Source organism: Arthrobacter sp. LjRoot14, from assembly GCF_964253905.1.
In the GTDB taxonomy this organism is placed as follows: domain Bacteria; phylum Actinomycetota; class Actinomycetes; order Actinomycetales; family Micrococcaceae; genus Arthrobacter.
This window is the reverse complement of sequence record NZ_CAXURL020000001.1, coordinates 958,495-1,012,939: the sequence shown is the minus strand read 5'-3', so window position 1 is coordinate 1,012,939 and position 54,445 is coordinate 958,495. Positions and strand designations below refer to the sequence as shown.

The window sequence follows — 54,445 nt, the reverse complement described above, 5'->3', positions numbered from 1 at the left end:
CGGACCTTCGGCTCATGCGCGTTGAGCCACGAGACCGCTGCGTGCACCCCGACTACAACGGCGAGGGACACGGCGTAGATCCACCAACCGGTGGACAGCAGGAACAGGGGGAGGTTGGCGATGGCCACTACCGCGATGAACAGGCGGAGGGCAACGATGCGCCGGAGTTTCAGGGCAACAGAACCGATGGCGGCGCGGAAGCCGTGCTGCTCCTTGCGGGCCGCTTCCGGGTCGATGGTGAATTCATCAAGCACCAGGATGCCTTTGGCTTCCGGGCTCAGCATTTGTCCGAACTTCGGCGTGAACGGAACTGCTTGGGTAAGTGTCATTTCGTGTCTTCCGGAGGGTGGCTGAGGCGGGATTTGATTGGGGTCATCTTAGTGAAATTGTGACCGTGTTGTCGCCCCCGTCTCAGCATACGGTCCAGTAGACTACGCCGCACTGCTCTCAGGCCGCTCACAGCCTACCAGCGTTTTGCCGCTGCAACGCCGCCGCCTCAGCGGGTGCGCGGCGGCCGCCGCCATTTGGTCTTGGACCCCGGCACCTCCACACTTGAAGGATGCAGACTTTCCTTCCCTATCCAGATTTCCAGCAGAGTGCCGCGGTCCTTGACCGCGTGCGGCTCGGCAAGCAGCGTGTCGAGGCGCTGCAGACACTGCGTGCGCTGGTGATCCCGGAGTACGGCTGGCAGTCGCACCCGGCCATCCGCATGTGGATGGGCTACGTTCCCGCGCTGACCATGTATGGCCTGGCCATCGCTGATGAATGGATCGCCCGCGGCGGCGAGGACACCACCCGGGCCAAGATCGCCGAATTTGCCCCGCAGGCTGACCACGCGGCCTACGCGGCCAAGATCCCCATGCCGCCGTGGCTTGGCGAGCCCGACCTCCACCTGAGCCACCGCTCCCGGCTGCTGCAGAAGGAACCGCGCTTCTACAGCGAACTGTTCCCCGGGACACCCGCGGACCTCGAGTATGTCTGGCCCGAACCCCGGCATGAGTTCCTTCCGGAGGATCCGGTCGGTGACCGGCTCTGGATCCTGCGTGCCCAGGTGGGCGACACCGCCCCGGACAAGCTCGACACCATCAGCCTGCCGGAGGTCGGCCGCGCCGCGAAGGCCGCCGCCCAGTCCGAAGAGTACGAGTTCGTCTACGCCGACACCGACTCGCGCCGCCCCGCCAAGAACCCCAAGAAGCGGCCGCCCAAGCAATTGGTGAAGAAGCCCACCCGGAAGCGCCAGCAGCAGGAGGAGGCCTTCCGCACCCTCCCCGGCAATTCGGCCATCGCTGTCCCGTTCGACGGCGGCGCCACGTTCGCGATCGGCCAGGTCCAGGGGCGCCCCATCACGGTGGACGGCCGTTTCGCCCGGAACTTCCAGGTGACGGACGTTGTGGAACGCTCCTCGTTCGACTACCCCGCCCTGCTCCAGGACCCCCGGCTGTTCTTCCCGATTCCGGCGCCCTAGCCGTAATCCCCGAGCCTGGCCAAGGCTTCGCCGCCGCTCTGGCAGACTGGCCCGTATGACTGTTCTTATGGCCGGCTGCGGCGATCTGGGTACCGAGGCCGGGCTGCGTTTCGCGGCCGCCGGCCACCGCGTGGTGGGCTGGAGGCGGTCGCCGGACAAGCTACCGGCCGCCATCGAGGGTGTCGCGGCTGACTTGACCGCTCCGCCGCTGCCGCAGATCCCGGCGGGCACCACCGCCGTCGTCATCGCGGTTGCGGCCGACTCCCCCACCGAAGAGGCCTACCGGGCCGCCTACGTGGACGGACTGTCGAACGTTCTGGATGCGCTGGAACGCGCACGCGAGCACGACGGCGCGGCGGCGCCCTCACCGCTGCGGCGCGTGCTGTTCGTCTCCTCCACCGCCGTGTACGGCGACGCGGACGGGGGCTGGGTGGATGAAGGCACGACGCCGGCACCGGGCGGATTCTCCGGCCGCATCATCCGCGAGGCCGAGGACCTGCTGCACCGGCGACTGCCCGGCACCGGGATCACCCCCGTGGTGCTTCGCCTGGGCGGCATTTACGGGCCGGGGCGGACCCGGCTGATCGACCAGGTCCGCTCAGGAACTGCGGTGGCTCCGGCGGAACCGCGGTACACCAACCGCATCCACCGCGACGACGCCGCCGCGGCGATCGTGCACCTCTGCACTATGGCCGCCGAACCCGGACCCGTGTACCTCGGCGTGGACAACGATCCCGCGGAGCTCGGCGAAGTCCAGCGTTTCCTGGCCGACGAGCTGGGACTCCCGCGGCCGTCGTCGGACGTTCCGGTTGGTGACAGTGGCGGCGCGGCCGGCGGCGAACCGTCCCGCGGCGGCAACAAACGGTGCAGCAATGCCCTGCTCCGCAGCACCGGGTTCGAGTTTGCCTACCCCACCTTCCGCGAGGGGTACCGCGCGATCCTCGCCGGCGAAGGCGTCAGGCACCCGTGATGCCGCTGCGCATTTCCGTATCCTAAGCCTTGTAGGGGGAACAGTGGATTTCCAGCACATCATCGAATCGGTCGGCCGGTTCATGGACTTTGCCGGCGTCGCCGTTATGGTGATCGGCGCCGTCGTCTCCATTCCCATGGCCCTGCGCGGATTCCAGCCGAGACGCCTGCCGCCTGGCTCCGCACCGCTTTCCGTGTACCGCTCCTACCGGCAGCTGCTGGGCCGTTCAATCCTGTTGGGCCTTGAACTCCTGGTGGCGGCGGACATCATCCGTACGGTCGCCGTGACGCCGACCTTCGAGAGCGTGGGTGTGCTGGCGATCATCGTGCTTATCCGGACCTTCCTGAGCTTCTCGCTGGAGCTCGAGATCACCGGCCGCTGGCCCTGGCAGAAACAGCCCGCCGGCGCGGCAGCCCCAGCCGGAGCGTCGGGCTCATCACCTGAGGGCTGAAAGCCTTCTCGGCTGTCAGCGCCCTCGGTTAGGCTCGCTGCATGACTCACAACAACGCAGCTAAAGCCTCTGAACTGCTTCGCCTCCACCAGGCGCCGGAAATCCTTCAGGTCATCAACGTCTGGGACGCCATCACTGCCAAGGTTGCCGCGGATGTCCCGGGCACCGCCGCCCTGGCCACGGCCAGCCACTCCATTGCGGCTTCGCTTGGCTATGAGGACGGCGAGAACATCCCCGTGGACCTCATGATCGAAGCGGCGGGGCGCATTGCCGCGTCCACCAGCCTCCCGGTCAGCGCGGACCTCGAATCCGGCTACGGCAGCCCGGGCGAGACAATCCGGAAGGCGATCGGGGTGGGAATCGTCGGCGCCAACATCGAAGACCAGATGCGCCCGCTGGCCGACGCCGTTGCCCAGATGGCCTCCGCCGTCCAGGCAGGCCAGGCCGAAGGCATCGATTTCGTCCTCAACGCACGCACCGATGCTTTCCTCAAGGGCAAGGACCGCGTCCCCGCTGACGTCCTGGCCGACGCCATCGAACGGGGCCGCGCGTTCCTCGACGTGGGAGCAACCACCGTTTTCGTTCCCGGCCTGCTGGACGAGCCCACCGTGGCCGCCCTCGTTGAAGGCATCGGCCGGAACAAGGTGTCCGTCATCAACGTTCCGGGTTCGCTTGCCCCGGCGAAGCTCCAGGAACTGGGCGTGGCACGCATTTCCTACGGCCCCTGGACCCAGCGGGTTGCCCTGACGGCCTTTGCCGACGCCACCGCCGGGCTCCTGGCCGGGGGCGCGCTGCCCCAGGGAACACGGGCACTCAACTAGTGGCCGGGCCGGAGCTGCAGGGCCTGGGATTGCCGGACCCGTGGCCGGAGCCGCCGGAGCTGCCCGCCCCGGTGATCATGGACCAGCGGTGGACCGATGCAGTGTTCCTGCACTGGCGCATCCCCGAAGCGGCGGCGGCAGCGTTCATGCCGCCCGGGGTGGTGCCGGACGTTTTCGACGGCTCGGCATGGGTGGGACTGATCGGCTTCCGCATGCAGAAAGCAGGCATCGGACGAGGCCCCGCAGTGCCGTTCTTCGGGGACTTCAACGAGATCAACGTCCGGCTGTACTCGCGGGAACCGGACGGCACCCGGGGCGTGGTCTTCCTGAGCCTGGACGCGGACCGGCTGGCCGTGGTGCTGGCCGCACGCGCGGCCGGCATTCCGTATGTGTGGTCACACGCCCGCTTCCGTGCCGCCCACCCCGGCAGCCCGTCCACCGGCTATTCGGTGCGGCGGTTCCGGCGCGGGGCCCGAAGCGACTTCGCGGTGGTTCCGGCGCTCGACGACGCCGCGGAAGATCCGCTGTCCATCCACCTCACGGCCAGGTTCGGCCTGCACTCCCGCTTCCGCGACCGGACGCTTTTTATCCCGAACACACATTCCCCATGGCCGCTGCACCGGGCTGAGCTGACGGTCCTTGAGGACGGGTTGATCAGCGCCGCCGGACTCGAGGTGGCAGGTCCGCCCGAGTCCGTGCTGTTCTCCCCCGGCGTCCGGACCCAGTTTGGCCGGCCGCGGGTGCTTGGGTAGGGGAACCGGGGCGGCGGGGCCGAGGCGGTTCTTAGGGGCGGGCCGCGGGCGTAGATTAGGTCCGTGGCAAAGAACATCGCGTTCGGACAGTACCTACAGGCCCGCCGAAAGCTTGTCCGGCCGGAGGACGTCGATCTGCGTAACTATGGACGCCGCCGGGTTTCGGGCCTTCGGCGCGAAGAGGTTGCTGGTCTGGCAGGCATTAGCGTGGATTACTACGTGCGCCTGGAGCAGGGGAAAGACCATCACCCTTCACCTCAAATTTTGGACGCTCTTGCTCGCGCGCTGCGCCTGGACCCGCCTTCAACTGTCCATCTGCACCGCCTCGCGCAGCCGGCACTCCGTCCCCTGACCAGTCCACGTCCGGCCGGGGTGGCGGAGGGTCTGTCGCATTTGCTGGTCACGTTGGCCCACGTTCCCGCCTTTGTTCAGGACCGGTTCATGAATGTCCTCGCTGCCAATCCGATGGCTGTTGCGTTGTCCCCAAGGAATGAGCCGGGCACGAACGTGCTGCGGGCAGCTTTTTTGGATCCCGCCGAGCGGGAGTTGTATGAGGACTGGGAACGCGTCATGGAGGAAGCGACCGCGGGACTTCGCGCCTCGGTGGGAGAACGCGTGAACGACCCGCAGCTGGAGGAACTGGTCATCGAGCTGTCAGAGCGCAGCGCCTACTTCCTCAAGCTCTGGGGGCGGCACGATGTACGCCCAAAGGTGGCAGGCAAGCGGACGCTGCACCACCCGGTTGTGGGCGAACTCGAGCTCTTCCACGAGAAACTGGCCGTAACCGGAACGGACGGTCATTTGCTGGTCATTCATCACGCCGAGCCCGGCAGCTCATCCGAACGGGCGCTGGAGCGCCTTGCCCGGACACTCCCGGGCAGGACCTGAATCCGCCATCAGCAGCGACACTGAATCACGCCAAGGGTAGCCCCCGCATTCATATGAATCACGGGGTTCTGGCTGCCCTTTTTCGGCCGGAGCACACTGGATTTTAGAGCGATCCCTCATCCTGCTCCCCTGCTCCCTTTTGAGCCGAACGGGCCGTTCTTAAGAAAACATAGAACCTGCCGAAAGAAGACCATTCCCCATGGCAAGAATCACCACCCCCTTCGGATTCAGTTCCACCACGACCGATGTCACCGAGGGCATCGACTTCACCGGAAAGCGCGTTGTCATCACTGGTGGAGCCTCGGGCATCGGATTCGAAACAGCCCGCGCCTTCGCCAACATCGGCGCCGAGGTCACCCTGGCGGTGCGCAACGTCAAGGCTGCGGCGCCGGTGGCCGAGAAACTTCGCGAGTCGACGGGCAACACGAACATCTTCGTGGGCCGGGTCGACCTCGCGGACTTGGCGTCGATCACCGAATTCGCTGACCGCTGGACCGGCCCCCTGCACGTGCTGGTCAACAACGCCGGCATCATGGCCCTGCCTGAACTCGAGCGGACTCCGGAGGGCTGGGAAATGCAGTTCGCTACGAACCACCTGGGCCATTTCGCCCTCGCGCAAGCCTCGCATGGAACCCTGGCCGAGGCCGGGAACGCCCGCATCGTGTCCCTGAGTTCCAGCGGGCACCTGTTCTCCCCGGTCATGTTCGATGACCCGCACTTCAACTTCGTCCCCTACGACGCCTTTGTCGCCTACGGGCAGTCCAAGACCGCCTCGACGCTGTTCGCCGTCGGTGTGACCGCCCGCTGGGGAAAGGATGGCATCACCTCCAACGCCGTCATGCCCGGCGCCATCGCCACCAACCTCCAGCGCCACACCGGGGGACTGCGCACCCCCATCGAACGTCAGAAGACTCCACAGCAAGGTGCGGCGACAACCCTCTATGTGGCGACATCCCCGGAACTCGAAGGTATAGGCGGCCGCTACTTCGAGGACGTCAACGAGGCCCGCATCGTCGATCACCGCGGCCCTGACTACACCGGAGTGGCGTCCTACGCACTCGATCCGGCCAATGCCGAGCGCCTGTGGGACCTCTCCACCGAACTCCTGGCCCACGCCACTTGACGACCATCGTCGGCGGCCCCAGCAGGACGCTGGACTTGACGTCTGAGGACCGTCAGATGTCTAGTGTGGGGACGGAGCTGGAGGGGCGGCGCATGCCGGTGCGGCCGATGACGGTCCGGCGTGGACCACCAGCAACAGTCCCGAACGTACAAGGACGTACAGAGAAGAGAGCACCATGAGCAACCAACAGGCGGCACCTGAGACAAAAGGTGTCACGGTGGAGCTACTTTCAACGGTTGACCTAGCCTCCGAGATCGAGGGCATGGAAGGGCGCCAGCTTCGAACGCGAATGGTGACTATCGAGCCCGGCGGTGTGTTCGGCCCGGTCCACGACCACGTGGGCCGCCCTGGCACCGTCTACATCCTGCAGGGAACGATCACCGACCATCGAAACGGCGTCGCCACAGACTACGGGCCCGGAGTGGGATGGCCCGAGGACCGGAATACCAACCACTGGCTCGAGAACAGGGGGACGGTTCCGGCAGTGGAAATCTCGGTCGATATCGTCATGAAAGAGTGAACCCAAGCATGGGTGGTCCTACGTTAGGGCGGAAACCCTACCGCCCCGCTGCGTACCCCTGCGCACCGCGGGGGTTCGCTGCACCCTGCAGGACTCCCGTCCGGGGATCACGGACGACGGCGGACAACCGTCCCAGCGTCCAGTCGCCGGCCCACGTGATCCGGTGGCCACGGCGTTCCAGGCCGGCAATGACGTCCTCACCCAGCCTGCCCTCCACCACTGCGCCGCCGGGCTCCCAGGTACGGGGCCAGAACGATCCCGGCATCGATGTCGTATGGAATGTTGGCGCATCGATGGCCTGTTGCGGAGTGTAGCCGCCCACGATGGTCCGCAGCAGGTACGGGAGCTGCCACTGGTCCTGCTGGTCGCCGCCGGGCGAGCCCAGCGCCGTAACAGCCGCGCCGTTGCGGAGCACAAGAGTGGGCGTCAGAGTGGTGCGGGGACGCTTCCCTGGGGTCAGCGTGGACGGTGTTCCCGGTTCGAGCCAGGTCATCTGCAGCCGGGTTCCCAGACAGAAACCCAGCTCGGGGATCGCCGGGGAGGACTGCAGCCAGCCGCCCGACGGAGTCGCCGAGATCATGTTGCCCCAGCGGTCCACGACATCGATGTGGCACGTGTCGCCACGCGTTTCGCCGCTAGCCAGCACCGTCGGCTCACCCACGCCGGCGCCGGCAGTCCCGCGAAGGCCCGGCCCGTCGTCGTCGTTCGCGAGCGCCGGCGGCACGTACTCCGTCCGCAGCGGCGGGATAAACGGTTCATGTCCCGGAACCCGGCCGGGCCGGAAGTCCTGCGATGCCCGCTCCGTGATCAACTGCCTGCGCTCCGCGGCGTACCCGGCGGACAGCAGGTGGTCAAGCGGAACGTCAGTGTCGCCGTAGTAGGCCTCCCGGTCGGCGAGCGCCAGCTTCTGGGCTTCCAGGATGGTGTGCACGCCCAGCTCGGTGGACGGATCAAGGTACTCGTCCGCAAAGCCGTCAAGGACCGCCAGGGTCTGCAGGAGCGCCGGCCCCTGTCCCCACGGACCCGTTTTGGCGATGGTGTGTCCCCTGAACTCAACCGTGGCCGCGGCTTCATAGCCGGCTTCGAATCCCCCGAAATCATCCATGGCCAGCACTCCACGGTGGTCAGTCCCGGACGAATGCCGGTGCGGCTTCTGCACGGACCGCACCATGGCCTTCGCAACGAAACCCTCGCGCCATTCCCGGCGTGCTGCCTCGATGCGCGCTTCCCGCGTGGACCCCGGGGCTCCCGCCTCCACCAGCCGTTCAAGGGTCTGCGCATAGGCCGGATTCCGTACCAGCTCCCCCTCAGAGGGAATTCTTCCCCCGGGCATCCACAGTTCGGCCGACGTAGGCCAGTGCTCCGTAAACAGCTCGGACACTGCCGCTATGGTCGCGCCAACCCTTCCCAGCATCGGGTGGCCGTCCCGCGCGTACCCGATCGCGTACTCGAGCACCGCCTGCAGCTCCCACGTTCCGTGGTCGCGCAGCAGGACGAGCCAGGCGTCGACGGCGGCAGGCACCGCCGCCGCCAGGGCGCCCGAACCCGGCACGAGCTCCAGGCCTTCCGAACGATAGTGCTCCGGCGTCGCTGCGGCGGGGGCCGGACCCTGCCCCATCAGAACCACCGGTTTGCCAGGTTCCTCCGCCGTGACAAACACTCCGGTCATGTCCCCGCCCGGTCCGTTCAGGTGCGGCTCCACCACGTGGAGCACAAACGCCCCGGCGGTGGCGGCGTCGAACGCGTTCCCGCCACGTTCCAGCACCGCCTGGGCGGCCGCGGTGGCCAGCCAGTGCGTGGAGGCGCTCATCCCGAAGGTTCCCTGCAGGGTGGGGCGCGTGGTGAACGGATCGGGCCGGGTGAAAGTCATGGGGACCACTGTAGCCACAGCCTGCAGCGGGATGACGGATTAACAGCGGCGCCGGATTGCAGCTACTTGCCCAGGCCGGCCTTCCGAAGTGCCTCGGCCATTGCGGTGTTGACCGGTGCGGGCTTGGGCGGCGGCGTCCGCTTGGCATCCGAACGTCCGTTCCGCGGCTGGTTGCCGTCACCCCGCCCCTGGCGGGCCTCATTTGCCTGCCGGGGTGCGCCGGACGGTGCCGGTTCGTCGTCGAGCCTCAGCGTCAGCGAGATGCGCTTCCGCTCCGGGTCGGCCTCAAGAACCTTCACCCGCACCACTTGGCCGGACTTCACCACTTCGCGCGGATCGGACACGAAGCGGTTGGCAAGCGCGGAAACATGGACCAGTCCGTCCTGGTGCACGCCCACGTCCACGAACGCCCCGAACGCGGCCACGTTGGTGACCGTTCCCTCCAGGATCATCCCTGGACGGAGGTCGGAGATCTTCTCGATCCCTTCCGAGAACTTGGCGGCTGCAAACGCCGGCCGCGGGTCACGGCCGGGCTTTTCCAGCTCGGAAATGATGTCCTGCACCGTGGGCAGTCCGAAGGCGCCTTCCACGAAATCCTGCGGGTTGAGCGAAGCGAGGCTGCCGGCACCGGACCCGCTAAGGGCTGCCTTCCCGGCAGCTGAGCTGCCGCCTGCTGACTTAGCGCCTGCTGCGGCGAGGATCTTCCGTGCCACCGGGTAGGCCTCCGGGTGCACGCTGGACGCGTCCAGCGGCTCCGCTCCGCCGGTGATCCGCAGGAAGCCCGCGCACTGTTCGAACGCCTTGGCCCCCAGCCGCGGCACTTTCTTGAGCTCGCTGCGCTTGGCGAATGGCCCGTGCTCGTTCCGGTACGCCACGATGTTCTCGCTCAGCAGCGGTCCGACGCCGGCCACCCGGCTCAGCAGCGCGGGTGACGCAGTGTTCACGTCCACGCCCACGGCGTTCACGCAGTCCTCCACCACCGCGTCCAGGCTGCGGTCCAGCTTCGCGGCCGTGACGTCGTGCTGGTACTGCCCGACACCGATCGACTTCGGTTCGATCTTGACCAGCTCCGCGAGCGGATCCTGCAGGCGCCGCGCGATGGACACCGCGCCGCGCAGGGAGACGTCCATGCCGGGCAGCTCGGCCGCGGCAAGCGCCGACGCCGAATACACCGAGGCGCCGGCTTCGGATACCACGAGCTTTTCCGGCGCCCGGGTTCCGGCGCCGCCCTGCCCTGCCGCCGACTCCGCAGACAGCTTCTTGATCAGCTCGAGGGCCAGCTTGTCGGTCTCGCGTGAGGCCGTCCCGTTGCCGATCGCCACCAGTTCGACGGCGTGCTGGCGCGCCAGCCGCACCAGTGTTGCGAGGGCCTCGTCCCACTTCCGCGCCGGGGCGTGCGGGTACACAGTGTCCGTGGCCACTACCTTGCCGGTCCCGTCCACCACTGCCACCTTCACACCGGTGCGCAGGCCCGGGTCGAGCCCGAGGGTGGCACGGTTGCCCGCCGGCGCAGCAAGAAGTACGTCGCGGAGGTTGGCGGCGAAAACCCGCACCGCCTCGTCCTCGGCTGCGGCGAACATCCGCCCGCGCAGATCGGCGGTCAGCCGGGCCAGCACACGCGAGCGCCACGCCACCTGCGCGGTCTGCAGCAGCCACTCATCGGCTGGCCGGCCGCGGTCCGCAACCCCGAGGAACCTGGCCACGGCGGATTCGTACCGGCCGCGGGCAGCGGCCAGGGCGTCGTCGTCGGACGGCTCAGCCTCGGCGAGGTCCAGCTCCAGCACCCCGTCCTTTTCCCCGCGGAGCAGCGCAAGTACGCGGTGCGACGGCATCCCGGACGGCGCCTGCGAAAACTCGAAGTAGTCCTTGAACTTCTGGCCTTCGGCCTCCTGGCCCTTCTTCACGCGGGACACCATACGGCCCTGCGTCCAGAGCCGTTCGCGCAGCGTCGCGGCCAGGTCCGGGTCCTGCGCCACGCGCTCCACCAGGATGGACCGGGCGCCCGCCAGCGCCGCCGCGGCGTCCTCGATGGAATGTTCAGCGTTCAGGTATTTGACGGCCTCGCGCTCCGGGTCCAGTTCCGGCCGTTTGAGCAGCGTGTCAGCGAGCGGCTCGAGCCCCGCCTCACGCGCGATCTGCGCTTTGGTGCGGCGCTTGGTTTTGAAAGGAAGGTAGATGTCTTCCAGCCGGGATTTGGTATCAGCGCCGACGACGGCGGCCTGCAGTTCCGGCGTCAGCTTGCCTTGCGATGCTATCGCCTCAAGGACCGTCCGACGGCGGTCCTCCAGTTCGCGGAGGTAGCGGAGCCGCTCCTCGAGTTCGCGGAGCTGGGTGTCGTCCAGCGTCCCGGTGGCTTCCTTGCGGTACCGGGCGATGAAGGGGACCGTCGAGCCGCCGTCGAGCAGTTCCACCGCAGCTTTCACCTGCCACGCCTTGACGCCCAGTTCGTCGGCGATCTGGGCCGCGATGTGGTCTGCCGTGGAGTCAGCAGTCTTGGCGGGGGACGGGGAAGGGCGCTGCGGGATGTGGTTCACCCAGAACATTTTGCCCTACCGGACGGACACTGTGTCGCTGGGTCCTCCCTCAACCACCCCCGAACCGGCGAAAACTGGGGCTATCCACAAGGGGAAAGAAGTGATGTAGTGGCAGTTGGGGGAGCCCGGCGATCTACGGAGGCGGTCCACGATGCAGGAGTTGCTCATCATCCTTCAGGGAGGCTTTAAGGAGGACAATGTCACGGTTTTCGTCAACGGCAAACAGGCGAGGCGCGACACCGAGCTCTCCACCAATCCGCTGCTTGGCATAGCCGAGGAGGTCGCGATCGAGCTACCGGCGCGCGGGGCCATCATCGGCGTTGACGTCACCAGCCGGGGCCTGTCCGGGGGCCTGAAACTCAGTGGCAAACCCAAGAGCCTCCTCGTGTCCATCGAAGACGGCAAACTGCTGGTGCGGGAGGGGACGGGCCGCGAGGCGTTCCTCTAGCTTGCAGGCTTGATCAGCGGGCGGGCCGCCCGGTCAGCAAGACCGCCTGTCCGCGAGCCCGCGCGGCGACGATGTTCCGGCGGTGCAGCGCGGCCGCCAGGAGGATCAGCGGCACGTGGATGGCCGGGAGGTTCCGTGCGAACCACTTGGGCAGATAGATATCCGTTACCGAACCGGTCTCGTCACCAAGCTTCTTGGCCACGGCGGTCAGCGGGCAATGGAACCCGTAGGCGGCAAAAATCAGCGTCTCGCCGGCCACCACGGACGCAGCCACCCCTGCCCGTCTGTCCGAGCGACCACGGAGGCCCGCGTACAAGACGTAGATCATGCAGGCTTCGATCAGGAACCAGGCAAGCGTGTGAAACGACTTCACTGCCCTCAAGGCCATGCGGTCCCGGTCCATGTCTCCGCCTCGTGTCCGTAGTCTGTCTCGCCCTATTTCCCCGGGACGCGGCGGTCAGCGTCCGTGGGTTCGTCCTCGGCGATGTCCTCAGCGATGTCCTCAGCCCACAACTCCGGGTAGTCGCGCTGGAAACCGAGCATCATGTCCACGCAGCGCCGGTCGTCCAGCACCAGCACTTCGACACCCCGCGAGCGCAGGAGCTCGAATTCGCCAGGAAACGTCCTGGCCTCCCCCACCACCACCCGCGGAATCTTGAACTGGATGATCGTCCCGGTGCACATCGCGCACGGCGCCAGGGTGGTGTAGAGCGTCGTGTCGCGGTAACTCTTCTGGCGTCCGGCAGCACGGAGCGCCGCCATCTCGCCGTGGGCGATGGGATCTCCATGCTGTACCCGCTCGTTATGGCCGCTGGCGATCACCTCGCTCCCCCTCGCGAGGGCGGCCCCGATGGGAATGCCGCCTTCACTGAGGCTCTGCTCCGCGGCCCGGACAGCTGCTTCGAAGGCTGCCTCATCGTAGGTGGCAGCGGCTGAGGCGGCTGCCTCGGTGGCGGTACGGTCGCCTGGTTTATTGCTCATGCGGCCCTCCTCTGTGGCCGGCAAGTCCCGCCGACTCCTCGATATCCTGGACCACCTCGTTCTTCCTGAGGAACCAGGGTTTGAAAGGCGGGTCAAAGCGTGCGAACCGCGGCGCTCCGACCGGCCTGAGGCCGGCTTGAGCCAGGGCTTCCTGCAGGACACTGTTCCGCTTCCCGAACGCAGCTTCGGTCCCCCTGCCGGAGAATCCCAGGACGGCGGCCACAGATCCGGGCACGGCCCGGATTTCCACTTGCGGATTATTCGGCACGGGTGCCGTTGCCGCCGTCATGCTGGCGGGAAGAACGAACGCAACAACGAATTCGCTGTCGCCGGGGGCACCGCTCTGGACCACCGGCGCCGTCATTGCCAGCTTCCGGGATGACGCGGGACTTTGCAGGACCGGGGCGGTCATGGACACGGACTCGCGTGCGGTGTTGTTACCGCTGATGTAACCGAAAAGAAGCCGAAAAGCGGCGTTGCCCGCACTGTCGAAGGTCGCGTTCACCTTCACTTCGGCGACGGCGTGCGCCGGGTAACGGCGCACTTCAAAATCCGGAAACCGTTGGACGACTTCAAAAGGCTGCTGTTCAGTCATGTTCCTCAGACCTTACGCCGACCGTGCCTGCCCGGGCCAGAGGCCGGCGGGCAGCGGCAGCGGCGGAGCGGGAGATCCCAAGGCAGATTGTCGGGGCCCTTTGATAGCTTGGCAATAAGACATCAATGGCAGCTCACAACAACCGGCACCGCAACATCTACGGCAACGAGGCGCAGTGTTTCTTCTTGAACCGGAAGTACCGGACCAGGTGCAGGACCTGGTCTTCTCCGCGAGCGATCTGGTCATCGCTGCAACGTGCGAGTATCAGTTGCTGCGCAAGCTGGACGAAAAACTGGGCCGCTCCCCTAAAGCCGAGTTCGAGCCTGACGAAATGCTGGCGCGCACAGCGAAGCTTGGGGACATCCACGAACACAAAGTCCTGGACAAGTTCCTTGACGAGTTCGGTCCCTGGGATCCCGCCACCGGCCGCGGCGTGTACGACGTCGCGGCAGCCACCACCATGGACCGCGCCACCCTGCAGGCCAAGCATGCCGAATCAATAGACGCGCTGCGGGCGGGAGCGGACGTCGTCTTCCAGGCGGCCTTCTTTGACGGCCGCTTCCACGGCCGTTCCGACTTCCTCGTCAAACAGGACGACGGCAGCTACGCCGTGTACGACACCAAACTGGCCCGCCATGCCAAAGTGACGGCGCTGCTCCAGCTTGCCGCTTACGGAGACCAGCTGCTTCACGCCGGAATCGACCCCGACCCCGCTGTCACCCTGGTCCTCGGGGCCACAGTGGAGACAGCCGGAGGCGGGTTCGACTATGTCCGCAGCAGCCACAAACTGGCGGACATCCTCCCGGTCTTCCGCGAACGGCGGGAAAGGTTCCTGGCCCTGACGGCCGGCCACCGGAACCAGCCAGACACCGTAGGCTGGGGCGCACCCGGTGTTGTTGCCTGCGGCCGGTGCGACTACTGCCAGGAACAGGTCAAAGCCACTGACGATCTCCTCCTGGTGGCGCGGATGAACTCGGCGCAGCGGAAGAAACTCCACGAGCAGGGCATCTTCACCGTCAAGCAACTGGCCGACGCGACGTTGCCCGGCGCCAGCCCGTCCTTGCTGCGGATGCAGGACCAGGCCCGGATGCAGAGCAATGCGGGCACGGCGGAGGGTTCGGTCAGCTACGTCAAGGACGGCGAACAGCACAGCATCAGCTACCGGGTCATCCCGGAGAACACTCTGGCAGAACTGCCCCCGCCGAGCCCCGGAGATATCTTCTTCGACTTCGAAGGCGATCCGCTGTGGCAGGACGCCGCCACCGGAATCTGGGGCCTTGAGTATCTGTTCGGGGTTATCGAAGCGCCTTCGGCACCGGATGGCCGGACCGTGTTCAAGCCTTTCTGGGCCCACAACCGCGCGGCGGAAAAGCAGGCCTTCCTCGATTTCCTGGACTACGTCGAGGACAGGCGGCGCCAATACCCGGACATGCACGTGTACCACTACGCCGCCTACGAGAAGACTGCCCTCCGCAAGCTCTCGGTCATGCATGTCGCGGGAGAGGACACCGTGGACACGTGGCTGCGGGACGGGCTCCTGGTGGACCTGTACCAGACCGTGCGGAACAGCATCCGGATCTCCGAGAACTCGTACAGCATCAAGAAACTCGAGCCGCTCTACATGGGCAGCAACCTCCGCTCGGGTGACGTGAAGGACGCGGGGGCATCGGTGGTGGCGTATGCAGACTACTGCGAGGCGCGCGACGCCGGTCTTGCCGAGGACGCAGCAGCCATCCTTGCCGGCATCTCGGACTACAACGAATACGACTGCCTCTCCACGCTGGAGCTCCGCGGCTGGCTGCTGCGGCTGGCTGCCGAGCGCGGAATCGGCGCCGCTCCGGTCGCCCATCCGGGCGGAAACGATGGGGCACCCGGAGACGCAGGGCGCTCCGAAAATTTAGGCCGGGCGGCATCTGAGTCCGACGACGGTGCCGCCGTCCAGCGTTCCGAACGGGCCATTCGGGCGTTCCTCGCCCGGAGGGCAGAGTTACGCGCAGCCGAGGGTGAACCCGGCGGCCCCGATTCCGATATTCAAGCCGTCGCCATGGTGGAGGCGGCCGTGAGCTACCACCGCCGTGAGCGCAAGGCCTTTTGGTGGGCCCACTTTGACCGCTGCGAGAGCGGACCCGACACCCACCAGCAGGACCGCAACGTCTTCCTCGTCGAGGAAGCCCGCATCCTCGACGACTGGCACAAGGTAGGCACCAGGCTCCCCGAGCGCAGGGTGCAGCTGACCGGCACAGTCAGCGCCGGCTCGGACCTCCGCGAAGGCAGTAAATGGTTCCGGATGTATGACCGTCCATTGCCCGCGGGGCTCGAGGGCACAGGCAGCGACGGCTCGGGCCGTAACGGGTGGTTCGGGACCGAGGTCCTGGAGCTTGGCCACGAGGACGGCAGGGACACCGTGGTGATCCGTGACCGCCTGCACCGGAAGATCGAGCCGCATAACAACCTGCCCATAGCGCTTACCGAAGACCAGCCTGTCGCCACCAAGAGCCTGGAGGAGGCGCTGGCCCTGCTGGCTGACCAGGTCGCCGCCGGCCTCCCGGACGCTTCGGCGGAGACCCCGGGAGAGCCCGTGTTCCGGAAGCATCCGGCATTGGACCTGGTGCGCAGGGTTCCGCCGCGGCTGGTGACAGGCGGGGCCCTTCCCGAGCCGGCGGCCGGCGCGGACCGCTTCATCGACGCCATCACGGCAGCCGTGGAGGCCCTCGACCACTCCTATCTGGCCGTCCAGGGACCGCCTGGCACCGGCAAGACCCATGTCGGTTCCCATGTCATTGCCCGGCTCGTGGGCCGGGGCTGGAAGGTGGGCGTCGTTGCCCAGTCACATGCGGTGGTGGAGAACCTCCTCTGCACCGCCGTGGAAAAAGCGGGAGTGGACCCGCGAAGGGTCGCCAAGGACGTCAAGCACGACGGCGCCCTGCCGTGGGACCACCGCGCTGCTGCCGACGTGGACCGGCTGCTCAGCTCTCCGGGAGGAGCACTGGTGGGCGGCACTGCCTGGACCATGACCGGCTCCACCGTGCCCGCCGGGTCCCTGGACCTTCTGGTAATCGACGAGGCCGGGCAGTTCTCCCTCGCCAACACACTGGCTGTTGCCCAGGCAAGCCCGCGGCTGCTGTTGCTCGGCGATCCGCAGCAGCTCCCCCAGGTCAGCCAGGGCACCCACCCCGAGCCGGTCAACGAGTCCGCCCTGGGCTGGATCTCTGCGGGCCATGCCACGCTTCCGCCGGAGCTCGGCTACTTCCTGGCGGATACGTGGCGCATGGCGTCGCCGCTGTGCGCCGCCGTTTCGGAGCTTTCCTACGAGGGCAGGCTGCAGTCCGCCAGCGCCGCGGACCTGCGGTTTCTGGCGGGCGTCCCTGCCGGAATCGACACCGTGATGGTTGCCCACAGTGGCAACATCACGTCGTCCCCGGAGGAAGCCGCTGAAGTGGTGCACCAGGTGGGCAGGCATCTGGGCCTGGCCTGGCACGATGAAACCGGCGACCGCCCGCTGGGGCCGGAGGACATCCTGGTGGTGGCGGCCTACAACGCGCAGGTGAACCTGATCAGGGACGCCCTCGACGCAGCCGGCCACGGGGCGGTCCGAGTGGGCACCGTGGACAAGTTCCAGGGGCAGGAGGCTGCCGTGGTGATTGTGTCCATGGCGTGTTCTGCGGTGGCCGAGGCTCCGCGCGGCATGGAGTTCCTGCTCTCCCGGAACCGGATCAACGTGGCGGTGTCGCGCGGCAAGTGGCGTGCCGTAGTGGTGCGCGCCCCGGAACTGACCAACTACCTGCCCACCCATCCCGAGGGCCTCGAACAGCTGGGCGGTTTTATCGGGCTGTGCCAGCGGGCTGTGCCGGCGGTCGGTGCAAGCGAACGGCCATAAAGAAACGCCTTTTCAGGTCGGCGTCTCATCCAGCCGGCGCCTCATCCAGCCAGTGCCTCATCCAGCACCGCACCGAAGTTCCCGGCGTCGTGCGCGAAGCGGCCCAGGAACAATCCGGAAACGCCGCCCAGTCCGGGCAGGAGGCCGGGCTTCGCTGAACCGCCGTAGATGACCGGAAGCTCCCGCAACCTGTGCGCGGCGAGCAGGCCGCGGAGGTGATTGACGACGTCGGACACGTACCCTGCGTTGGCTGGCTCGGCGGCGCCGATGGCCCAGACGGGCTCGTAAGCGATGATGAGGCGCGAGGCCAGTTCCCAGTCGCCCCCAACGGCAGCCTCAATCTGCCCGTGCACAAAGCCTGCGGCTGCCCGGGCCGCAACGGCGGCGTCGCCGTCGGAGGCGTCCGCCAAGGAGTCCTCGCCGACGCACAGCAGGGGGGTCAGCCCGGCGTCGGCGGCGGCCCGGACCTTGAGCGCCACCATGGAATCGTTTTCGCCGAAGTGCGCTCGGCGTTCGGCGTGTCCGATCTCCACCAGGCGGACGCCGAGTTCCGCGAGCATGGACGGCGCCACCTCACCGGTCCACGGGCCGGCCGCCCAGCCGCAGTTCTGTGCGCCGAGCAGCATTGGCGAACCGGCCAGGAGAGCGGCGGCCGCCGGCAGCACCGGGAAGGACGGGATCACAAACGGGACAACCCGCCCGGCCGCGAGGGCCGGACGGGAGTCCACTTCGTGCCGCAGGCGCTCCAGCCAGTCCAGGGTGTCCCGGTAGCCCAGGTACATCTTGGTGCTGACGCCGACATACGTGACGGAGTCAATAGCACTGTCAGTGACTGTGCCCGTGTCCTGGCTGGCTGAAGAGTGCTGCATCTGTGTTGCTTTCTTGCTGGTGTGTTTTCCTAATGGCCACAGGCTCCGGACTTACTTCTCGAGAAGTTCGTCCGCCTTGTTCTGGAACCGCTTGGTCGCGAACATCATTGCGGCCGCCAGGAACGGCAGGACGCCGAGGGCGTAGACGCCCATGGTTCCCGTGTCGGACGCCGTGACCTGGTTGACCGTGGTGCGCAGGATCGGGGCCACGAAGCCGCCCAGGTTGCCCAGCGAGTTGATCAGGCCGATGCCCGCCGCGGCCGCCGTGCCGGTGAGGAAAGCGGTCGGGTAGGACCATGCGATGGGCCCGATCGACAGGAAGCTGCACACCGCAAGGGTGATGAAGATGATGCCCAGTGCCGGGATATGGTTTGCGCCGGCCCAGGCCGAGCCGAAGATGCAGAGCCCGGTGGAGATGAACAGCCCCGTGCCCCACACCCGGCGGCGGACGATGGTGTTGGCTGCCTTGCCGATGAAGTAGCAGGCGAAGATGCCGAAGAACCACGGGATGGCCGCCAGGAGTCCCACCGCGAAGCCAACCTTCTGGCCAGTCAGCTGCGCCACCTGCTGCGGCAGGTAGAACGTCACGCCGTACACCGCCACCTGGAGGCAGAAGTAGATGACCGTGAAGTACCAGACCTTGCGGTTCTTCATGGCGGCGAGCACGCCCCGGGGGCCGGTTTCCTCCTTGACGGTGTCCTCCAGTGCCATGACATCCAGCAGCGCCTTCTTTTCGCCCGGGTTCAGGAACTTGGCGTCCTGCGGGCTGTTGATCAGGAAGAAGTACGCGGCAATGCCGGCCAGGACCGCGAGCATGCCTTCAACGAAGAACATGACCTGCCAGCCGGCCACACCGGGAACCTGGTCGCCGATGTTGATCAGCCAGCCGGACAGCGGTGCGCCCATCATCTGGGAAAACGGCTGAGCCAGGTAGAAGATGGCGAACATTTTCACCCGGACCTTGTTCGGGAACCAGGCCGCCAGGAACATGATGACGCCCGGGAACAGGCCGGCTTCGGTGACACCCAGCAGGAAGCGCAGGATGATGAAGGAGGTCTCGCCCTGGACGAAGGCGAAGCACGCGGACACAATGCCCCAGGTGATGGCGATGCGGGCCAGCCACACCTTGGCACCGAACTTGGTCAGGAGCAGGTTGCTGGGGATTTCGAACAGTGCGTAGCCGATGAAGAAGATGCCGGCGCCAAGGGCGTAGGCCCCGGCGGTGACCCCGCGGTCCACACCAAGCGCTGCTTCTGCGAAGCCGACGTTGGTGCGGTCCAGGAAAGCCACCACATACAGGATGACCAGCATCGGCATCAGCCGGAACGAGGCCTTGGAAATCGCCGATTTGAGGACCGGTGAATCCAGGAGCTCCTTGGTGGATGTTGCTGTTAGGGACATCAAAACTCCTCTTTGAGTAAATCAGTTGCGAACGAAGGTGGTGCCTGGGGTCCTAGCGGGAGAATGCGATGATCATGATTCCGGCGAGGCAGGCAAGGATGCCCACGGCGAGGTAGATCCGGCGTTCGCGGCTCCAGGACCTGAGCCCCGTCACCTGGGATGTTGCTGGTTTGTGCTGTGCCATGGGTGGCCTTCCCTAGTGCATGTAGAGTCCGCCATCCACATTCAGCGTCTGGCCGGAGATGTAACCGGCGTCCTCGCTGATGAGGAAGGCGATGGCTGCTGCGATGTCGCGTGTGGATCCGACCCGGTTGACCACCAGGTCCTTGGTGAGTTCGTCCTTGCGTTCCTGGCTGAGCGTGCCGCCCATGATGTCGGTATCGATGGGGCCCGGGGAGATGGCGTTGACGGTGATGTCGTACTCCCCCAGTTCGCGTGCCGTGGCGCGGGTCAGGCCGATCACGCCGGCCTTCGCCACCGAGTACGGCGTCTTGGAGAACGTGCCGCCGCCGCGCTGCGCGGATACGGAGGAGATGTTGACGATGCGTCCTATCCGGTTCTTGACCATGGATTCGGCCACGCGGCGGGTGGCGTAATGGACGCCATTGAGGTTGATGTTCAGCACGCGGTCCCACTCGGCGGCGTCCAGTTCCAGGTACGGAACCGGTGAACTGACGCCGGCCACGTTGGCCAGAGCCACGATCTGCGGCAGCTCCGCTTCGATCTCATCGATCGCGTTGCGGACGGAAGTTTCATCGGCCACGTTGGCTCCGACACCGAAGGCCTGGACACCGTACTGGGCGGCCAGTTCCTTGGCTGCGGCCTTGCACAGGGCGTCGTCCAGGTCGATGATGCCGATGTTCCAGCCCTGCGCGGCCAGGTAGTTGACGGTGGCCCGGCCGATGCCGCGCTCGGAGACGGCTCCGGTGACGATTGCGGTGCGTTCTGCGGGGAAAATGCTCATGGGTGTGCTCCTGAATGATGACGAACGGGAAATCCCTGCCCGGCGATGGCGCCGGCGGCAGGGCAGGTCCTAATGGATCGGGGCGGGGCCAAGGTCTTCGAGAAGCTGCTGCATGGCGACGTAGGCCTTGTTGCGGTACGCGATCAACTCGGGGGTGCGCTCGGCCGGAACGTTGAGGAAGCCCGCACCGGTCTTGGTGCCCAGCTTCCCGGCTTCCACCAGGTCCGTGAGGATCTTGGGGGTGGCGAACCGCTCCGGGAAGTCGGTCTGGAGGGACTTGTAGCAGAAGTTGTAGACGTCCAGCCCGGCCATGTCCGCGATGGCAAACGGACCGAAGAACGGCAGGCGGAAGCCGAAGGTGGTGCGGACCAGCGTGTCCACGTCATCCGCCGTCGCAATGCCCTGCTCCACCAGCTGCGCCGCTTCGTGGAACAGCGCGTACTGCAGGCGGTTGAGCACGAAGCCGGTGACGTCCTTGACGACCGCCGTCTGCTTGCCGGCGGCGTGGACCAGGTCGCGGGCTGCGCCGACGGTGGCCGCCGATGTGCCGGCGTGCGGGATGATCTCGACACCGGGGATGAACGGCGACGGGTTGGAGAAGTGCACGCCGAGGAACCGCTCGGGGTTGGTGACCGGTTCGGACAGTTCGGCGATGGAGATGGTGGAGGTGTTGGAGCCGATGATCGCGTCCGGCCGGGCGGCGGCGCTGATGCGGGCCAGGGTCTGGTGCTTGATGGCGATGACCTCGGGAACGGCTTCCTCGATGAAGTCCGCGTCCGCCACCGCTTCCTCGATGTCCTTAGCGGCCCAGAGGTTCTGCTTCAGGATCTCTGTGGAACCGGCGGGGAACAGTCCGTCGGCCACAAACTGGTCCGATTCCGCCAGGAGGCGGTCGTAGTTGCTTTGCGCCACTTCGGCGGACACATCGGCGAGTGCAACCCGGGCCCCGCCGAGCGCCAGGACCTGCGCGATCCCGCCGCCCATGTAGCCGGAGCCGACGACGGCGATCTTCCGGGCGCTGTTCACGTCAAACGTTGTGGGGGTGCTTGCTGTTTCGGTCATGATCAGACTGCCTTCGTGTAGTCGGGCTCGTAGGAGCAGATGGCGTCCACCTTGGCGGCGGAGGATGATGTCTCGTCGAAACGGTAGTCGAGCCATTCGCCCACCAGTTTCTTGGCCAGTTCCAGGCCGATCACGCGCTGGCCCATGGTGAGGACCTGGGCATTGTTGCTCAGGACCGACCGTTCCACGGAGTAGCCGTCGTGGGCCGTGACGGCACGAATCCCGGGGACCTTGTTGGCCGCGATGGCCACGCCCAGTCCCGTGCCGCAGATCAGCAACGCACGGTCCGCTTCGCCGTCGGCCACCTTGCGGGCGGCGTCGACGGCGACGTGCGGGTACGCGGTTGAGTCGTTGGCACCGACGCCCACATCCGTGACGGACGCGACCCGGCTGTCCGCTTCGAGGAGCGCCTTCAGCGCTTCCTTGTATTCGACGCCCGCTTCATCGTTTCCGATGACAATGCGCCAGCCTGCAGTGCTCTTGTCCGCGCTCATGGTTGTGCTCCATTTCCGGCCGCGGAGGCGGCCAGTGGTGAATCCGTCAGTGGTGAATCCGTCAGTTCAGAATCGAGATAGTTCGAGATCCGGGCGGCGATCAGTCCGAAGGACACCGCGCCGGGATCGGGATGGCCCAAACTCTTTTCGGCGAGGGGTCGCGCCCTGCCCTTGAGCGGCCGGAGCGAAGCGGTGGCGTCCGCGGCCTCCTGCGCGGCAGCCGCTGCTGAGGCGAGCGCCGCGCGTACCGGGGTGCCGCCGTCGAACGCGGTGAGGAATGCGTCCCGGAAGGGAAGCAGCGCGTCCACCATGGTTTTGTCCCCCGGTTCGGCCTTGCCGAGTTCGGTGATGGCGTCCACGAAGGCGGTGACGGCGGCCGCCGCGTCCTCGCCGCGGTATGAGTCCTTGTTGCCGAGGGCCAGGCCGGCGGCGATCACGGCGGATCCCCACAGCGCCCCGGAGGTCCCGCCGGCGCGTTCGCTCCATGCTTCGCCCGCGGCGGTGAGCACGCGTTCCGCCGAGGCCCCGGCTGCCGAGGTTTCCTGCGCTGCCGGGGCAGCTGCGTCCACGCCGCGGCGCATGCCGATGCCGTGGTCGCCGTCGCCCGCGATGGCATCCAGGTTGCCCAGTTCCTCTTCATGCTCGACGACGACGCCCTGCACCTGGGCGAGCACGGCGGCTGCCAGCCGGCCCAGCTCAGCTGCTGCCGCCGTCGTGTTTTCCACGTCGCCGGCTACGGCGTCTTCCGGTCCGGCCAGCTCGCGGCGGGCACGCGGGGCCAGGTTGCCCTTGCGGAAGGCGGGGGTGTCGGCCGGAGCTGCCCAGAACTGCTCCAGTTCATCGTCCAGCCACAGCAGCGTCAGGGAGAGACCGGACATGTCCAGGCTGGTGACCAGCTCGCCGCATTCCGGTTCCACCACAGTCAGGCCGGCGGCGGTAAGGAGCTTGTCGATCTTCCCGAAGAGCAGGAACAGCTCGTCGTATTTGACCGTACCCAGGCCGTTGACGATGGCCACCACACGGTTCCCGGCGTCGTCGGGCTTGTCCGCGAGGAGCTTGGAGACCAGCAGTTCGGCGAGTTCGGAAGCGGTAGGCATGGGGTGTTCGGAGATGCCCGGCTCGCCGTGGATGCCCAGGCCCAGCGACATCTGGCCGGCGGGCACGTGGAACAGCGGCGCATCCGCTCCCGGCAGCGTGCAGCCGTCAAATGCCACGCCCAGCGAACGGGTGCGGTAGTTGGTCCGGATGGCAAGGCGTTCGACCGCGTCAAGGTCCAGCCCGGCTTCGGCTGCGGCGCCGGCAATCTTGAAGACCGTCAGGTCCCCGGCGATGCCGCGGCGCTTCTCGATCTGGTCCAGCGGCGCGCTGGCAATGTCGTCCGTGACCAGGACGGTGCGGGTTTCGATTCCCTCGGCGTTGAGCCGCAGCTGGGCCTGGCCGAAGTGGAGCACGTCGCCGGCGTAGTTGCCGTAGCTCAGCAGCACGCCGCCGCCCGCGTTGGCGGCCTTAGCCACCCGGTACACCTGGCCGGCTGCCGGGGAAGCGAACATGTTGCCACAGGCGGAGCCCGTGGCGAGGCCCGGTCCCACGAGGCCTGCGAAGGCCGGGTAGTGGCCGGATCCGCCGCCCACCACCAGGGCCACCTGGCCGGCGGGCACCTCGGTGGAACGGACCACGCCGCCGTCCACCCGGGCGACGTACCCGCGGTTGGCTGCTACAAAGCCGTCCAGTGCCTCATCCGCGAAATCAGCGGGGTTGTCGAAGATCTGGGTCATGGTTTCCTCATTGAATCCGTGTTGGGAAGTAAGGCTGGGAGTCCGGAGTGGTGCGGCCGCCCCCGAATAGCGTGCCGGCCGCACCATGCGTTGGCTCAGACGGTGCTGAGTTCCGAGGCTGCGGGCAGCTGGCGTCCTTGCGCCACCTGGCTCCGGCCCAGTGTGTAGCCGTCCGTCTTGGGGAGGACGTGGCGGCGGAGGTAGTCCTGGTTGCTGGCCGTCACGCTGAGGCCGTCTCCGCCGTAGTGCTCGGTGCAGAGAATGCCCTGGAAACCTACGGAGAGTGCAAGCTTGAAGGCCTCGCGGTAGTTAATGAGGCCGCTTTCCATCGGCGCCGGCATGGCGACATACATATCCCGGGCGGTGTCCTCGTCCCGGATGTAGTTCTTCATGTGCCAGTAGTTGGAGTACGGCAGGGTCTTGGCCACCATCTCGCGCCAGTCCTCGATAGGACGGTGGAGCCGGATCAGGTTGCCGAGGTCCGGGTTGAGGCCAACGTTTGAGAGGCCGATGTCCTCGACCAACTGCACCGAGGAGTCCGCAGTGCCAAGGTAGGTGTCCTCGTACATTTCCAGGGAGAGCAGGACGCCGACTTCGGCTGCGTGCCGGCCCAGTTCGCGGAGACGGCTGACGGCGTTGCCCCAGGCTTCCTTGTTTCCGGCCGGGTCCTTGTAGCCTTCGACCGTCCAGAACCACAGCTGTTTCTGCTGCTCCGGCGTGATGGCCTGGTGGAGGCCAAAGGAGACGACCTCGCAGCCCAGTTCGGCGGCGGCGTCGATGGTGCGGTGGCTGTAGGCCAGGTTGGCTTCCCAGTTGCCTTCTTCGATGACGCTCCGGCGGATGGCGGAGATGACCGGGACGCCGATGCCCACGGTGTCCGCCGTCTGCTTGAACTCGGCCAGGCGCTCCTTGCTGAGATCGCCCGGGCGCACCCAGCTGTCGGTGAGGTCCGCATGGGCGAATCCGGCTTCCCTCACCTCGGTGAGGACCTCGGCCCAGGCTTCGGCGCCGGCGTCGTTGATGTGGGTTCCTTGGGCGTCGGTGCCCTGGAACTGAAGCAGGGCCGCAGTAATGGGCCAATTCTCGGCTGTGTAGGCCATGGTGTTCACTCCTTTGTGCGAATCCTGTTTCCTATAGGATTTACTATCGACAAAGAGTTGTCAAGGTCACACTTGGGTGGTCGCAGCCCAACTGGCTAGCAGTAGATGTCGTGAAAAGGCGCTGTCAGGACATTAACTGCCAGTCACTTCGGTGGGTTGGCTTAGCCTTCCGGGGCGTCGGCGATGGCGCGGCCTCGGACTCTCCGGACGTGCTCGGCCATGGCCGCGGCAGCCGCCTCGGGGTCTCCCGAGGCCATCGCATCCAGGACGGCCTGGTGCTCGGCGATGGCGTTCTCTGCATCCGTGATGCCCACGCCCCCGAACAGCCGGAAGCGCTGGACCTGGCCGCCGAGCGCGGCATACGCCGCCACCATGAACTGGTTTCCGGTTTGCTCGGCGATGAGCCGGTGGAAGCGTTCGTCGGCTTCGAGGTAGTCACGGTATTCAGCGAATGAGGGTCCCCGCGGCGCGGTCTTCAAGTCGGTCACGGCCTGGTCCAGCTGGGCGAGCCGCTCCTGGGTCAGCCGGCCGCAGGCAAGGCGGGCATTCACCGGCTCGATGGCCAGCCGCGCCTCCATCAGTTCGGCGAAGTCTTCGCGGGTGAACACCGGCGCAACCCGGTAACCCTTGAGCGCCACCCGGCGGACCATGCCCGTGTGTTCCAGCCGGGCAAGGGCTTCGCGGACCGGGGTGGGCGAAACGTCCAGGTCCCGGGCTGTGCCGTCGATGCTGACGGTGGCACCCGGTTCGAGCCGGCCATCCATCAGCGATTCCAGCAGTTCCTCGTAGACGTGGTCGGCCAGCACTTGGCGGCTTACGGGCTTGCCTTTGCGGCTGCCGGGACTGTTGATCTGGGACGGACGCTGCATGTTCAGATCCTATAGGGCTGGCAGCCAGCGGCGGACTTGGCCGGTCACAATCGTGGTTGACCGCCACGGACCGGAGCTCGGAGCAATGGTTTTGAGATGCACAACAGGCGGGCGCAATCGAGTTGCGCCCGCCTGTTTGCGGAGCCTGTGGAGCTCCCGTCTGAACCTGGAAGTGCTAGTTCTGCGACTCCTCGTAGAACGGGTAGTCCGTGTAGCCCTCTGCGCCGTCGGCGTAGAACGTAGCCTGGTTCGGTTCGTTGACCGGCAGGTCTTCGCGCCAGCGGCGGACGAGGTCGGGGTTGGCGATGGCCGGACGGCCCACCACCACGGCGTCTGCATGGCCGTCGGCCACCAGCGAGATGGCTTCCTCACGGGTGGTGATGACGCCAAACCCCGTGTTGACGAGGAAGGTGCCGTTGAAACGCGCACGCAGGTCCTGGACCAGTTCGCTGGTGGGTTCCTTGTGCAGGATGCTCAGGTAGGCCAGGTTGAGCGGCGCGATCGCATCCACCAGCAGGCCATAGGTCTCGCGGACATCAGCGGCGTCAGTTTCGAGAGCGCCCTGGACGTTGTGCGCGGGTGAGATCCGGATGCCCACGCGGTCCGCGCCGACGGCCTCAACGACAGCCTTCACTACCTCGATGACGAAGCGCGCCCGGTTCTCCGGTGAGCCGCCGTAAATGTCGTCGCGCTGGTTCGACGACGGAGCAAGGAATTCGTGCAGCAGGTAACCGTTGGCGGAGTGCAGCTCCACGCCGTCGAACCCTGCCTCGATCGCGTTCAGCGATCCCTGGACAATTTCCTGGCGGATGCCGGGCAGTTCGTCGGTGGTCAGCGCATGCGGGACGGGGTGCGCCTGCTTGCCCTTGTACGTGCGGGTTTCTGCCTCGACGGCGATGGCGCTCGGTGCGACCACCTGGTGTCCGCCGTTGATGTCCTCGTGCGAAACCCGCCCGCCGTGCATGATCTGCGCGAAGATCCGGCCGCCTTCGGCATGGACGGCGTCCGTGACCTTCTTCCAGCCGGCAATCTGCTCCGGGGTGACAATGCCGGGCTGCCCCGGGTAGGAGCGTCCCGCGGGGCTGGGGTACGTGCCTTCGCTGACGATCAGGCCGAGCGATGCGCGCTGGCGGTAGTGCTCGGCAACGATGGCGGCCGGCACCCCCGCTTCGCCGGAGCGGAGCCGGGTCAGCGGGGCCATCACCAGGCGGTTGGGCAGTTCGAGCTCGCCGAGAGCCAACGGGGAAAACAGCATGCGCAGTTCCTTTCAAAGCGGATTGGGTCCACTGAGCCCAACTGCGAGGCGCCTGCAACTATTCCGGGTGAGACTCGGATCACTACGGGTGGACGATGATCTTCACCGCCGTGTCGTTGTGGTGGATCAGGGTGTCGAATCCCTTGTCCACCAGGTCATCCAGTGCGATCCGTCCCGTAATGAAGGGCTTGAGGTCCACTTTGCCTTCCTGGACGAGCTTGATGGCGGCCGCGTGGTCTCCGCGGTAAGCGATCGTTCCGCGAAGGTCGATTTCCTTGAGGACGATCTTCTGCATGTCCACGGTGGCCGGGCGTCCCCAGATGGACACGTTGACCACCACTCCGGCGGGCTTGACGACGTCGAGCATCGTGTCCAGAACGGCGTTCACGCCGGCGCATTCGAACGCAGCGTCCGCACCAGTTCCCCCGGTCAGTTCCAGCACCCGCGCCTTAACGTCGACTGCGCCGGGGTCGAGGACATGGTCCGCGACGCCGGATGACGTGGCTTTCTCTTTGCGCGCGGCGGACAATTCAGTCACCACGGTGGTGACGCCCAGCCCTTTCAGGACTGCCGCCGTGAGCAGCCCGATGGGACCCGCACCGCCGACGACCGCGACGTCCCCGGCTTTCACGTCGCTCCGGCCGACGGCGTGATAGGCCACCGCGAGGGGTTCGATGAGCGCAGCTTCGTCGAGTGGTATGTCGCCAACGGGATGGACCCAGCGTGAGTCGACCACGATCTTTTCGCTGAGTCCTCCGCCGCCGCCGGCCAGTCCGATGAAACCCAGCTTGGTGCACAGGTTGTAGTTGCCCGCCCGGCACGGACCGCATTCGTCACAGACGAAGTACGGCTCCACCACCACACTGTCTCCGACGGAGAGCCCGGTAACGCCCTCGCCCACTTCCTCAACAGTTCCGGAGAACTCGTGTCCCAGCGTGACCGGGGCTTCCTCATGTGACAGCGTGTGGGGGTGTCCGGGCGGCGGGGTGAAAATGGGCCCTTCCAGGAATTCGTGGAGGTCCGTGCCGCAGATCCCGCACCAGGCGACGGCAATCTTCACGGCCCCTGGGCGCAGCTCCGGCTCCGGGATGTCTTCGATCCGGAGATCCTCGCGGGCGTGGAATCGTGCTGCTTTCATGGTGTTTTCCTTCGCTTACGGGCCGTGGATGCACCCGATCGGGCGCATCCACGGCATGTCGTTGGAGTGTCACAGCAGGTGGCCGTCACCCTCAGTGTGGTGCCCGGGAGTGTGATTGTCACGGCCCTCCCGGTCAGCGCTTGTGGTGGGTGGGCTGGAGCTCGTAGACCGGCGTGGGCAGCCCCTCCATGCGGGCCTTGAGCTGCAGGGCAAGGTAGTTGGAGTAGTGGCGGCTCTGGTGAAGGTTGCCGCCGTGGATCCAGAGGTTCTCCACGTTCGTGGGCTTCCACATGTTCCGCAGCTCCCCCTCCCACGGCCCCGGATCCTTGGGTGTGTCCGAGCCGAAGCCCCAGCATTTGCCGACGGCGTCCGCCACGTCAGGCGAGACCAGGTCCGCCAGCCAGCCGTTCATGGACCCGTAGCCGGTGGCATAGATGATGACATCGGCCTCCAGCTCGGCTCCGCTGTCCATGACCACAGCGTTGCCGGTGATCTTTGTGACCTGCCCGTTGGCGAGCTTGACCCGTCCGTCAATGATCAGCTGGGAGGCACCGACGTCAATGTAGTAGCCGGAACCTCGCCTCAGGTACTTGAGGAACAGTCCCGAACCATCCACCCCGAAGTCCAGGTCGAAGCCTGCGGCCTCAAGCTGGGAGTAGAACCCGGCATCGCGCCTGGCCATTTCTTCGTAGACGGGGATTTGGGCGTCCGGCAGGATCCGGTATGGCAGGGAGGCGAACAAAAGGTCGGCCTTCTCGGTGGTGACACCGTTGGCCAGGGCCTTCTCGGAGTAGAGGTCCCCGAGCGCCAGGTCCATGAGCGACTCGCTCCGGGCGATGTGCGTGGAAGACCGCTGAACCATGGTGACTTCCGCACCGTGTTCCCAAAGATCGGCGCAGATATCGTGGGCCGAGTTGTTGGACCCGATCACCACGGCCTTCTTGCCTGTCCAGTCACCGCCGCCCGGGTGTTTGGACGAGTGGTGCTGCTCCCCCAAAAAGGATTCGGCGCCGTCGAACGTTGGAACGTTAGGGTAGCCCGAGACGCCCAGGGCGAAGACGAGCTGCTTGGGCCGCAAGGTCACCGGTTCGCCGTCGCGCATTACCTGCACGATCCACTCTTGGGACGCTTCATCGAAGCGGGCGTTGGTGCACTCGGTTTTAGACCAGTAATTGAGCTCCATGATCCGGGTGTAGTGCTCCAGCCAGTCACCGATCTTGTCCTTGGCCGCGAAGACGGGCCAGTCGTCGGGGAACTTCATGTACGGCAGGTGGTCGTACCAGACAGGATCGTGCAGGTGGAGCGACTTGTAGCGGTTCCGCCAGGAGTCACCGGGCTTCTCGTTCTTCTCGATGATGATGGTGGGGACCCCGAGCCGACGCAGCCGCGCGCCCAGTCCGATACCGCCCTGACCGCCGCCGATAATCACGGTGTAGGGCTGGTCCTGGTATCCCAGCCGGGCTTCCTCTTCTTCCTTGAGTTCCAGCCACGACTTTCGGCCTTTGCTGATCTCGTGGGCCACGCCCTTCTCCCGGTTGGGCCCCTTCTTCTCCTCGAATCCCTTGAGCTCCTTCATGGTGGTGAGCAGCGTCCAGCACTTGCCGTTGCGGAGGCGCAGGTGGGCATAGCCCCGAGCCTGGGCCGTTTCGAAGTCCACCCAGGCCTCGGTGTTCGCAGCGTCGCCGGTGGCGTCCTCGGCGAGGGCCCAGTTGCCGGGTTGAACATCGGCTAGCGTGGCGTCCAGCATGCGCTTGATGGCGTCCTTGCCCTCGAGAGTCTTGAGGTTCCAGGTGAAGGATACGAAGTCGCGCCAGTAGGGTTCGTCTTCGAATAACTGCAGTGCGGCGTCAGTGTCCCTGCTGCGCAGCGCCTCTTCGAACTGCGCCAGCCAGGCCTCCACGATGCCGTTTGGTGTCTCAGGCATGATTCCTCTTTTCGTTGCTACGGTGGGCCGCTCCCGGTTCGCCTCGCGATAACCGTCCGTGACCCGCATCACAAGTAAAAGACGCCGGGGGTTACAATCGAGTGACACGGCGCCCTCCTTGGGAGAGGCTTCCGGCGAAGAGCCGTCAGCGCGCGGCCCGGGCACGATTCGATGACGAGTTGGGAGATGGCGGATGCGGACGGGCACCGGCGCGATCGCGCATCTTCGCGACTTGAGATTTTCCGCACCGGCTGAGTATGCGCGCACGCTGCGCAAAGCCCATGAGGCCACCATTTCGGGCAGCCCCGATCCCTCGATTTCGCAGGCCATCATCAAGTCCTGGCAGCGTTCGCTGGCGCTGGGCATCGACCCTGATCAGCACAGGCCGGTTCACCGGCACGGGGTGTCCGAGGCGCGGTCGCTCAGCGCCGGGCACCGCCTGGCGACCGTGATCCCGGCTTTGTCCCAGTTGCTGGCCGACGAGTCCGCCGCGGGCCGCCACCTGTTGATCGTCACCGATCAACAGGGTGAAGTGCTGTGGCGGGTGGGCAGCCGGCAGGCCCTGCGGCTGGCCGATTCCTTGGAGTTTGTGGAGGGCGCAGACTGGTCTGAATCCGGAGTCGGGACCAACGCCATCAGCGAAGCCCTCGTGACCGGTGCACCTGCCCAGCTGTTCTCTGCCGAACACCTGGTGCGCACGCATCACGACTGGGCCTGCACCGCGGCCCCTATCCGCGACCCCTTCACAGGAGAAGTCGTGGGAGTGCTCGACGTTTCCGGTCCCTTCGAATCGGTAACACCGGACAGCCTGCGCATGGTGCGTTGCGGCGTGCGGCTGGCGGAGGAGCTGTTGAAATCTGCCGGTTCGCCTCGTAGAACCGATGCGGTTCGTCCCACGCTGACGCTGAGGTTGTTGGGTGACAAGCCGAGCGCCGAGGTCGACGGCGGTGCCCGGCTTCCGTTGACGCTGCGCCGTGCGGAGATCCTGGCGCTGCTGGCATCCCGGACACAGGGGTGGAGCGCCGATGAGTTGGCGTACAGGCTGCATGGCGAGGACGGCGCCGCCACGGCGATCAGGACTGAGATGCATCGCATCCGCGGAATCCTGGGCAACGTGGTGGAACCCAACCCTTACCGTTTCTCGTCGGCCGTCCGGGTGGTCACGGACGTTTCAGTGGTCGCCAGCCATCTGCGGGACGGACGCGTGGCGGACGCGCTGGCCTCTTACCCCGCGAAGCTGCTCAACCGTTCGGCAAACCTGTCCGTCGAGCTGATGCGGGACGAGCTCAATGAAGCTGTGGGGGCCTCGGTCCGTTCCAGCGGGGACGCCCAACTCATCATGCGGTGGTGTGCGAGCGACATGGGTGCGTCAGACGTCCAAGCGGCCGCGGCAATGGCGAGCCTCATCGGGCCGGGCGATCCGCGCTTTCAAGTGGTCCGCGCACGGATGGAACGGGTCAACCGGGAATTGCTGTCCTGACCAGGCTGGCGGTGGCAGGCCCGGGTTGAGTTACGGGGCAGGGTTACGGGGCTGGCGGTGCCGCGCCGGGGCAGCCTTGGCCTTGCGGGTTCTTGATGCAGTCGTCAGCGTAGTTGCGGGTGATCGAGCGCCAGACACTGATGGTCTGCGGCGGTGAACTGAACTGGCCTTGGCCCGGGATAGGCAGCGGCGGTCCGTTGTTGACGGAGTATGTTCCCTGGAAGTGGGTGGTGAGCAGCACCTGGAAGTCGCCGGTCTGCGTGTAGACATGGCTGGTGCGGGTCTTTTCACCCCACCGGTCCTGCGGCAGCGGCCCGCCTGCCGAGGGCTGTGGTCCGAACGTTGTTCCGTCGCCGTAGTTCCAGGTGTATTGGACCGGAGTCGCTACAACGTGGACCTTCTGGGCCAGGATGGTGACGTCGAACTGCTGTTCCGCCGAGTCAGCGAAGAAGTTAGTTTCAGCTCCGCGGAGGGTGTGCGGACTCGGCTGGGCTGTAATGGTCCCCGCAGCCACGGGCAGTTTCTGGAACTCGCTCTGGATCATGGCCGCAATGCGATCCAGTATGTCTTCTGGTTTCGTATCGTAAATGCAGGTGGGTCCTTCAAAGAAGCTCCAAACTGGCGGATCGAAGTCTTTGAGTGATCGGTACCAATTGACGCTGCGCCCTCCGTCTCCGTCCCCGCAGGCAACTTCAGGCCCGGTACAGTTCGAGCCGTCGAGGACAGGATCATTTCTGCAAAGTAACTTGTACTTATATCGGTAGGGGTCACTTGGGATACCGAGAGGTAGCTGCGTCCAGGCGCCCGTGTCGGGATCTTGGTTCCAACTCCCCCCAACGTTGGCTCCGCTCTGGTCCCAGTCCCCCTTAATAGGCGAGTCCGAGGATGCCGCATGACTGCCAACTGTGGTTAGGCCGACGCTCAAGAGAAGCCAAACGGAACACGCCAATATTCTGACAACTACCTTGCTCATTGACTGTTGGCTAGGTGCTCGACGGTCTTCGCTCGCCAGGCTCCCCCTTGGTAGGAGGCCAACATTATGTCGCCGGCTGCAGGTTTTTGTTCCGTCTTCTCGTCGAGCGTCTTATCGGAGCGGTAATAGGAAAGTGGTTCTTGAAAGACCTGAATCAATACTTGGTATTCACCGGGTGCGGTTTCTACGAATTTGGATTGGGCTCCCTGCACAACCATCTTGCCGCCAGCCAACCAGCGCCCGTCAGAGTGCCATGCTCCCACCACCTCCTTTACTCGCAGGCATGATGTGCATGTCGTCTCGGATACAGCTTGAAGGGGCGTCACATCGCCGGTTTCGTAGGCATAACTAAGCGTTGAATACCAATACTTAGCAAAAGCCTCCAGCCCCTCCTTTGTCTCCGCTTTCGCGGCTTCAGGCAACACCGGGACAGGAACATTTTGCGCTTTGCCCTTCGCATCTGCCGGCTTATACGCGGCGGTTGGCGTTGGCGTGGGACTCGGCGTGGCAGTAGCCGACTCTGATGCATACGCCGACGCTGAAGTGCTGTTACTTCCCGGCGGGGTGGCGCCCCCGTTGCACGCGGTGAGCATGAGGGCAGAGGCGGCGACAACAGCGGCCGAATAGCGCAACCGTGCGAAAGGCGAAGTACGAGATGTCATGGGCAGCTATTCCCCCGATAGTTTCAAGACGTCCGAGCCGCCCGCCATAACTCCGGACGATGGTTAAAGGGTAACTGAGGTCACACTTTGATGCTCAAAGTTATCCACAGGTACTTTCTCCGGTCTACCACCAAAGACACCGGGCAGAAAAGTCACACGGACACCGGCACGAAGCAATTCGGCTCCCCAAGCCCCAATGCCCGCCGTTTGTTGATACCCCACAAAAACACCAGTAAAAAGCCAAACTAGCGTCGTTGAAGACCAGACGATCCCGCGAAAAGGACCCATCAATGACGATCCAGGCAAATGTCCCCACCGGCGACGAAACAAGCGACGAAGCACTCCGTGAAACAACAAATGAGGCCAGCCACCAAATCCTCGAAACAGCCCGCAGGCAGGTCCTCGAGGACGGTATCGGCCTGACCCAGCCGCAGCTCGAGGAGGTTCTCCGCCTCCCGGACGCAGCCCTTCCGGCCGCCCTGCAGCTGGCCCACGACGTGCGCCTGAAGCACTGCGGCGAGGACGTCGAGGTCGAGGGCATCATCTCCATCAAGACCGGCGGCTGCCCTGAGGACTGCCACTTCTGCAGCCAGTCCGGGCTCTTTGACAGCCCGGTAAGAGGCGTCTGGCTCGACATCCCGGAACTGGTCACAGCCGCCAAGGAAACCGCCGCCACCGGAGCCACCGAGTTCTGCATCGTCGCCGCCGTCCGCGGCCCCGACATCAAGCTCATGAACCAGATCAAGTTCGCGATCGACCGCATCAACGAGGCAGTGGACATCAACATCGCCTGCTCCCTGGGCATGCTCACCCAGCGCCAGGTGGACCAGCTCAAAGAGTGGGGCGTGCACCGCTACAACCACAACCTCGAAACCGCCCGCAGCTACTTCCCCGAAGTGGTCACCACCCACAGCTACGAAGAACGCCTCGACACCTGCAATATGGTCAAGGCCGCCGGCATGGAACTCTGCTGCGGAGCCCTGATCGGGATGGGCGAAACCCTGGAACAGCGCGCCGAACTCGCCGCCCAGCTCGCGGCCTTGGAACCGCACGAAGTCCCGCTGAACTTCCTCAACCCGCGCCCCGGCACTCCGCTCGAAAGCCAGGGCATCATGGACGGCAAGGACGCCCTGCGCGCCATCGCCGCCTTCCGCCTCGCCATGCCCCGCACCGTGCTGCGCTACGCCGGCGGCCGCGAACTCACCCTCGGCGACCTCGGCACCCGCGAAGGCCTTCTCGGCGGCATTAACGCCGTCATCGTCGGCAACTACCTCACCACCCTGGGCCGCCCCGCCACCGCAGACCTGAATCTGCTGGTCGAACTGAACATGCCCATCAAGGAACTCCAGAAGACGCTATGAGCGGGGTTCCAAAAGACGCAACCACCGCTGCCTTTTGCGGTCACTGCGGCGAGCCGTCCGACGGCGGCGCCGGCCCGACGTCGGGCGTTCACGGCCGTTGCGGCGAGCGTCTCGCGCTGGAACCGCCCCGCTACTGCGCCGCCTGCCGGCGCCGCATGAAAGTCCAGGTGACTCCGCTCGGGTGGACAGCTGAATGTTCCCGTCACGGCACCACCGAAATGAGAATGCGTCCTTAAGGCACTGGCCATTGCCTGCCTCTGCCTGAACAATATGCTCATGATGTTCACACACGCAGACGGCAACCCCATTCTCAACCTTGACGATGACCAGTCGTGGAAGCTCATTGAGGGCACCAAGCACGGCCGGCTGGTAGTGACCGTGGCCGGCGAACCGGATATCTTCCCGGTCAACTACGCCGTGAGCGCACGGAAGCTCTACCTCCGGACAGCTCCGGGCAACAAGCTTGCTGAGCTGACCATCAACGCCAAAGTCCTCTTTGAGACGGACGGCATCATGTCTGACGAGGCTTGGTCCGTGGTGCTTCGCGGCACAGCACGGGTCCTCGACCAGTCCGCTGATATCGCGGCCGCGGAATCACTCGGCCTCAAGCCCTGGGTACCCACGTTGAAGGACTTTTACGTTGAGATTGAGCCGGTTTCGGTCAGCGGACGGCACTTCCAGTTCGGCGAACATCCGGAACGCGAAATCTAGGGAATGCGTCCAGGCCCGGCGGCGGGGCGCCGCCGGGTTTACGGCCGCCTAGACTTAAACCATGGCTGACCAGCTGACTCCCGAACGGCGAAGCTGGAACATGTCCAGGACCCGGGGCAAGAACACCAAGCCGGAACTGCTGGTGCGGAGCCTGTTGCACTCAAAGGGCTACCGCTACCGCCTGCACGGCAGCGCGCGCGGCGGCAAACTCCCCGGCAACCCGGATCTGGTGTTCGCAGGACGGCACAAGGTCATCTTCGTCAATGGCTGCTTTTGGCATTTCCATGACTGCAAAGCGGGGCAGCACGCTCCCAAAGCGAACGCGGAGTTCTGGGATACAAAACGGACACGGACCAGGAACCGCGATGCCGAACAGCGCCGCCTCCTGGAAGCAACAGGGTGGCAGGTGCTCACCGTCTGGGAATGCGAACTCAAGGACGTCTCCGCCTTGGAGGAACAGCTGGAGCAGTTCCTCGCCTGAACACAGGCCTAGCTATGACGCCCGGCGGGCAGCCAGCGCAGCGTTGAACGCCGTGGCCGACGCCTCACTGCTGTTGATGCGCCAGTCCGTTTCCTTCTGCAGGTGGAACCAGACGAAGCCCACGACGTCCGGCTGCGCTGCCAGGTAGCTCACCAGATCGGTATTCCACTGTGCCTTGGAACCGCCCGCCTCCGCGGACGCGGTTTCGGCAATCAGGATGGGGAGCCCGGGAGCGAGCGTCCGCAGCTGGGCTATCCCCGGCGCAAAGAGGTCCTGCGGCGACGTCCAACTGCTCCACGACGCCGAGGTGCCCCAGTTGTACCCGTCGAGGGCCACAATGTCCACGTAGCCGGCACCCGGGAACAGCCCGGCGAGATCGGTGGATCCAAAGTAGGGAACGTTCGGGCTCCACACCCAGGACACGTTGCTGGCACCCGTGGCTGCTACGACGTCGTGCACATGCCGCCAGGCCTGCACGTAGTCGCCGGACTGGTTGCCGTTCACGCCCTCGGCCCACGGGTACCAGTTGCCGTTCATCTCGTGCGCAAACCTCAACTGGACGGGCTGGCCCCACGACGCCAGTGCCTGCCCCCACTGCGTAATGTAGGCATCAAAGTCGCCGGCCGCGATTCGGTCCAAGGCGTAGGCGGGCTGCGTGAGCCCGCCGCCCCATGCCCACGGCTCCCAGGTGACCAGCGGAACGGCGCCGCGCGCCCGTACGGCGTTCATCTCGGTGATGGGCGGCGCCTGCAGGAAGTCCTTGTAGAAAAGCACACTCGACGGGCTCTCCCCCGCAAGCCGCGCGACGTCGTCCAGCTCGGCACTGGCCAAGGGGCCGCCCGCCGTCGCCACCCCGAAGCGGAGTGCCGCCGTGCTGACGGGAGGGATGGTGGGAGTAGAAGAAGTAACCGTGAAAACGGATGACGCTTTGATGGAGGACGTCTTGGCCGTGATGGTCAGCGGCCCCGGGGCCGCCGCGGGAATGGTGATCGAGGTACTGAAGGAACCGGACACCGCAGTCTTGAAAGAGAACGTGGAGGACCCGACTATCACGGTTCCCGTGGTGGCAGCCTTGAACCCTGTTCCGCTGACGGTCACGGCCGAACCCGCCGGTCCGGTGGCCGGGTCGAGGTAAACCTGGGCCGCCGCGGCCGCCGTAGCGGGCGCTGCCTGGACTGGCTGTACGGCCGCCAGCGTGACGCCCAGCCCCACAATCAGACCAGTAACAACGTTTCTCACGATCCTGAACACAGCGGTCCCCGCAATCGGCTGGTGGCCTCGCTGGCCACGGGTCAGTTCGGTGCCGGCAGGCACTTGTCCCGATCCTAAACGCAGATTGCTGAGTCGCATCAAGATTGGCACAAATTTTTCCGGAAACCGCGTTCCACGCCCCCCGGAGCCCTACTGTAAAAGAGGCAAGGTTGTGGCCGCACCCGTTATCCCGGAAGTGCAGCGCCAAGGGAAGGGGTGTCCAATGGATGGACAGGATGGCGTCAGCCAGCCGTACGTTGACCCCTCCGTGCTGCAAACACTCCGCTGTGAACTTGAGCCCGATGCCGAGTATTGCACCGTTTTCGTCAACAGCTATATCCAGCAACTGCCGCGACGGCTGGACCGGCTCCGACATGCAGTCGAAGCCATGGACCTGGACGCGGCGATGGACGCCGTCCTCAGCGTGAAGACTTCCAGCATGATGGTGGGTGCCGCGTACCTGGGCAGGCTCGCGGATGAGCTCGAAACCATCCTGAAGCACCTGGAGTCCCATCCGGAAACTGTGGCGGAGCAGCCGCCCCGGCTTCAGCTCGCCCTCCTGGAAAGCATGGATGCGTGCACGGATCAGACCGTGGCCGGCCTTTCGGCGGCGGCAGCTGCCTAAGTCCGACCACCCCCAAAGCAACTGCGGAATTGAAACTTACGAGGCCAACCGTTCACGCGCATTCTGACCGGGGCGTGCCGGTCCGACACCATTTTCAGTCCGGCTGATCTCGGCCCAGACCGCATCAAGGGAGAGGCCCAGGACATCGGCGATCGCGGCGATGGTGGAGAAGGCAGGGGTGGCTACGCGGCCCGATTCGATCTTCCGGAGCGTCTCCGGCGAGACACTCGCATCGAGCGCGGTCTCGAGCATCGAGCGTTCTCCCCTGGCGCGACGCAATAGCGCACCGAGGCGCTGTCCGCGCTCGACTTCAGCGGATGTGAGCGGCAACCTGACCATGGCTCCAATTCTAATACCGGGATAATATGGCCGGGATAGTTATTGGTCGCGTGAGAAAGGCGCCGCATGATTGAGATCCTGAACCACACCGAATTGGCCCGGGCAAAAGTGACAGGCGCCCTGGTCGCTGACATCTTGCACACACTGAAGAGCCGGAGCACAGTCGGCACAAACCTGCTGGACATCGACCGGTGGGCTGCGGCCATGATCTTCGAAGCCGGAGCGCTGTCCTGTTACGTCGACTACGAGCCGTCCTTCGGACGCGGTCCGTTCGGCCACTACATCTGCACGGCCGTCAACGACGCCGTGCTCCACGGACTGCCCCGCGACTACGCGCTTGCCGACGGCGACCTGCTGACACTCGACCTCGCCGTCTCCAAAGACGGAATCGCTGCAGACTCTGCCATCAGCTTCATCGTGGGCGATTCCAAGCCACCGGAGAGCGTCGCGATGATCAGCGCAACCGAGCGCGCCTTGAGCGCAGGCATAGCAGCTGCCGGACCCGGCGCCCGCATCGGCGACATCTCCCATGCCATCGGCTCGGTCCTCAGCGAGGCGGGGTATCCGATCAACACCGAGTTCGGAGGTCATGGCATCGGATCAACGATGCATCAGGACCCGCACATTGCGAACACCGGACGGCCCGGCCGCGGATACAAACTGCGCCCAGGGCTGCTGCTCGCGCTTGAGCCGTGGGTCATGGCCGATACCGCGGAGCTCATCACGGACGCCGACGGGTGGACGCTCCGGAGTGCGACAGGCTGCCGGACAGCACACAGCGAGCATACGATCGCGATCACCCACGACGGAGCCGAGATCCTCACCCTGCCGACGCCGACCCAGCCCTGAGGCGGAAGCCGCGCCGTAGCCGCGAATCAGCGCTCGGCGGGGGCCAACCGGTAGCCCACCCCGCGCACGGTCTGCAGCCAGCGCGGGTTCTGCGGACTGTCGCCCAGCTTCTTGCGGAGGTTACCCATATGCACCTCAACGGACCGCTCGTCCGCCTCTGAGATGTAGCCTCCGACGTCGTACGGTTCGTCCCGCAGCCGCCTCACGAGTTCGGATTTGGTCCGCACCATCCGCCCTGCTTCCAGGAGGGCGTGCAACAGATCGAATTCGGTGCGCGTCAGGTGCAGTTCGCGTCCGTCCACACTCACGGTCCGCGCGTCGTAGCTGAACTCAAGGCCGTTGTGCGTCAGGGTCCGGCCGGGGTCGCCGGCTACGGCAGGCGCCTTGCCGGCGGCGGAAGAGTCCGACGTCGAACGCGGACGCCGCATCATGGCGGCGACACGCGCACGCAGTTCCCGGGGACGGAAAGGCTTCGTCAGGTAGTCGTCCGCGCCGGACTCCAGTCCGATGAGGGTATCCAGTTCCTCGGCGCGGGCCGTCAGCATCACGATGTATGCGTCAGAGAACTCCCTGATCTGGCGCGCTACCTCAAAGCCGTCGATGTCCGGAAGGCCCAAGTCCAGGGTGATGACTGCCGGGTTGAGTTCCTTGGCCGCAACGACGCCGGCCGCCCCGCTGCTCGCGACTTGGACGTCGAAGCCGGCCTGGACCAACACCACGCGCACCAGCTCACGGATGTCGTGGTCATCCTCGATTACCAGACCCACACGTGATTCACTCATCGCAGCCCCCTCAGTCCGCTCGATACCGTCAGAAGTATAGCGCTCGCCGGATATCGTGGGGGTATGCGTCCAGTAAACGGCACCTCAACAACCATCCGGCCATGAGCGGCAACGTCACCTGGGACATCAAGTCCGGCCGGATACTGTTCTTCCGACGGCCCTTCCACGAGTATTCGCTGCGGGGACGGGTCGCACTGAGTCAGATGCCGCTGTCCATCACGGCGGCGCTCACCGCCGTCCTGATGCTGTTGTTCTTCCCGGGCACGCTGGGGAATCCCCTGTTCATCGCGTTCCTGGCCACGCAGGTCCTGATCCTGGCACTGTGTTTCTTCATTCCCTGGCATCGGTTGCCGTTCGCCAGCTTCCTGGTGATTCCCCTCCTTGACTTCGTCTCGATCGCGCTCGGCAGGGAGGGCGGGCAGGAGGGCCTGACCGGCATCAGCCTGCTGGCGGTTTTTCCCGTCATCTGGCTGTGCGCCTCCGGCCTTTACCCCCGAGCGTCCCTGCTGGTCTCCTTCCTCGCTCCCCTTTCCATCATCTGGGTGCCGTTGTTCCTTCACGGGAACGTCACCGGACAGGACCTTGCTCGTACCCTGCTGCTGCCGGTGATGATGCTGGGGATCGGCGTTTCCGTGAGCGTGCTGACGCTCAGCATGGTCCGGCAACAGCGGGACCTTGAAGAGAAGGACGCTCAACTGCGGGTCACCCTCAAGGAGAGCAAACGGCAGGAAGAACTGCTGAATTCGGTGCTGGAAACGGTGCACATGGGCGTCCTGGCAGTGGACGCGGACGGGCACGACATCCTCATGAACCGGAAGCAACGGGAGAACCACCGGCTCGCCACACCTCCGGGAAACGACGACCCCAACGAATCCCAGCTCTTGGTGTTCCAAGCTGACCGGACCACAACAGTCCCGGTCGAGCAGCGGCCCGTCCGTCGTGCAGTGATGGGCGAGAGTTTCACGGACAACCTGGTGTGGCTGGGCAGCGGCAGCGAACAGCGCGCCATCACCACCAGCGCCCGGGCCATGCGGGACCAGGAGGGCGCTTTCGCCGGCTCGGTGATCGTCTTCAGCGATGTCACGGACCTGGTGAATGCCTTGGCGGCCAAAGACGACTTCGTGGCCAACGTTTCCCATGAGTTCCGCACTCCGCTGACCTCAATCCTCGGCTACGTGGAACTGCTGCTGGACGAAGACGACGGCGTGCGCGCTCCCCACCGTGAAGCGCTCATGATCATCCGGCGAAACGCCGAGCGCCTGCTCGGTCTGGTGTCGGACCTCCTGGCAAGCCGGAGCGGGCAGCTTATTGTCAGCCCGCAGGCGGTTAACGTGGCTGAACTTGTCCGTGCCAGCATCAGCGCCGCGCTCCCCCGTGCCGCCGCCGCGAAGGTGCGGCTCCGTGCGGACGCTCCTGAACGGCTGGAGGCCCACGTGGATTCCGGGCGCATGTCGCAGGTACTGGATAACCTGGTGTCCAACGCCATCAAATACTCGCCGAACGGCGGTGATGTTGTGGTGTCACTGGACTCTGAGGGTTCCCACCTGGTTTGCCGGGTGAGCGATACGGGCATGGGCATGAGCGACAAGGATCAAGCGGAGGTGTTTACGAAGTTCTTCCGCACCGGCAACGTGCGGAACACTTCCATCCCGGGTGTGGGCCTGGGCTTATCCATCAGCAAGGCCATTGTTGAAGCACACGGCGGAAGCATCCAGCTTCGGAGCGCACTGGGAGAGGGCACCACATTCACCGTCAGGGTGCCGGTCTAGCGGCCGCCCCCTGGCGGCCAGCCGCCATCAGGCCTGCGGCAGGAACTGCGCAATCAGTGTCCGCGCCATCGCCTGCGCCCGCTTTGCCGCGTCGGCGTCGCCTTCGGTCGCGGAGATGATGGACCCCTTCATGAGGATGTGCCATGAACGGGAGAAATCCTCGGTGTCCCGGAGGCCCGCTTCCTCGGCCAACTGCCGGACGTGGCCGCGGATCCGGGCGAGGTAGTCGATGCTTGCCCGACCTAGCGGATGGTTGGCACCCATTTCCAGGAGGATGTTGATAAAGGAGCATGCCTCAAAATCGTCTCGCCGGAACCAGTCGCCAAAGACGTCAAAGATCGCCAGGAGCTGCTCAGCGGGTGTTCCGCCCCGGCGGCGCGCGTCTGCGACAATCGTGTCCACGGTCCACAGCCGGTCCCGCTGCTCCAGGAATGCGAGTACCAGTTCATCCTTGGATGCAAAGTGCCGGTAGAACGTTGCCTTGGCCACGCCGGCGCGGCTAATCAGCTCATTGACGCCCACATCGCGGATCCCGCGGCGGGCGAAGAGCTCGTAGGCCGTATCGACGATCCGCTGCCGTGCGTCGGCACCACTGATTACGGCCTCACCCGCCAGGGCAGGCCGGACCGGTGCAGGATCTGGCATGGGGTTCATTGCAAATAGTCTAGCGCAAAGGGGAGACAGACTTGTCTGTCTAAGATAAAATTCTCTTCATTCCGGTCGGTTGAATTCCCAGGCGTTTGAGCCAGAGCGCTTGAGCCACAGGAGGGTAAGAGATGCCGAAGAAATTGTTGTCAGCCGTAGAAGCCCGTCAGGGCGATCCATGGCCGGCGCGGTCCGGGATCCATGCCGTTGGGGGGCCCGCACGCGGGCGCGTGAATCTTGAGCCGATTCGCCACCAGTCGTGGGAAATCATCAATGCAATCCTGACGGACACCGATCCGGAAGGGTCCGAAATCCGCAATCAGCTGCGCCGTTGCCTTAACAAGAACCAAGGCAACCCTGAGAGGGCTTTGCTCATGCACCTCATGTCAATGCCGGGCCGCACCGCGCCCGTCATCTTTGATTAAGTCCCGCCTGCCGCACCACTTCGCCCCAGGACTGCTGTGCCAGGTCGGCAACCGCTGCCAGGATGTCCGACGGCGGCAGGGAAAGATCAAGCGGGTACTCCACCACATCGATATCCGTATTAAGGATGCGGCGAAGCTTCATTTCCCCCGCGCCTGCGTACACCAGCCAGGCGGTCGGGACGCGTAAAGCCGTGCAGTAGGCCAGCATCTGGAAATGGTCCGCGGACAGGGACGCGCCCTGGTCAGTCGCGGCCCGGTACTTCGTGTCGTAGACCACCACGGGACGGCCGCCGAGCAGGTGCACGGCGTCCGGGTTCACCGTGAGCCGGTCGGAATCGCGCACAGCCTCGTTCAGCAGTGCGTTGTACTGCAGCCGCATCTCCCCGGGATAGGCCGCCATGGCTTCGCGGAGGGCCGTGCCCACAAAGTCCTCGAAGACCTGCCCCATGTCCACCACGAACGACGCCGTCTGCTGCTTCCCGTCACCCGCCTCGGCTGAGGCGTTGCGCAGGATCACTTCGGAGAGGCGGAGCACCGCGTGGTACCGGGCGTTCATCCTGGTGGCCTGCCACGGCGGCAGTGGCGCTCCGGGCCGAAGGCGCGTGACGGCGTCGAGCTTTCCCAGCAGCAGCCGCAGGCGGCTCTGGACGTCCGGCCGGACGCGCGGGACCCTGGCCATGCGCTCCAGGGCAGCGCGCAGGATGCGGTTCTCGGCAATGTCTTCGGTGAACTCGTCATAGGAAACTTCCAACGGCACCAGCATTCCGGGCCGGCGCGAAATCTGGTCCGAGATCCGGATCCGGCCCTTCACTGTCCGAAGTGATTCGTCCACGGTGAGGTAGCCCTGCAGGACTCCGCGGCTCAGGGCGCGGTCTGCCAGCTGGGCCAGCGACACGGCCAGCGCGCTCCACAGATCCGAGTCCTCGACGGCGGCCACCGGGTCGTCGCGGAAGCCCTGGTTTCCCGCATAGCTGAGGAGGAACAGCAGCCGGCTGAGGCCCAGGCGGTCCTTGGGCCGCACTTCCAGCTGCACGGTCGGCGTCCGCACCGACCCGACCATGCCCACCGGCTCGATCCTGAACAGGCCCATCCCCATGGGAGACGCCTTGGCCAGGCCGCTGGCGTTCACGAACGCGGCGCTGGCGGCGTCAAGCTTGTCCACCACGCCGCCGGACAGCTCGTCCAGCACGATGTGGCGGACGGCCTTACCGGCACTGGAAGGCTGGCGTGCCGGCCGCGGCGGCACGGCGGCAGGCGCCAGTCCGGTGTTAGCGGACAGCAATCCGTTAGCGGGACGCAAGGCGGCCCAGCAGCTGCTCAAGCCCGAAGCGCTCCTGCAGCTGGGCCCGGTTCAGCTGACCGTGGTAGTGCTCTTCCAGGAGCGGCATGAGCTCGTATTTCCAGATCCGGCGCAGGCCCGTAGGAGTCTGGGCTGCCTTCTTCATGAAGTAGGACGGGCCGATCATGAGGTCGCGGTCCCATTCGTCAATCGCGTCGTTGAGGGCGTCCAGGAGGAGGGCAGGGGTGGTGTCCAGGTTCCGGGCCTGGAGGAAGCGGAGCAGTGAACCCTTCACCGGTTCAGTTTTGGGGTGCAGCTCAATGAAGGAGAAACGCCGGCGGATGGCGGCGTCCATCATGGCGATCGACCGGTCCGCGGTGTTCATGGTGCCGATGATGTACAGGTTGTCCGGGAGCGTGAACGGCTCGTTGGGGCTGTACTGCAGGTAGATCCGGTCGTCCCGGTATTCCAGCAGGAAGTACAGCTCACCGAACACCTTGGCCAGGTTGGCGCGGTTCATCTCATCGATGATGAGGAAGTAGGGCTTGTTTTCGTTGCCGGGCTTGGCCGCCTCTTCCGCAAGGCGGCGCAGCGGACCGGCCACGAGCTTGAAGGACACCCGCCCCTCGTCGGTCTTGTCCGGCCGGAAGCCTTCGAAGAAGTCCTCGTAGGCATACGACGGGTGGAACTGCACCAGCTTGACGCGTTCATCGGTGCTGTCCCCGGCAAGTTGGGCCGCCAGGTGTTTGGCCAGGTAGGTCTTGCCCGTTCCGGGCGGGCCGTAGAGAACCAGCTGCCGGTTCTCCTCCAGGAGTTCCGCGATTTCCTGCAGCGGTTCCAGGTCCATGTGCAGGGACGCCGCGAACTCCTCCGTCAGGGGGCGGAACCCCTCCGGAACGGGTTCGACGACGGCGGCAGGCTCGGCGGCGTCGTCGGCCTCCGCTTCCGCTTCGGCCGGCAGTAGCGCCTGCAGCGCCTGCACCACCCGGGTGACGTCCACGATGACCCCAGGGGTGGTCAGCTGGCGCTGCACGTGGCGGGGCAGGTCGGCCATGCTGTGGGCGTCGTCGAACCAGCGGACCTTGCGGCGCATCCGGCGGTTGTCCTCGTTATGCTCCGGCTCGCCCAGGACCCCGCCCAGGCGGACAACGCCGGCGTGCTGGTACAGGACCAGGTCGCCCGGCTTCATCACCGTGAGGAAGGCAAAAACCGCGGTCTTGTTGTCCTCGCGCTCCACGTAGCCCAGGTGCTTGTAGTCCTCATCGACTGCGTGCTGCACAACGCCGGCGGTAACGCCCGCGTCCAGGAGGCGCAGATGCTCGACGTCGAGCGTCACCTTCTCCTCCCCGTGCCATGCCGCCAGGAGGTCCTTGACGTCGTGGTGCGTGCGCAGGAGCCACGCGCGGCGCCCCGGGTCGCCCACCTTGCGCCACTGGCTCACGAGCTGGCGGGCGTACCAGTCGATCCGCTGGCCGGCCTGCTTGTCCAGGTAGAGGCGGATGCGGTGGATATCGGCGGTGATTTCCGCTTCGCTGTCACCCTTCGCGCCGCCCACGAGGGAAGCGAAGGCATCCCTGATTTCCTGCCGCTCCACGTCGGCAACCACCGGTTCGAAGTAGCTTGGCCAGGCAAGGTATTCGATGCTGCGGCGGATCGCCGGCTGGTCATCCGGTGTTCCGGACGCAAGCTGGTGGAACACGAGGGGATCCCTCAGCGCCTTGGCCACGGCATTCGTGGACTGCTGGTCAACGTGCTGCACGAAACGGCACAGCCACTTCAGGTGGTCCCAGATGGTCCAGTTGAATTCGGCGGTGCGGTCACGGATGACTCCGTGGTCCGTCATGCCCTGGTACAGCTCGTCCGGCAGTTCCAACGGCGGTTCCAGCCAGGAGGCAGCCTCGGCCACCCGGGCACGCTTGACCTTCAGCGATTTGACCTCGTGGGCCAGCGGCAGCGACTGCAGGAACAGCAGCTCAACGGCCAGCTGCTTGGCCGGGCGGGAGGCATCGGCAAGGTTCTGCCGGAGGTTGGTCATCATCGGAGCCTTGGAGTCCGCCACGCCCCGCTCCAGCCGCTCCAGCAGCTCCGAAGCAGCGGCAGTGGTCCACGTCTGGGTGCGTCCGTCCAGCGCTGACGGCTTACCCTGCAGGCCGGCACCCAGGACAAACCACGCCGCGTCCTCGATCTCCTTGGAGATTCCGGGGGCGCGGGTCATGGCAGGCTTCGCGGTGGGGGTCATGCCTTCAAATTTACAGGGTTAACCTGAACGGCAGCACCACGGATTCGCCAGGTTACTGCCTGGTAGAACGCGCGGGCCTTATGGCTTATGGCCCTACCAGCGGGGACGGAACGGCCATAGGCTGGCGCCACAAAAGGAGCGTTCCATGACTTTTCAAGACCTCACCACGAAGATGTTCACGGCCATCCGGGGAACCGGGCTCAGCCGGGGACCGGACCGGTGGATCGGCGGGGTGTGCGGCGGAATAGCCGCCAAACTGGGCGTGGACCCCAATGCAGCAAGGATCGTCTTCCTGGTCCTGGCCCTGGTGCCCGGCCCGGCCGTCACGTTCTACATCTGGGCCTGGATCCTGCTGCCGGACAGCACCACGAACCGCATCTACCTGGAGTCCTGGCTCAACAGCTGAACCGGCGCCGGTGAACTGCCAGGAGTCAACCGGCGCCGGTTCAGCCGGCAGCGCTAGCGGGCGGCGGGCAGGTTCTTGCGCCCGAAAGCGAAATAGCTTCCCGGACCGACGAAGTTGATCAGCGTGACGGCGCGCCACATCGCCTTGCTGCCGCGGATCTGCTCGGCGGGCCGCCGGGAAATATCGCGCTGGGCAGCAATCAGGAGGGAGAGCTGCACGGCAGCTGCCACCAGGGTCCCGACCCGTGCAAGCGGCGGCATTTCCTTCCAGGACTTCTTCTTTTTCTTCGTGGCCATGGCTGATGCTCCCTGATTCCGTTGGTGCGTGGGCTGGTTCAGTTGATGACTCCCGTTTGGTGCTTCGTACGGGCGATCATGTAGTGACGATACTAGGGAAGCAGCCCCGGCCAAGGTAGGGGCTTTGGGCTCAGGCCCTGAACGGCTCCAGCCGCTCCTTCTGTTTGGGAGTCAGGCGAAGCACCCTGCCGGTGGCCTCGTCCACGAAGGCCAGGTGGGTGGTGGCCTTGACGCAGTCCTCCCGGGTCACGGGGTCCTGCAACAGGTAGTGGATGTCGAAGCTGGCACCTTTGACGGCGCCGATCCACAAGTGGACCACTGCCGGCACGTTCCGGTATTCGAGGGTCTTCACGTAGCGGATCTTGTGCTCCACCACCAAGGCCATGGTGCCCTCTTCAACGTCGTTGAAGAGGGACACCTGCGGCGCGACGCCGGGCAGGCCCGCGCCGCGCGGCGGTCCGAAGGCAGCAATGCGGGCTTCTTCAAGAATCCGCACGATCTGGACATTGTTGATGTGGCCGTAGGCGTCCATGTCCCCCCAGCGCATGGGTACCAGGACCTCGATGCGCCGGCCGCTTGGCACGGCCCGGCCGGCGGCGCTCAGCTGCGCACCGCCGTCGAGTCTTCCGCCGAATCAGCCAGGGCCGCCTCGGCGTCTTCGCCCGCGAACTGGGACATGTACAGCCGGTGATAGGCGCCCTTGTGTTCCAGCAGGTCGTGGTGGCTGCCCTGTTCCACGATCCTTCCGGCTTCCATTACCAGGATGGTGTCGGCGTCGCGGATGGTGGACAGCCGGTGGGCAATGACAAAGCTGGTGCGGTCCGTCCGCAGGGCCGCCATGGCCTTCTGGACCAGGACTTCCGTGCGCGTGTCCACCGAGCTGGTTGCCTCGTCCAGGATGAGCAGGGACGGGTTGGCCACAAAAGCCCGTGCGATGGTGATGAGCTGCTTTTCACCTGCGCTGACATTGTTGCCTTCCTCATCGATGATCGTGTTGTATCCGTCCGGCAGCGCGCGGACGAACCGGTCCACGAATGTTGCCCGGGCAGCCTCCATGACCTGGTCCTCGGTGGCGTTGAGGTTCCCGTACCTGATGTTGTCGTAGATGCTGCCACCGAACAGCCAGGCGTCCTGCAGGACCATGCCCACCTTGGCCCGCAGTTCGGAACGGCTCAGGTGGGTGATGTCCACGCCATCGAGTGTGATGCTCCCCGAATTGAGCTCGTAGAACCGCATCACGAGGTTGACCAGCGTGGTCTTGCCGGCGCCGGTGGGGCCGACGATTGCCACGGTATGCCCGGGCTGGGCCGTGAAGGACAGATCCTCGATCAGGGGCTTGTCCGCCGAATAACTGAAGGTCACATGCTTGAACTCCACGTGGCCGTCGGTCTTGGCGGGCAGGTGCTCGGTGGCGGTTTCGGCATCCTGCTCCTCCGCATCCAGGAATTCGAAGACACGCTCCGCCGAGGCAACGCCGGACTGCAGCATATTCGCCATGCCAGCCATCTGTCCCAGCGGCTGCGTGAACTCCCGCGAGTACTGGATGAACGCGGTGGCATCGCCCAGGCTCATGCCGCCGGAAGCCACCCGCAACCCGCCCACCACTGCGATGCCAACGTAGCTGAGGTAGGAGAGGAACTGCATGACCGGCATGATCATGCCGGAGACGAACTGGGCTCCGAAGCTGGCTTTGTAGAGGGCTTCATTCCGCTCGTCGAAGCGTTCCAGCATGTCCGCGTCACGGCCGAAGACGCGCACCAGGTCGTGGCCGGAGAACGATTCCTCGATCTGGCCGTTGAGCTGGCCGGTGTTCTTCCATTGTGCGGCGAACAGCTTCTGGCTTCGCGAGCCGATGATCCCGGCTGCCACGCCGGACAGCGGGAGGGCTACGAGGGCGATGAGGGCCAGTTGCCACGACACGATGAACATCATGATCACGATGCCGATCACTGTCAGCGCGGAACTCAGCAGCTGCGCGAAGGCCTGCTGCAGCGCCTGTTGGATGTTGTCGACGTCGTTGGTGACGCGGGAAAGCGTGTCGCCGCGCTGGCGGGTGTCGAAGTAGTTCAACGGCAGCCGGTTGAGCTTTTTCTCGGTATCGTCACGCAATTTGCGGACCACACGCATCACCAGCATGTTCAGGACGTAGCCCTGCAGCCAAGTGAAGATGTTCGCCACGAAGTACATCACCAGCACCACGCTGATCAGGAACGACAACTTCTGGAAGTCGATCCCCACCCCGGGAATGAGTTCCATCTTGGAGATCATGTCCGCGAAGTTGTTTTCGCCTTGGGCGCGCAGCCCGTCGACGAACTGGTCCTTGCTGACTCCGGCGGGCAGCTGCTTGCCCACCACTCCCCCGAAGATGACGTCCATGGCCTGCCCCAGGATCTTGGGGGCAATGACGTTGAGGACGACGGCGACCGTCACCATGGCGAGCACGACGGCGATGCCGGCGGACTCGGGTTTCAGCAAACCCATCAGGCGCTTGGCGGACGGCCAGAAGTGCTCTGCCTTCTTCGCGGGCGCCCCGCCGAACATGTCGCCGTCGGCCTCGGTGGGCTTGTACTCCTCTTCGTAGAAATCTTCGTCTTCCGCGGGAACTGGTTCCTGGCCGGCGGCGAGTTTTTCGTTGGTGCTCATGCCACTTCCTCCGCGGTCAGCTGCGACTCGACAATCTCCTGGTAGGTGGTGGAATTCTGCAACAGTTCCTCGTGTGTGCCCCGGTCCACGATCCGGCCGTTGTCCAGCACCAGGATCTGGTCGGCGTCAGCAATGGTGGACACCCGCTGTCCCACAATGATGACCGTGGCATCCGCCGTCTTGGCCCTGAGCGCGCGGCGAAGCCGGGCGTCCGTGGCAACGTCGAGCGCCGAGAACGAGTCATCAAAGAGGTACACCTTGGGCCGGGTCACCAGCGCCCTGGCGATGCACAGGCGCTGGCGCTGGCCTCCCGAGACGTTGGTGCCGCCCTGGGCGATCCGGGAACCCAGACCGTTCTTCTTTTCCCGGACGAAGTCGGCAGCCTGGGCCACTGTGAGCGCGTCCCACAGCTCCTCGTCCGTGGCCTCGGTCTTGCCGAAGCGCAGGTTGTGCTCGATGGTCCCGGAGAAGAGGTACGGCCGCTGAGGCACCATGGCCACCCTGCCGGTGATTTCGGAGCGATCGAGGTTGGTGATGGAAACGCCGTCGAGCAGTACCTCGCCGGACGCGACATCGTACAGCCGCGGCAGCAGCGACAGCAGGCTGGTCTTGCCGGCGCCGGTCGACCCGACGATGGCCACGGTCTGGCCGGGCTCGGCAGTGAAGCTGATGTCGCTCAGGACGGGCTCTTCGGCCCCGGGGTAGGCGAACGAGACGTTGCGGTATTCCACCCGTCCGGTCCGCTGGGCGGGCGCCACCGGCGCCGTCGGTTCGTGGATGGAGGGTTCGACGTCGAGTACCTCACCAATGCGGTCCGCGCAGACCGAGGCGCGCGGAATCATCATGGCCATGAACGTGCCCATCATGACCGCCATGAGGATCTGCAACAAGTACTGCAGGAAGGCTGTCAGGGAGCCCACCTGCATCTCCCCGGCATCCACGCGCTGGCCGCCGAACCACAGCACGGCGGCCGTGGAGACATGCAGGATCATGCCGATGGCGGGGAACATCAGGACGAACAGGGCGCCAATCTTCAGGGAGACGTCGGTGAGTTCGCGGTTCGCTTCGCCAAATCGCTGCGTCTCGTGCGGTTCGCGGACGAACGCTCGGACCACTCGGATGCCGATGATCTGCTCGCGGAGAATGCCGTTGATGCGGTCGATCTTCGTCTGCATGGAGCGGAACAGCGGCATGAGGCGGACCACGAGGTAGCCCACCACGGCAATCAGCACCGGTACGGAAACCCACACCAGCCAGGACAGGCTCAGGTCCTCGCGCAGGGCCATGACGATGCCGCCGATGCACATGATGGGCGTGGCCACCATGAAGTTCAGCCCCATCAGCATGAGCATCTGCACCTGCTGGACATCGTTGGTTCCGCGCGTGATCAAGGTTGGGGCACCGAACACGTTGACGTCCCTGGCCGAAAAGCTGGTCACCTTGCGGAAGACGCCGCGCCGCAGGTCCCGGCCGAACGCCATGGCCGCTTTGGAGCCGAAGTACACGCCGGCGATGGCGGTGGCCACTTGCACCAGCGCGACCCCGAGCATGAGCCCGCCCGTTCGCCAGATGTAGTCGGTGTCCCCCCGGGAGACGCCCTCGTCGATGATTTGTGCGTTCAGGCTCGGAAGGTAGAGGGCCGCGATAGTGGATGCCAGCTGGAAAAGTATGACTGCCGCGATATACGGCAAATACGGCTTGGAATAGCGCCGTATGAGGGTGACAAGCATGCCCGGGAGTCCTTTGGGAAGTGCGCGGAGTGAGTGCAGGAAGTAATACCAGCGGGGGCTGACATTCTCAGCCTTCCCACTCTACGAAATCCGTTGCCTATGCGAAACAATGCCCGCCAAATATCATCCGAATTGCGTATCGATGGTGCAGAAACTAAAGCTTCCCACGTGTCCCTTGTTACGGGTGAAACGGGTGTTGTCCCTCGGTTCCAAGGGGTCCGGCTGTGAAAAACGGGTATCAGGTCAAGTACCGGTTACTCGCGACTACTCCAGTGCCCGGAGCCTAGCGTGAAGGGGTCAGTTAGTTGACAACTCTGCAGGAGAGTCGCAGGTGATCTGGGCATCTACGAACAACGGACGGCTCCTCCGTGTGCCTCCCGTTCCCGCAGTCTGGTCAGTCCCCAATGATCCAGATGGAGAATCCCATGAAGAGAATCCTCGCAACTGCCGGAATCGCAGGCATTGCATTAATAGGCGTCACGGCTCCGGCAAATGCCGGCGACAAGGGCGATGACGACAACAAGAAGGTCAGCATTTGCCACGCCACCGGCTCCGAATCGAACCCGTATGTTCACATCACGGTCAGCGAAAACGCGGTGAACGGAAATGGCGGCCATGCCTCGCATGAAGGCGACTTGATTCCGGCACCGGCGGCCGGCTGTCCAAGTGGTGAAGGACACGGCGGAGGCGGTGGCGGCAAGGATGATGACGACTGGGGCCACGGCCCGGACAAGATCACCATCTGCCACGCCACGGGATCTGAAACGAACCCGTACGTCATCATCACCATTCCGGAAAAGGCCTGGTGGAACGGACACAAGGACGGACACAACGGCCGAGCCGACATCTACCCGGTCCCGGCCGGTGGTTGCGTCGCAGAAGAAGAGGAAGAAACACCCCCGGTGGTCGTACCGCCCGTTGTTGTACCCCCGGTCGTCACTCCGCCGGAGGTGACACCCCCGGCAGTGACTCCGCCTGCGGTGACACCGCCGGCTGTTACTCCGCCGGCACAGACTCCTGCGGGAGCCGCAGCGGCGCCCGTCGGAGCGGCGGCAGCAGTAGTGCCGGTGGTCAACCGCGGGTTCAACGCCCAGACAGCTGCCGGAAGCCAGCCCGAGACCGGAATGCCGGCCTGGTTCGGCGGCCTGGCGGCCCTCCTTGGGGCAACGGGGCTCATTGCCCTGAGGCAGCGGGGACGCCTGCAGGACGCGCCCGGATCCAAGTAAGGCCGATTCTGCGGTGAGGACGGGCATCCGCCACCACGGTGCGATGCCCGTCCAACACCACTATCCATGGAGGAATCCCGATGCCCTTCCCTGGCCACAAGCCGGTTGACAGCCCGCCCTTCGGCAGCAGCCGGCCTGCTGCCGCGGAGGCGGGCGAGCGCCAGTCCCGTCAGGGCGGCGCTTTTAGCCGCAACCGGCTCCAGCGCCTGCGGGAGAAGTTCCCGTGGCTCAGGCGCCGCTCGCTCAACCGTGGCGACCGGCTGTTGCTGCTCGCCGGCGTCGTGGCCTTTTTCGTCCTGACATTCCTGCCGGGAATCGTGTCAGCCGGAAACACCTCCGGCGGCGCCGGACTCCACCTGGAAGCTGCGCCGTATTCACGGGCCGCCACCCCGGTTTCACCTGCCCATGCCGTCCCGCCTGATACCTTCGCTTGGACCGGAAAGGGCTCGGCGGCGGAGGGCAGCAAGGGCGCTGCGGCCGCGCCCGCAGCGCAGCAACCGCCGCTGACCATTCCCAGCTACCCGCCGGCCGCGGCTCCCACCAGGATCGTGTACCCGGCGGCCGGGCTGGACGTCACCATCCATCCACTGACCCCGACGCCGGAGGAACTGGATTCCCAGGCGATAGTGCCGCCGATTACCGTTGACGGCTACTGGGTCACGAACTTCGGCATGCCTGGCGCCGGGTCCACCAACACCACCTACATCCTCGGCCATAGCTGGGAGGGCCGTGACGCTCCGTTCAACCGGCTCAGCGCCGCGAGCGCCCCGGGGGATACCTTCGAAGCCACCACCGCCACCGGAACCATGCGGTACAGGGTGGAGTCCGTGGACACGTACGTGAAGTCGAGCCTGAAGGACAGCCCGATCTGGACCGGCGTTCCCAACCGGCTGGTCCTTATCAGCTGCTACACCGAGGACCCGTGGGGCAAGAACGTGGTGGTGGTCGCCTCCCCCGTCCCGGAGCCCTGACGACGGCGACGGCGGCACCCGGCCGCCGTCGCCGTCGTACGTTCTGTGTTTGAACGGTGCCCGTGGTTACTCGCTGCGGTGCCGTCCGTGCGTTGCGATATAGTCAGCCGCCGCGCGCTGCAGCTTCCGTTCCTTGGCCAAGCGGCGCCGGAGGGTGGTGAGCTGCCCGCTGATGCGCGACTGCTCGGCAGCGATCTCCCGCTGTTCCGCCGATTGCGCCTGGACGGCACGCAAAGCCTCTGCCAGCTGCAGCTGCTGCTCCGCCAGCAACTGCTGGGTCTGGAGCAGGAGGGGCACGACGTCGGCGGCTTCAGGCCGGGGCTCGGCCACGATGGTCCGGGCACGCGACCGATAGCCTTCCCTCGCTCCGGCCGGGGAGTCGCCGCCGAGGCTGCCGTTGTCCTCTGCCGGGACGTTGTGGTCCTGCCGTGCCGCTTCCGGGAAGCGTGACTCGTGGGCACGCTGCCTGCTGAGGACCTCGATGAACTCCCGGTCAAGGTCCACGATGCCCGGGCCGCCGGCGATGCCAGTGGTGCCATCGTGGGCGGCTGCATTGTCCGCGGATGGTGCGCCGTTTGCGGGCCCGGCACCGTTGGCGGATGCCGCCGGCACGATGTCCACGGTCCGGCGCAGCGGCTGTTCCTTGATGAAGAGGATTGCCACAAGGGCGATGATGCCGATCACCGCGGAGATCAGGAAGATCTCGGCCGTCGCGTCGCCGTAGGCCGCCCGCATGATGTCCCGGATCGGGGCCGGCATGTCCTGGAGGTCCATGCTGGCTCCCGCGGATCCGCCGGTGGCAGGAATCCCGGCCGCGGCGAGTCCTTCGGTAGCCAGTTCCTTGACGCGGTTGGCCAGCACTGCCCCCAGCACGGACACTCCGATCGCGCCGCCCACCGAACGGAAGAACGCCACGGACGCGCTGGCGGTGCCGATGTCGGTGGCCCGGACAGTGTTCTGCACCGCCAGCACGAGGTTCTGCATCAGCAGGCCGAGCCCGAGGCCCAGGACTGCCGTGTAGAGGCCGGTCAGCCAGAGTTCGGTGGTGTGGTCGATGGTTCCGGCCAGTCCCAGTCCGCCGATCAACAGGATGGAGCCGGCAACCAGGTAGCGCTTCCACTTGCCGGTGCGGCTGATCAGCTGGCCTGACAGGACG

The 54,445-nt window shown here is 65.6% G+C and carries 53 protein-coding genes (2 of these 53 running past the window's edge); 22 read left to right on the top strand and 31 right to left on the bottom strand.

Annotated features, from left to right (window positions below):
- Positions 1-329, bottom strand: the 5' portion of a protein-coding gene (locus ACSQ12_RS04770; protein ID WP_209747014.1) for a hypothetical protein. 244 nt of this gene lie to the left of the window's left edge; the window shows 329 of its 573 coding nt (coding positions 1-329); its start codon is at positions 327-329; the stop codon falls past the left edge of the window.
- A 230-nt stretch (positions 330-559) separates the two neighbouring features.
- Between ACSQ12_RS04770 and ACSQ12_RS04765 the strand changes: the two genes are divergently transcribed.
- The 8 genes from ACSQ12_RS04765 to ACSQ12_RS04730 all read left to right on the top strand — a co-directional run bounded on the left by ACSQ12_RS04765 (position 560) and on the right by ACSQ12_RS04730 (position 6,990).
- Positions 560-1,465: an MSMEG_6728 family protein gene (locus ACSQ12_RS04765; protein WP_436064524.1), complete on the top strand. Its 906-nt coding sequence runs from the start codon at positions 560-562 to the stop codon at positions 1,463-1,465.
- 55 nt (positions 1,466-1,520) lie between these two features.
- Positions 1,521-2,435, top strand: coding sequence for an SDR family oxidoreductase (locus tag ACSQ12_RS04760; RefSeq protein WP_436064523.1), 915 nt, complete (start codon positions 1,521-1,523; stop codon positions 2,433-2,435).
- Between the two features lie 43 nt (positions 2,436-2,478).
- Positions 2,479-2,886 carry a DUF1622 domain-containing protein gene (locus ACSQ12_RS04755; RefSeq protein WP_436064522.1) on the top strand — a complete coding sequence of 136 codons (408 nt, stop codon included), beginning with the start codon at positions 2,479-2,481 and terminating at the stop codon, positions 2,884-2,886.
- A 41-nt stretch (positions 2,887-2,927) separates the two neighbouring features.
- A complete protein-coding gene (locus ACSQ12_RS04750; protein ID WP_436064521.1) occupies positions 2,928-3,707 on the top strand; it encodes an isocitrate lyase/PEP mutase family protein in 780 nt (259 codons plus the stop codon).
- A gap of 77 nt (positions 3,708-3,784) precedes the next feature.
- The gene (locus tag ACSQ12_RS04745; RefSeq protein ID WP_436066934.1) at positions 3,785-4,459 is read left to right on the top strand and encodes a DUF2071 domain-containing protein; all 675 of its coding nucleotides are present in this window, start codon (positions 3,785-3,787) and stop codon (positions 4,457-4,459) included.
- 63 nt (positions 4,460-4,522) lie between these two features.
- Complete coding sequence (locus ACSQ12_RS04740) at positions 4,523-5,347, top strand: helix-turn-helix transcriptional regulator (RefSeq protein WP_436064520.1); 825 nt, start codon at positions 4,523-4,525, stop codon at positions 5,345-5,347.
- A gap of 199 nt (positions 5,348-5,546) precedes the next feature.
- Entirely contained in the window at positions 5,547-6,470 is a 924-nt protein-coding gene (locus ACSQ12_RS04735) for an SDR family NAD(P)-dependent oxidoreductase (RefSeq protein ID WP_436064519.1), read from the top strand.
- Between the two features lie 175 nt (positions 6,471-6,645).
- Positions 6,646-6,990, top strand: a complete 345-nt coding sequence (locus ACSQ12_RS04730) for a cupin domain-containing protein (RefSeq protein ID WP_209747025.1) — start codon at positions 6,646-6,648, stop codon at positions 6,988-6,990.
- A gap of 37 nt (positions 6,991-7,027) precedes the next feature.
- Here ACSQ12_RS04730 and ACSQ12_RS04725 read toward each other — a convergent pair whose 3' ends face one another.
- Positions 7,028-8,860, bottom strand: a complete 1,833-nt coding sequence (locus ACSQ12_RS04725) for a gamma-glutamyltransferase family protein (RefSeq protein ID WP_436064518.1) — start codon at positions 8,858-8,860, stop codon at positions 7,028-7,030.
- A 62-nt stretch (positions 8,861-8,922) separates the two neighbouring features.
- A complete protein-coding gene (locus ACSQ12_RS04720) occupies positions 8,923-11,403 on the bottom strand; it encodes a Tex family protein (RefSeq protein ID WP_436064517.1) in 2,481 nt (826 codons plus the stop codon).
- Positions 11,404-11,545: 142 nt separating this feature from the next.
- On the opposite strand from ACSQ12_RS04720, the gene ACSQ12_RS04715 reads away from it, so the two are divergent.
- Entirely contained in the window at positions 11,546-11,842 is a 297-nt protein-coding gene (locus tag ACSQ12_RS04715) for a hypothetical protein (RefSeq protein ID WP_209747031.1), read from the top strand.
- Positions 11,843-11,855: 13 nt separating this feature from the next.
- On the opposite strand, the gene ACSQ12_RS04710 is transcribed toward ACSQ12_RS04715, so the two are convergent.
- The 3 genes from ACSQ12_RS04710 to ACSQ12_RS04700 are packed head-to-tail and all read right to left on the bottom strand — an operon-like array spanning position 11,856 to position 13,418.
- Positions 11,856-12,245, bottom strand: a complete 390-nt coding sequence (locus ACSQ12_RS04710; protein ID WP_436064516.1) for a hypothetical protein — start codon at positions 12,243-12,245, stop codon at positions 11,856-11,858.
- 32 nt (positions 12,246-12,277) lie between these two features.
- The gene (locus ACSQ12_RS04705) at positions 12,278-12,823 is read right to left on the bottom strand and encodes a nucleoside deaminase (RefSeq protein ID WP_436064515.1); all 546 of its coding nucleotides are present in this window, start codon (positions 12,821-12,823) and stop codon (positions 12,278-12,280) included.
- Entirely contained in the window at positions 12,813-13,418 is a 606-nt protein-coding gene (locus ACSQ12_RS04700) for an SOUL family heme-binding protein (RefSeq protein ID WP_436064514.1), read from the bottom strand. The genes ACSQ12_RS04705 and ACSQ12_RS04700 overlap by 11 nt, the downstream gene beginning before the upstream one ends.
- 175 nt (positions 13,419-13,593) lie before the next feature.
- Between ACSQ12_RS04700 and ACSQ12_RS04695 the strand changes: the two genes are divergently transcribed.
- Complete coding sequence (locus tag ACSQ12_RS04695; protein ID WP_436064513.1) at positions 13,594-17,295, top strand: TM0106 family RecB-like putative nuclease; 3,702 nt, start codon at positions 13,594-13,596, stop codon at positions 17,293-17,295.
- Between the two features lie 41 nt (positions 17,296-17,336).
- Here ACSQ12_RS04695 and ACSQ12_RS04690 read toward each other — a convergent pair whose 3' ends face one another.
- From ACSQ12_RS04690 to ACSQ12_RS04635, 12 genes are all read right to left on the bottom strand, one after another.
- A complete protein-coding gene (locus ACSQ12_RS04690) occupies positions 17,337-18,164 on the bottom strand; it encodes a triose-phosphate isomerase family protein (protein WP_436064512.1) in 828 nt (275 codons plus the stop codon).
- A 51-nt stretch (positions 18,165-18,215) separates the two neighbouring features.
- Positions 18,216-19,565 carry an MFS transporter gene (locus ACSQ12_RS04685; RefSeq protein ID WP_209747043.1) on the bottom strand — a complete coding sequence of 450 codons (1,350 nt, stop codon included), beginning with the start codon at positions 19,563-19,565 and terminating at the stop codon, positions 18,216-18,218.
- A 52-nt stretch (positions 19,566-19,617) separates the two neighbouring features.
- Positions 19,618-19,749 carry a hypothetical protein gene (locus ACSQ12_RS04680; RefSeq protein ID WP_280872991.1) on the bottom strand — a complete coding sequence of 44 codons (132 nt, stop codon included), beginning with the start codon at positions 19,747-19,749 and terminating at the stop codon, positions 19,618-19,620.
- Between the two features lie 12 nt (positions 19,750-19,761).
- Entirely contained in the window at positions 19,762-20,529 is a 768-nt protein-coding gene (locus ACSQ12_RS04675; protein ID WP_390248474.1) for an SDR family NAD(P)-dependent oxidoreductase, read from the bottom strand.
- A gap of 69 nt (positions 20,530-20,598) precedes the next feature.
- Positions 20,599-21,591 carry a 3-hydroxyacyl-CoA dehydrogenase family protein gene (locus ACSQ12_RS04670; RefSeq protein WP_436064511.1) on the bottom strand — a complete coding sequence of 331 codons (993 nt, stop codon included), beginning with the start codon at positions 21,589-21,591 and terminating at the stop codon, positions 20,599-20,601.
- Positions 21,592-21,593: 2 nt separating this feature from the next.
- A complete protein-coding gene (locus tag ACSQ12_RS04665) occupies positions 21,594-22,085 on the bottom strand; it encodes a ribose-5-phosphate isomerase (RefSeq protein WP_209747050.1) in 492 nt (163 codons plus the stop codon).
- On the bottom strand, positions 22,082-23,860 hold the full coding sequence (dhaL, locus tag ACSQ12_RS04660) for a dihydroxyacetone kinase subunit DhaL (RefSeq protein ID WP_436064510.1): 1,779 nt from the start codon (positions 23,858-23,860) through the stop codon (positions 22,082-22,084). The genes ACSQ12_RS04665 and dhaL overlap by 4 nt, the downstream gene beginning before the upstream one ends.
- Before the next feature lie 95 nt (positions 23,861-23,955).
- On the bottom strand, positions 23,956-24,960 hold the full coding sequence (locus ACSQ12_RS04655; RefSeq protein WP_436064509.1) for a sugar phosphate isomerase/epimerase family protein: 1,005 nt from the start codon (positions 24,958-24,960) through the stop codon (positions 23,956-23,958).
- 161 nt (positions 24,961-25,121) lie between these two features.
- Positions 25,122-25,829 (bottom strand): GntR family transcriptional regulator, encoded by a 708-nt coding sequence (locus tag ACSQ12_RS04650; protein ID WP_436064508.1) that lies wholly within the window; start codon positions 25,827-25,829, stop codon positions 25,122-25,124.
- Between the two features lie 175 nt (positions 25,830-26,004).
- Complete coding sequence (locus ACSQ12_RS04645) at positions 26,005-27,084, bottom strand: alkene reductase (protein ID WP_436064507.1); 1,080 nt, start codon at positions 27,082-27,084, stop codon at positions 26,005-26,007.
- Positions 27,085-27,166: 82 nt separating this feature from the next.
- Entirely contained in the window at positions 27,167-28,222 is a 1,056-nt protein-coding gene (locus ACSQ12_RS04640) for a 2,3-butanediol dehydrogenase (RefSeq protein ID WP_436064506.1), read from the bottom strand.
- A gap of 133 nt (positions 28,223-28,355) precedes the next feature.
- On the bottom strand, positions 28,356-30,146 hold the full coding sequence (locus ACSQ12_RS04635) for an NAD(P)-binding domain-containing protein (RefSeq protein ID WP_436064505.1): 1,791 nt from the start codon (positions 30,144-30,146) through the stop codon (positions 28,356-28,358).
- Between the two features lie 193 nt (positions 30,147-30,339).
- On the opposite strand from ACSQ12_RS04635, the gene ACSQ12_RS04630 reads away from it, so the two are divergent.
- Positions 30,340-31,626, top strand: a complete 1,287-nt coding sequence (locus tag ACSQ12_RS04630) for a GAF domain-containing protein (RefSeq protein ID WP_436064504.1) — start codon at positions 30,340-30,342, stop codon at positions 31,624-31,626.
- 43 nt (positions 31,627-31,669) lie between these two features.
- Here the strand turns inward: ACSQ12_RS04630 and ACSQ12_RS04625 are convergent, their stop codons facing one another.
- Positions 31,670-32,170 carry a PKD domain-containing protein gene (locus tag ACSQ12_RS04625; protein WP_436064503.1) on the bottom strand — a complete coding sequence of 167 codons (501 nt, stop codon included), beginning with the start codon at positions 32,168-32,170 and terminating at the stop codon, positions 31,670-31,672.
- 425 nt (positions 32,171-32,595) lie between these two features.
- Positions 32,596-33,261 (bottom strand): DUF6318 family protein, encoded by a 666-nt coding sequence (locus tag ACSQ12_RS04620; protein WP_436064502.1) that lies wholly within the window; start codon positions 33,259-33,261, stop codon positions 32,596-32,598.
- 290 nt (positions 33,262-33,551) lie between these two features.
- Between ACSQ12_RS04620 and bioB the strand changes: the two genes are divergently transcribed.
- The 4 genes from bioB (at position 33,552) to ACSQ12_RS04605 (ending at position 35,814) form a co-directional block, all read left to right on the top strand.
- Positions 33,552-34,622 (top strand): biotin synthase BioB, encoded by a 1,071-nt coding sequence (bioB, locus tag ACSQ12_RS04615; protein ID WP_436064501.1) that lies wholly within the window; start codon positions 33,552-33,554, stop codon positions 34,620-34,622.
- Entirely contained in the window at positions 34,619-34,858 is a 240-nt protein-coding gene (gene bsaP / locus ACSQ12_RS21800; RefSeq protein WP_438825213.1) for a biotin synthase auxiliary protein BsaP, read from the top strand. The genes bioB and bsaP overlap by 4 nt, the downstream gene beginning before the upstream one ends.
- Before the next feature lie 40 nt (positions 34,859-34,898).
- Complete coding sequence (locus ACSQ12_RS04610) at positions 34,899-35,333, top strand: pyridoxamine 5'-phosphate oxidase family protein (protein WP_043430355.1); 435 nt, start codon at positions 34,899-34,901, stop codon at positions 35,331-35,333.
- Positions 35,334-35,394: 61 nt separating this feature from the next.
- Entirely contained in the window at positions 35,395-35,814 is a 420-nt protein-coding gene (locus tag ACSQ12_RS04605; RefSeq protein ID WP_436064500.1) for a very short patch repair endonuclease, read from the top strand.
- A gap of 12 nt (positions 35,815-35,826) precedes the next feature.
- Here the strand turns inward: ACSQ12_RS04605 and ACSQ12_RS04600 are convergent, their stop codons facing one another.
- Entirely contained in the window at positions 35,827-37,164 is a 1,338-nt protein-coding gene (locus ACSQ12_RS04600) for a glycoside hydrolase family 26 protein (RefSeq protein ID WP_436064499.1), read from the bottom strand.
- Between the two features lie 124 nt (positions 37,165-37,288).
- Between ACSQ12_RS04600 and ACSQ12_RS04595 the strand changes: the two genes are divergently transcribed.
- A complete protein-coding gene (locus ACSQ12_RS04595; RefSeq protein ID WP_436064498.1) occupies positions 37,289-37,690 on the top strand; it encodes an Hpt domain-containing protein in 402 nt (133 codons plus the stop codon).
- Positions 37,691-37,726: 36 nt separating this feature from the next.
- Here ACSQ12_RS04595 and ACSQ12_RS04590 read toward each other — a convergent pair whose 3' ends face one another.
- On the bottom strand, positions 37,727-38,029 hold the full coding sequence (locus tag ACSQ12_RS04590; RefSeq protein WP_436064497.1) for a helix-turn-helix domain-containing protein: 303 nt from the start codon (positions 38,027-38,029) through the stop codon (positions 37,727-37,729).
- Positions 38,030-38,095: 66 nt separating this feature from the next.
- On the opposite strand from ACSQ12_RS04590, the gene map reads away from it, so the two are divergent.
- Entirely contained in the window at positions 38,096-38,878 is a 783-nt protein-coding gene (map, locus tag ACSQ12_RS04585; protein ID WP_436064496.1) for a type I methionyl aminopeptidase, read from the top strand.
- A gap of 26 nt (positions 38,879-38,904) precedes the next feature.
- On the opposite strand, the gene ACSQ12_RS04580 is transcribed toward map, so the two are convergent.
- Positions 38,905-39,660: a response regulator transcription factor gene (locus ACSQ12_RS04580; RefSeq protein WP_209747079.1), complete on the bottom strand. Its 756-nt coding sequence runs from the start codon at positions 39,658-39,660 to the stop codon at positions 38,905-38,907.
- Positions 39,661-39,761: 101 nt separating this feature from the next.
- Here ACSQ12_RS04580 and ACSQ12_RS04575 point away from each other — a divergent pair, with 101 nt between their 5' ends.
- Positions 39,762-41,429 (top strand): sensor histidine kinase, encoded by a 1,668-nt coding sequence (locus ACSQ12_RS04575; RefSeq protein WP_436064495.1) that lies wholly within the window; start codon positions 39,762-39,764, stop codon positions 41,427-41,429.
- Positions 41,430-41,456: 27 nt separating this feature from the next.
- Here ACSQ12_RS04575 and ACSQ12_RS04570 read toward each other — a convergent pair whose 3' ends face one another.
- A complete protein-coding gene (locus ACSQ12_RS04570; RefSeq protein ID WP_209747083.1) occupies positions 41,457-42,083 on the bottom strand; it encodes a TetR/AcrR family transcriptional regulator in 627 nt (208 codons plus the stop codon).
- A 122-nt stretch (positions 42,084-42,205) separates the two neighbouring features.
- Here ACSQ12_RS04570 and ACSQ12_RS04565 point away from each other — a divergent pair, with 122 nt between their 5' ends.
- Complete coding sequence (locus ACSQ12_RS04565) at positions 42,206-42,499, top strand: hypothetical protein (protein WP_245199260.1); 294 nt, start codon at positions 42,206-42,208, stop codon at positions 42,497-42,499.
- Here the strand turns inward: ACSQ12_RS04565 and ACSQ12_RS04560 are convergent.
- Entirely contained in the window at positions 42,486-43,745 is a 1,260-nt protein-coding gene (locus ACSQ12_RS04560; protein WP_436066933.1) for an McrC family protein, read from the bottom strand. The genes ACSQ12_RS04565 and ACSQ12_RS04560 overlap by 14 nt on opposite strands.
- Positions 43,746-43,785: 40 nt before the next feature.
- Positions 43,786-46,017 (bottom strand): McrB family protein, encoded by a 2,232-nt coding sequence (locus ACSQ12_RS04555; RefSeq protein ID WP_436064494.1) that lies wholly within the window; start codon positions 46,015-46,017, stop codon positions 43,786-43,788.
- Between the two features lie 145 nt (positions 46,018-46,162).
- Between ACSQ12_RS04555 and ACSQ12_RS04550 the strand changes: the two genes are divergently transcribed.
- Entirely contained in the window at positions 46,163-46,423 is a 261-nt protein-coding gene (locus tag ACSQ12_RS04550) for a PspC domain-containing protein (RefSeq protein ID WP_209747087.1), read from the top strand.
- 53 nt (positions 46,424-46,476) lie between these two features.
- On the opposite strand, the gene ACSQ12_RS04545 is transcribed toward ACSQ12_RS04550, so the two are convergent.
- The 4 genes from ACSQ12_RS04545 to ACSQ12_RS04530 form a co-directional block, all read right to left on the bottom strand.
- Positions 46,477-46,719 carry a hypothetical protein gene (locus ACSQ12_RS04545; protein ID WP_436064493.1) on the bottom strand — a complete coding sequence of 81 codons (243 nt, stop codon included), beginning with the start codon at positions 46,717-46,719 and terminating at the stop codon, positions 46,477-46,479.
- A 130-nt stretch (positions 46,720-46,849) separates the two neighbouring features.
- Entirely contained in the window at positions 46,850-47,266 is a 417-nt protein-coding gene (locus tag ACSQ12_RS04540) for an acyl-CoA thioesterase (RefSeq protein WP_436066932.1), read from the bottom strand.
- 53 nt (positions 47,267-47,319) lie between these two features.
- A complete protein-coding gene (locus ACSQ12_RS04535; protein ID WP_436064492.1) occupies positions 47,320-49,362 on the bottom strand; it encodes an ABC transporter ATP-binding protein in 2,043 nt (680 codons plus the stop codon).
- Positions 49,359-51,092, bottom strand: coding sequence for an ABC transporter ATP-binding protein (locus ACSQ12_RS04530; RefSeq protein WP_209747091.1), 1,734 nt, complete (start codon positions 51,090-51,092; stop codon positions 49,359-49,361). The genes ACSQ12_RS04535 and ACSQ12_RS04530 overlap by 4 nt, the downstream gene beginning before the upstream one ends.
- Positions 51,093-51,517: 425 nt before the next feature.
- On the opposite strand from ACSQ12_RS04530, the gene ACSQ12_RS04525 reads away from it, so the two are divergent.
- Together ACSQ12_RS04525 and ACSQ12_RS04520 are read left to right on the top strand one after the other, a co-directional pair.
- A complete protein-coding gene (locus ACSQ12_RS04525; RefSeq protein WP_436064491.1) occupies positions 51,518-52,318 on the top strand; it encodes a hypothetical protein in 801 nt (266 codons plus the stop codon).
- An 80-nt stretch (positions 52,319-52,398) separates the two neighbouring features.
- A complete protein-coding gene (locus tag ACSQ12_RS04520; protein ID WP_436064490.1) occupies positions 52,399-53,289 on the top strand; it encodes a class F sortase in 891 nt (296 codons plus the stop codon).
- Positions 53,290-53,355: 66 nt separating this feature from the next.
- Here the strand turns inward: ACSQ12_RS04520 and ACSQ12_RS04515 are convergent, their stop codons facing one another.
- Positions 53,356-54,445, bottom strand: the 3' portion of a protein-coding gene (locus ACSQ12_RS04515; RefSeq protein ID WP_436066931.1) for an MFS transporter. Its footprint extends 950 nt past the window's final position; 1,090 of the gene's 2,040 nt are visible here — the last part of the coding sequence; its start codon lies off the right edge, out of view — the gene reads right to left on this strand; it ends in the stop codon at positions 53,356-53,358.

What these genes read in the sequence shown, in the direction of transcription:
- ACSQ12_RS04530 (WP_209747091.1), bottom strand. Translation starts at nt 51,092, where the DNA reads ATGCTTGTCACCCTCATACGGCGCTATTCCAAGCCGTATTTGCCGTAT.
- ACSQ12_RS04580 (WP_209747079.1), bottom strand. Translation starts at nt 39,660, where the DNA reads ATGAGTGAATCACGTGTGGGTCTGGTAATCGAGGATGACCACGACATC.
- ACSQ12_RS04525 (WP_436064491.1), top strand. Translation starts at nt 51,518, where the DNA reads ATGAAGAGAATCCTCGCAACTGCCGGAATCGCAGGCATTGCATTAATA.
- ACSQ12_RS04760 (WP_436064523.1), top strand. Translation starts at nt 1,521, where the DNA reads ATGACTGTTCTTATGGCCGGCTGCGGCGATCTGGGTACCGAGGCCGGG.
- dhaL (WP_436064510.1), bottom strand. Translation starts at nt 23,860, where the DNA reads ATGACCCAGATCTTCGACAACCCCGCTGATTTCGCGGATGAGGCACTG.
- ACSQ12_RS04645 (WP_436064507.1), bottom strand. Translation starts at nt 27,084, where the DNA reads ATGCTGTTTTCCCCGTTGGCTCTCGGCGAGCTCGAACTGCCCAACCGC.
- ACSQ12_RS04535 (WP_436064492.1), bottom strand. Translation starts at nt 49,362, where the DNA reads ATGAGCACCAACGAAAAACTCGCCGCCGGCCAGGAACCAGTTCCCGCG.
- ACSQ12_RS04590 (WP_436064497.1), bottom strand. Translation starts at nt 38,029, where the DNA reads ATGGTCAGGTTGCCGCTCACATCCGCTGAAGTCGAGCGCGGACAGCGC.
- ACSQ12_RS04750 (WP_436064521.1), top strand. Translation starts at nt 2,928, where the DNA reads ATGACTCACAACAACGCAGCTAAAGCCTCTGAACTGCTTCGCCTCCAC.
- ACSQ12_RS04680 (WP_280872991.1), bottom strand. Translation starts at nt 19,749, where the DNA reads ATGGCACAGCACAAACCAGCAACATCCCAGGTGACGGGGCTCAGGTCC.
- ACSQ12_RS04565 (WP_245199260.1), top strand. Translation starts at nt 42,206, where the DNA reads ATGCCGAAGAAATTGTTGTCAGCCGTAGAAGCCCGTCAGGGCGATCCA.
- ACSQ12_RS04650 (WP_436064508.1), bottom strand. Translation starts at nt 25,829, where the DNA reads ATGCAGCGTCCGTCCCAGATCAACAGTCCCGGCAGCCGCAAAGGCAAG.
- ACSQ12_RS04675 (WP_390248474.1), bottom strand. Translation starts at nt 20,529, where the DNA reads ATGAGCATTTTCCCCGCAGAACGCACCGCAATCGTCACCGGAGCCGTC.
- ACSQ12_RS04705 (WP_436064515.1), bottom strand. Translation starts at nt 12,823, where the DNA reads ATGAGCAATAAACCAGGCGACCGTACCGCCACCGAGGCAGCCGCCTCA.
- ACSQ12_RS04605 (WP_436064500.1), top strand. Translation starts at nt 35,395, where the DNA reads ATGGCTGACCAGCTGACTCCCGAACGGCGAAGCTGGAACATGTCCAGG.
- ACSQ12_RS04555 (WP_436064494.1), bottom strand. Translation starts at nt 46,017, where the DNA reads ATGACCCCCACCGCGAAGCCTGCCATGACCCGCGCCCCCGGAATCTCC.
- ACSQ12_RS04720 (WP_436064517.1), bottom strand. Translation starts at nt 11,403, where the DNA reads ATGTTCTGGGTGAACCACATCCCGCAGCGCCCTTCCCCGTCCCCCGCC.
- ACSQ12_RS04710 (WP_436064516.1), bottom strand. Translation starts at nt 12,245, where the DNA reads ATGGACCGGGACCGCATGGCCTTGAGGGCAGTGAAGTCGTTTCACACG.
- ACSQ12_RS04725 (WP_436064518.1), bottom strand. Translation starts at nt 8,860, where the DNA reads ATGACTTTCACCCGGCCCGATCCGTTCACCACGCGCCCCACCCTGCAG.
- bioB (WP_436064501.1), top strand. Translation starts at nt 33,552, where the DNA reads ATGACGATCCAGGCAAATGTCCCCACCGGCGACGAAACAAGCGACGAA.
- ACSQ12_RS04575 (WP_436064495.1), top strand. Translation starts at nt 39,762, where the DNA reads ATGAGCGGCAACGTCACCTGGGACATCAAGTCCGGCCGGATACTGTTC.
- ACSQ12_RS04665 (WP_209747050.1), bottom strand. Translation starts at nt 22,085, where the DNA reads ATGAGCGCGGACAAGAGCACTGCAGGCTGGCGCATTGTCATCGGAAAC.
- ACSQ12_RS04600 (WP_436064499.1), bottom strand. Translation starts at nt 37,164, where the DNA reads ATGCGACTCAGCAATCTGCGTTTAGGATCGGGACAAGTGCCTGCCGGC.
- ACSQ12_RS04625 (WP_436064503.1), bottom strand. Translation starts at nt 32,170, where the DNA reads ATGATCCAGAGCGAGTTCCAGAAACTGCCCGTGGCTGCGGGGACCATT.
- ACSQ12_RS04690 (WP_436064512.1), bottom strand. Translation starts at nt 18,164, where the DNA reads ATGCAGCACTCTTCAGCCAGCCAGGACACGGGCACAGTCACTGACAGT.
- ACSQ12_RS04745 (WP_436066934.1), top strand. Translation starts at nt 3,785, where the DNA reads ATGGACCAGCGGTGGACCGATGCAGTGTTCCTGCACTGGCGCATCCCC.
- ACSQ12_RS04670 (WP_436064511.1), bottom strand. Translation starts at nt 21,591, where the DNA reads ATGACCGAAACAGCAAGCACCCCCACAACGTTTGACGTGAACAGCGCC.
- ACSQ12_RS04620 (WP_436064502.1), bottom strand. Translation starts at nt 33,261, where the DNA reads ATGACATCTCGTACTTCGCCTTTCGCACGGTTGCGCTATTCGGCCGCT.
- ACSQ12_RS04550 (WP_209747087.1), top strand. Translation starts at nt 46,163, where the DNA reads ATGACTTTTCAAGACCTCACCACGAAGATGTTCACGGCCATCCGGGGA.
- ACSQ12_RS04635 (WP_436064505.1), bottom strand. Translation starts at nt 30,146, where the DNA reads ATGCCTGAGACACCAAACGGCATCGTGGAGGCCTGGCTGGCGCAGTTC.
- ACSQ12_RS04685 (WP_209747043.1), bottom strand. Translation starts at nt 19,565, where the DNA reads ATGTCCCTAACAGCAACATCCACCAAGGAGCTCCTGGATTCACCGGTC.
- ACSQ12_RS04520 (WP_436064490.1), top strand. Translation starts at nt 52,399, where the DNA reads ATGCCCTTCCCTGGCCACAAGCCGGTTGACAGCCCGCCCTTCGGCAGC.
- ACSQ12_RS04765 (WP_436064524.1), top strand. Translation starts at nt 560, where the DNA reads ATGCAGACTTTCCTTCCCTATCCAGATTTCCAGCAGAGTGCCGCGGTC.
- ACSQ12_RS04570 (WP_209747083.1), bottom strand. Translation starts at nt 42,083, where the DNA reads ATGAACCCCATGCCAGATCCTGCACCGGTCCGGCCTGCCCTGGCGGGT.
- bsaP (WP_438825213.1), top strand. Translation starts at nt 34,619, where the DNA reads ATGAGCGGGGTTCCAAAAGACGCAACCACCGCTGCCTTTTGCGGTCAC.
- ACSQ12_RS04545 (WP_436064493.1), bottom strand. Translation starts at nt 46,719, where the DNA reads ATGGCCACGAAGAAAAAGAAGAAGTCCTGGAAGGAAATGCCGCCGCTT.
- ACSQ12_RS04540 (WP_436066932.1), bottom strand. Translation starts at nt 47,266, where the DNA reads ATGCGCTGGGGGGACATGGACGCCTACGGCCACATCAACAATGTCCAG.
- ACSQ12_RS04640 (WP_436064506.1), bottom strand. Translation starts at nt 28,222, where the DNA reads ATGAAAGCAGCACGATTCCACGCCCGCGAGGATCTCCGGATCGAAGAC.
- ACSQ12_RS04655 (WP_436064509.1), bottom strand. Translation starts at nt 24,960, where the DNA reads ATGGCCTACACAGCCGAGAATTGGCCCATTACTGCGGCCCTGCTTCAG.
- map (WP_436064496.1), top strand. Translation starts at nt 38,096, where the DNA reads ATGATTGAGATCCTGAACCACACCGAATTGGCCCGGGCAAAAGTGACA.
- ACSQ12_RS04630 (WP_436064504.1), top strand. Translation starts at nt 30,340, where the DNA reads ATGCGGACGGGCACCGGCGCGATCGCGCATCTTCGCGACTTGAGATTT.
- ACSQ12_RS04715 (WP_209747031.1), top strand. Translation starts at nt 11,546, where the DNA reads ATGCAGGAGTTGCTCATCATCCTTCAGGGAGGCTTTAAGGAGGACAAT.
- ACSQ12_RS04700 (WP_436064514.1), bottom strand. Translation starts at nt 13,418, where the DNA reads ATGACTGAACAGCAGCCTTTTGAAGTCGTCCAACGGTTTCCGGATTTT.
- ACSQ12_RS04730 (WP_209747025.1), top strand. Translation starts at nt 6,646, where the DNA reads ATGAGCAACCAACAGGCGGCACCTGAGACAAAAGGTGTCACGGTGGAG.
- ACSQ12_RS04595 (WP_436064498.1), top strand. Translation starts at nt 37,289, where the DNA reads ATGGATGGACAGGATGGCGTCAGCCAGCCGTACGTTGACCCCTCCGTG.
- ACSQ12_RS04735 (WP_436064519.1), top strand. Translation starts at nt 5,547, where the DNA reads ATGGCAAGAATCACCACCCCCTTCGGATTCAGTTCCACCACGACCGAT.
- ACSQ12_RS04610 (WP_043430355.1), top strand. Translation starts at nt 34,899, where the DNA reads ATGATGTTCACACACGCAGACGGCAACCCCATTCTCAACCTTGACGAT.